A 55,534-nucleotide genomic window follows, 5' to 3' on the forward strand; every position below is an offset into this window, starting at 1 on the left:
AACGATGCATCGCCGATGGTAGTGTGGGGCTTCCCCATGTGAGAGTAGGTCATCGTCAAGATTCATTTCGCAAAACCCCTATCTGCGCGAGCAGGTAGGGGTTTTGTCTTTCTGGCTTTACCTAATGTTCGAGCATACGCTCAACTAAGTGCCAGCTCCGCCAGGTGCGCGATCGCCTCTTCGCTCTTGAGCACGAGTACATCGCCTTCGAGCGAATCGAGTACCACCTCTGCCGTGTTGCCGATCAAGGCGCCGGAAATTCCTGTACGTGCAACAGTACCGACAATGGTCACCACGGCATCGCACTGCTTCTCGACGTAGGGGATCAGCACGTCGGCTGGCCCTTCAGCGACATGCAGGCGTTCTTCGCTGATATCGAATTCAGCCTGGAAGGTGCTGCAAGCTTCCCTGTAGCGCTTCTCGATGGTTTCACTGAGCTGGTACACCGGATCCGACGCCGAAAGCATGGGGGAGGGATGCGCGCTGATGACATGCAGTTGGCCCTTGGCTAGGCTGGCTATCGCATACCCATGGTCGATGATGCTGGCATGCAGACGGCGGTGAGCTTCATCCTGGTTGCCCACATCCACGGCGGCGAGAATCACGCCACCGGTCCACGGCCGTTCACTCTTGACCATGAGTACGGCACATGGGCACTGGCGCAGCAACTTCCAGTCATTAGGGGTGAGTAGCGCCTTGCGCAATGGGTTGTCCGGGCGGTGTTCCTTGATCACCAATTCGCATCCCTCGGCCTGCTGCACAGCGATGATCGACTCATGCAGGCTGTCCTTCCATGTTTGCTCATGCGAGACGTTGTCGTAGCCATCATCGTACAGTTGGCTGCTGAGCAGGCTCAGCAGTGCGCTGTGGTTTTGCTTCTTGTCGCACATCAGCAAGTGCAGGCGCGCACCGGTCACCCCAGCGATCAGTTTAGCTCGGGTCAAGGCCCGACTGTGGGCGTGTTCGGGGTCGAGGACGACCAGGAGGCTGCGGATGGCTTGCATGGGCGTGAACTCCCTTATCGATGGCGACCAATGCCTGACTATAGTCGGCGCCCCGTGTCTCGCCGTTTGACGTGCATCAAGCATAGCCACTGGTGCTGGCCGACACCGCCGGTATAATCGCGGGTTTTGTCGATGCCCTGCGATTGTGAGTGCCATGTCCCTGATTCCCGAAATCGAAGCCTTCCTCGGCTGCCGCACCCCGGATGCCTGGATCGAAGCGGCGCTCGCCGACCAGGAAACCCTGTTGATCGATCACAAGAACTGCGAGTTCAAGGCCGCCAGCACCGCCCTTAGCTTGATCGCCAAGTACAACACCCACGTTGAACTGATCAACATGATGTCGCGTCTGGCACGGGAGGAATTGGTGCACCATGAGCAAGTGATGCGCCTGATGAAGCGACGTGGCGTGCCGCTTCGGCCGGTGTCAGCCGGGCGTTATGCCTCTGGGCTTCGCCGCCAGGTACGCGCCCACGAACCGGCGAAGCTGGTGGACACCCTCGTGGTGGGGGCATTTATCGAGGCGCGCAGCTGCGAGCGTTTTGCAGCCCTGGTACCGCATCTGGACGAGGAGCTTGGCAAGTTTTACCACGGCCTGCTCAAGAGCGAGGCGCGCCACTACCAGGGCTATCTGAAGCTGGCTCACCAGTATGGCGACGCCGACGACATCGCCCGTGTGGTGGAGCAGGTACGCGAAGCTGAAGTGCAACTGATTACTTCGCCGGACCAGGAGATGCGCTTTCACAGCGGCATCCCCATGGCGGCGGCTGCCTGATCAGCGCTTACTGACGCCGGCCCAGCAACAGCCCGATCACCAGCCCGAAACCGGCAGAAATGGCCACGGTCTGCCAAGGATGACCGCCTATGTAATCCTGGGTCGCGTCCACCACAGGCTGGGCCTTTTGCCCAAGCCGGCTGGTGGCCTGGCGTGCCTGGCGCAACTTCTGGCCCAGCTGCGCACGCAGGCCTTCGGCTTCTTCGCCCACCAGCGACGCACTGTCGCTGAGCAGTTTTTCGGACTCTTCGATCAAGGCTTGAAGCTCGCTGAACACCTGGTCCTTGATCTGGTCATTGTCGACTTGCGTGGCAGTTTTCCTGGCCATGTACACATCCTCGTGAAAGGTAGGGGGTGAACTGTGGATGCCGCCGCGTCTGGAAAGTTGCAGTGGCGTACCGACGCACGGGCGTCCCGGTGTAAGATAGCGAGCATTTCCCAGTGGCAGGTATTACCCATGAGTTTCAATCTGGCCAACATGAGCTTCGAGGAACGGGCACAGATCGAGGCAGAGAAGGCCCGTTTGTTCGAGTACTGGCAGAACAACCTCGGCAAGGCAAAGGGCGAGGCCGCTCGGTTGATTGCCGAGAAGCCGCGGCGCAAAGGCAAGTGGGCAGAGTGGGTGCGGGCCGAGCTTGACGCCATGTCGCCAGCGGACTTCACCTACCTGGTGCGCAGTGAAGTGAACAAGATGATGGCCGCCGCGAACAACGCTCGCTGACGCACGTTCACCACCGCCCGCTGGCGGCATCTGTCAGGTCGATCCTGCCCTCGTCGATGAAGCGCACGGTGCCCAGCGGGCCGCCAGCGAGCTTGCCGCGCAGCACGTAGGGCAGCCCTTGCAACGACTCCACACGGCTCATTCCATAGGCCTGGCGTAGAAAGGCGAAGGCGGTGATGCTCACCGGCACCACCAGCACGGCCTCGTCATAGCGGCCTATCTGGCCGCGCTGGTTGCTCACCCCGGCCGCCAGCGGTTGGTCGTTTACCTCAAGGTTCAACGCAACCCCGTTGAAATCCACGGGTGTTTCGTTCGGGTTCTGCACCCGCAACTTCACCGCCATGCGCAATTCGAGTTCTTGGCCGGGCAGCGGTTCTATACCGATCACGCTGATATTCAGCGGATCGCGGTTGGGCCACAGCGCGCATGCGTTCAGGCCGAGCGTCAGCAACAGGATCAGGCAGCAGCGGGTCAGCATCAGGGCACCGGATGGGGTCGCGGGTGAGCCAGCAGTGTGGCAAATGCACGGCGGCGTTGAAAGTCTGATGCGTTATGAAAGATACTGTTTCTCATTAACGCCCGATAACTCTTCCTAGCGGCTCTTACTTTTCGATGTTGACGTCTCCTGTTTCCGGGCTGCTGGCAAGTTTCCAGGAGCACTACGACGACCTGCTGCAGTTCCTGACCCGGCGCATGAGCGACCGGCAGCGAGCGGCTGATGTCGCCCAGGAAACCTACCTGAAACTGCTGAAGGTCGATCAACAATCGGTCGAAGTGCTGCATGCGCGCAGTTTCATTTTTCGCGTGGCCGGTAACTTGGCCATCGATGCGTTGCGCCGTGAACAGCGCCTGGCCGCCAGCCATCAGCCCAGCGACAGTAGCGTCGAGGTGGCCTGTCCAGCCCCCGCACCTGAGGCTACGCTACTGGCCCGTGAGCGCTTGCAGATACTTGACGATGCCTTGTTGCAACTCTCCAGCAACGCCCGGCAGGCGCTGTTGCTGAACCGCGTCGAGGGTCTCACCCAAGCGCAGATCGCACAACGGTTGGGCGTTTCCGAAAGCATGGTGGCAAAATACATCGGCCAGGCTTTGCGGCATTGCCGTGACTGGCTCAAGCACAACCATGACTGACGTAGCCGCCATGCCCGCACCAGAACCTCTCTGCGATCTGTCCGACGATGCCCTCGATTGGCAGGTGACGTTGCATTCGGGCAATGCCAGCGCGGCCGACCAGGCGCGCTACAGGCGCTGGTGTCAATTGAGCCCGCAGCACGCCGAGGCCGCGCGCGAAGCCGAAGCCTTGTGGCAGGACATCGGTCACACTGCAAGCGCTGCCTCGACGCCACCACCGCTAAGGCGGCGCTGGGCGCGACTGGCCGGTATCGCGGCTTCGCTGATGCTGCTGATGGCCGGCTATGGTGGCTGGCAGCAGGCGCCGTTCTGGCGGTCGGACTACCACACTGGCGTCGGCGAACGGCAGCGCATCACCCTGGCCGATGGCTCGCGTGTCACCCTCAACAGCGCCAGTGCCCTGTCGGTGGCGTTCACCGGTGCCGAGCGCAAGGTGCTGCTACGGGCAGGGGAGGCCTTGTTCGAGATGGCCGACGATCCTCGGCCATTCGTGGTCGAGGCGGGCGCTGCACCGGTCACCGCCGAGGGCGCGGTATTCAGTGTGCGTCGCGAGGCTGGCGGCAACCAGGTGGTGCTGGCCCAGGGCCGGGCCGAAGTTGACGGGCAGACGCTGCAACCGGCGCCGGATGCACGTACCCGTACGGCCTGGCAGCGCGGCAAGCTGATTTTCAATGGCAAGCCGCTCGGCCAGGTACTGGCAGAACTCGAACGTTACCAGCGCGGACGGATCGTCATCCCCGACCATCAGTTGGCAGCGCTTGAAGTCAGTGGCGTGTTCGACCTTGACGATCCCCAGGCGCTGTTGCGTACCCTCGAGCAACGTTACGACCTGAACGTCACCTATTTGCCATTCTTGGCCGTGGTCTACTGATCACGTAAAAGAAAATCTAAATTTTTTTCATTCAGCACTGCAAGTTCGTCATCGCCAGATCGTCGTAGGGGCACTGATCAGTTCACCCTCTTCGTCCACGACTGTCTGGAAGCCCATTCGTGAAGGCCACATCCACGCTGCCGTACCGTTTCAAACAGGTCCTGTTGTCCTGCACCGCCTTGGCGACACTGGCTGGCCCGCTGCTGGCCGAGGCGGCCAGTGCCCCATTGCTGGCAAGCGCCGAAGCCCGCCAGGTGCAGTTCGACCTGGCGTCCCAGCCCCTGGACCAGGCGTTGACCGCCTTCGCCGACCAGGCGGGGCTGCACCTGCTGTATACCACCGAAGACGTCGCCGGCCTGCAAAGCCCCGCGCTCAAGGGCAACTACGCCGTCGAGCAGGCCTTGCAACAGCTGCTTGCCGGTAGCGGGGTCAGTTACCGCTTCAACGACCCACGCACGGTCACCTTGCGCAAGGACGCAGCGCAGAGCGTCAACCTCAAGCCCATCGAGGTGAGCGTGGCCTCGCGCACCAGCGCCGCCATCAGTGAGATCCCTGGCACCGTCTGGGTGGTCGACCAGCAGCAGTTGCGCGAGCAGATCGACAGCGGCGTCAGCCTCAAGGAGGCAATCGGCAAATTGGTGCCGGGCCTGGATCTGGCGCCTGAAGGACGCACCAACTACGGCCAGAACATGCGCGGGCGTGAAGTGTTGGTGATGATCGATGGCGTCAGTCAGAACAGCTCGCGGGGTTTGTCCCGCCAGTTCGACAGCATTGCGCCGTTCAACGTGGAGCGCATCGAAGTGTTGTCCGGTGCCAGCGCCATCTATGGCGGCGGCGCCACTGGCGGGATCATCAACATCGTGACCAAGAAGGGCGAGCCCGGCCCGCTGCGCTTTGAAACCCAGCTGGGCGCCAGCAGCGGCTTCAACAACAGCGACGACTTGTCGACCCGCATCGCCCAGTCGATCAGCGGCGGCAACGAGCGTGTGAACGCCCGCCTCGGCGTGTCGGGTGAGCAAAACGAAGCCTTCTACGACGGCGCCGGTGAGCAGATTTTCATCGACAACACCCAGACTGACCTTCAGTACAACCGCAGCATCGATGTGCTCGGCACCCTGGGATTGACCCTGAACGATGAACAGAGTCTCGATCTGCTGGCCCAGTACTATGACTCCGGCAACCACGGCAGCACGGGTATCTACTTTCCCAACCTCAACTACAACGCGCCGTCCGACCTGGAAGACGCCGAGTTGCGCGGTGGCTATTCCGCCGACCTGCAGCCGCGCACCCGACGCCTGCTGCTCAATGCCAACTATCACCACAGCGATGTGCTGGGCCAGGATTTCTACCTGCAGGCCTCCTACCGCAAGGAGAACGACAACTTCTACCCGTTCCCTTACTACAACAGCGGGACCCCGCGCGGCTCGCGAGGCGTGTATTTCGCAGCGTCCCAGCAGAACTTCGAGGTGTCCGGGCTGAAGGCGTTGTTCGCCAAGCAGTGGGACACCGTCAAGCTGACCTATGGCGTGGACCTGGACCGTGAGCGTTTCAGCGCCGACCAGACCACCTTCGATGCACTGACGTCGTCCCAGAGCGGCGGCCTGGATCTGGACAAGGCCAGCAAGGCGCCGCGCTATCCCAGCTACCGGGTCGATGGCGTGTCGCTCTACACCCAGCTGGACTGGCACCTGAGCGATAACCTGACGCTATCCGGCGGCGCCCGGCGCCAGCAGATGGATGTCGAAGTTAGCGACTTCAAGGGTGTGCCTGGCGGTAGCAACGACTATCAGGTCAACCTGTACAACCTGGGGGCGATCTACGACTTCAAAAACGGCCACCAGCTGTGGACCAACTACGGCGAAGGCTTCGAGCTGCCAGACCCGGCCAAGTATTACGGCAAGGCCGGCCTGTCGGTGGCTGACAACCCCCTGGCCGGCATCAAGAGCCGCCAGGTGGAAATGGGCTGGCGGTTCTCCGATCTGGACTGGAGCGCCCAGGCGGCGCTGTACTACATCTGGTCGGACAAGGTCATCAACGTCGACTCTACGACTCTGACCATCAATGTCGAAGACCAAAAGCGCCGCGACTTTGGCTTCGAGGGTGCGCTGACCCGCTACTTCCAGAACGGCTGGGAGGCCGGCAGCACGCTGCATCTGGTGCGTTCCGAGGAAGAAGCGGCCGACGGTGGTTGGATCAAGCGCGACGCGCGCTACGCCTCGCTGTCCAAGGCCACGGGTTTCGTCGGCTGGAAAGGCGATGGGCGCAGCGCGCGTTTGCAGGCCAACCACGCCTTTACCCTCAAGGATGATGCCCAGCATCAGATCGACGGCTACACCACCTTCGATCTGCTGGGCAGCCAGCAGACCTCGTTCGGCACCTTCAGCGCCGGGATCCAGAACCTGTTCGACAAGCAGTACAGTACCGTGTGGGGGCAGCGCGCGACGTTATTCTATTCGCCGACCTACGGCCCTGAGTACCTGTACGACTATCAGGGCCGGGGGCGCACCTACACGCTGACCTGGAACCTGGTCTACTAAGTCCCGCGCAGCGCGGGCACTGGGCCCGCGTCTGCGAAGCTCGACGACAGGTCCTGCACGAACGCGACCAGAGCCTCGCCCGGCGCTTGCCCGCGATGCCGGGCCAGGGTGAACGGCACCACGAAGTCTAGCGCCGGTGCCAGTGCCCGCAGCAGTCCCTGCGTCTCCCAGGGAGCGGCGCAGTGACAGGGCAGGTAGCTGATATGCCTTCCTGACAGGGTGAAGGTCAGCGCGCTATCGATCTGCTCGGCCACTGCGCTGCTGTGCAGGCTCTGGAACGGCTCGCCCTGTTTGAACACGCGGTAGGGATGGCGCACCTGGTCCGCTTCCAGCAGTTGCTCCTGGGTCGGCTGCGCCACGCTGAACAGCGGATGCCCCTGGCCGCAGTACAGGCGTTGTTGCTCCACGAACAGCGGCTGATAGTCGAAGGCTGCCTGGTTACCGGAGAAGTAGCTGATGGCGCAATCCAGCCGCTGCTCCAGTAGCAACCGTTCAAGCTCGGCGGGTGGGGCGCAGGTCATCTCCAGTTGCACAGACTCGTCGCGCTGGCGAAAGCGCGTGATGGCCTGGGCGATGCGCAGGGTGACCGCGCGGTCCTGGTTTTCCGCAAGACCGAGGCGCAATCGGCCCAGCAGCCGACCCGTCACGCCATTGGCCTGCTGACGGAACTGCTCGATCTGCAGTAGCAGGCTGCGGGTTGCCTGCAACAGCAACTCGCCCTTGTCGGTCAGGCGAAACCCGCCCTTGCCACGGCTGCACAGTCGATATCCCAGGCGGGTTTCAAGCTTGGCCATCTGCTGGCTGATGCTCGGCTGGCTAAGCCCTAGCACACCTTGGGCGGCACTGAAGCCACCGGCCTCGACTACAGTGACGAACAGCCGCAGCAGGTGCAGGTCGAGGTCGTGGAGTTGTCCGAGCATCACATTGCCTCTGGTGAATGTCAGCTTTGTATAGTTGCCATTTTTACAATGTAACCCGGCGGGCATGCTGGCGGCATCCACCCACATGCCGAGGTGCCCGCCATGCGTCGAACGTTGTGCCTGCTTTGTGCCCTTATCGCCCTGCCGCTGCAGGCCGAGGAAAAGGTCGTCAACCTCTACAGCTGGGCCGATTACGTCGCCCCGCAAACCCTCCAGCGTTTCGAGCAGGAAACCGGCTATAAGGTGCGCTACGACACCTTCGACACCAGCGAAGTGCTGGAAACCAAGCTGCTGACCGGTGGCAGCGGCTATGACGTGGTGGTGCCTTCGGCCACGGTGCTGGCCCGGGCGCTGAAGGCCGGTGCCTTGCAGCCGATCGATGCGCACGCGTTGCCCGGCTTTGCCAACCTTGACAAGGACCTGCTGGCCAAGCTGGCCGAAGCCGACCCTGGCAATCGCTACGCGGTGCCTTACACCTGGGGCACCCTGGGCCTTGGGATCAACGTCGAGGCGGTGCGCAAGCGCCTGGGTGACGCACCGTTGGACAGCCTCGACTTGCTGTTCAAACCCGAATACGCCAGCCGCCTGAAGGATTGCGGGATTGCCATGCCCGACTCGCCACAGGAAGTGATCGGCGTGGCGCTGCATTACCTGGGCAAGGACCCGTACAGCCAAGTCAAAGCCGACCTTGACGCTGCTCACGCCCTGCTACAGCAGTTGCAGCCTTCGATCAGCTATGTGGCTAATGGCCGGCAGATCAACGACCTGGCCAACGGCAGCGTATGCCTGGCACTGACCTACAACGGCGACGCCGCCATGGCCGCCGAGCAGGCCCGCCGCGCTGGCAAGCCGTTCGAGCTGATCTACCGCATCCCCCGTGAAGGCACCCTGGTGTGGCAGGACAACCTGGTGATCCCCAAGGATGCCCCGCATCCGGAGGCCGCCAAGGCGTTCATCGCCTTCATGTTGCGCCCAGATTCGGTGGCGGCGCTCACCAATACGCTGTTCTTCGCCAACGCCAACCAGGCTGCTACGCCGCTGGTGGACGAGGCGGTGCGCAACGACCCGGACATCTACCCGCCGGCCCAGGTGCGCGAACGGCTGTTCGCCGACCGCAGCATGGACCTGGCTGACCTGCGCCAGCGCAACCGCCTGTGGACCGCTTTCCGTACACGACAATAACGACGACAGGAGACGCACCGTGGAACTCGCCCAGGACAACGACCAAGCCATTACCCGCGACAGCCTTTACGGCACGGCTGCCGAGAGCACCTATGCCGGGATCACCAGCTTTTCCCGGCGTCGCTACAGCCGCGATCTACGCGGGGTCGATGTGGTGGTCAGCGGGGTGCCGTTTGACACCGCTACCAGCAACCGCCCCGGCGCACGCTTCGGCCCGCGAGCCATCCGGGCTGCCTCCGTGCAGCAGGCCTGGGCCCGCCACTGGCCGTGGGCGTTCGACCCCTTCGACCACCTGGGGGTGATCGACTATGGAGATTGCGCCTTCGACAACGGCACTCCCGAGTCGGTACCGGGCAGCATCCAGGCTCACGCCGAGCGCATTCTCGACGCCGGTTGCGCGATGCTTACCCTGGGCGGCGATCACTTCATTAGCTACCCGCTGCTCAAAGCCCATGCGCGCCGGTATGGCCCGTTGGCGCTGATCCATTTCGACGCCCACAGCGACACCTGGCCGGACGAGGAGGGCAAGCGCATCGACCATGGCACGATGTTCTGGCATGCCGCACGGGAAGGGTGGGTGGACCCGGCGCATTCAGTGCAGATCGGCCTGCGTACCACCAACGATGACAGCCAGGGCTTCGCCATCCTCGACGCGCGCCAGGTGCATCGCCAGGGCTGCGAGGCGATCGTCGCGGCGATCCGTCAGCGGGTAGGCGAGCGGCCGGTGTACCTGACTTTCGATATCGACTGTCTCGATCCGGCCTACGCACCTGGCACGGGAACGCCGGTGTGCGGTGGCCTGAGTACGCTGCAGGCGCTGGAAATCCTCGGTGGCCTGCGCGGTATCAACCTAGTGGGCATGGACTTGGTGGAGGTGGCACCGGCCTATGACCATGCCGATATCACCGCGTTGGCTGGGGCGACCCTGGCGATGGAGATGCTGTGCCTGTATGCGGCGCGGCACAAGATGGACAAGGCCATCGCTACGTCCGACTGAAACATCAGGTAAGCATTCACGCTTTCGCATCGAACCCTGCGCGCCGTAGGCTATCCAACGCCCAGGCGCGCTTTTTCGTACAGGAGGTGAAGCATGAACCTTACAGTGCCAACCTTGACGCTCGGCCTGTTGTTGAGCATGTCCCTGCACGCCGCGCCCTGGGCGCCACCCCTGCTCGCCGCTAGCGACAGCAACCCCTATAACAGCCCGATCCAGCGCGCCAACCCCAACAGCCGCCAAGGCAGCGTGCCTGCTACGCCGCCAGTACGTGGCCCATCCACCCAGCCCAATCCGCGCCCGCCTACCCTGGACAACCGTGGCATCGGAAATGGTGAGAATTTACGTCGTCAGCAGCAGCGCCCTGACCTAGAACCCACCCGGCCGCCGCGTGACTCGATACGCACGCCGTGAGCCCCTTCGAAGGATTCGAGTATGACCCCACGCATCTGGTTGACCACCCTGGCCGCCGCCAGTCTGTTTCCGCTGCTGGCCCACGCCGCGAACGAGCAGCAGTTCCCCAGTGAAGAGGGTCAGTTGAGCGTCAGCACCGTCGCCGATGGTTTGAATAACCCTTGGGCGCTGGCGTTCCTGCCCGGCGGCAAGGACATGCTGGTCACCGAGCGTCCCGGCAACCTGCGCATCGTCAACGTCGAGGGTCGGGTCGGCCCGCCCGTATCGGGGGTGCCGAAGGTCTGGGCCGAGGGGCAGGGCGGCCTGCTCGATGTGGTGCTCTCGCCCGAGTTCGCCAAGGACCGTACGGTATACCTGTCGTTCGCCGAGGTGGGCAGCGATGGCAAGGCCGGGACCGCAGTCGGGCGTGGCCAGTTGTCCCAGGACAACGCGCGGCTGGAAAACTTCACGGTGATCTTCCGCCAGCAGCCCAAGCTGTCCGAGGGTAATCACTTCGGCTCGCGCCTGGTGTTCGACCGGGATGGCTACCTGTTCATCGCCCTGGGCGAGAACAACCAGCGTCCCACTGCGCAGGACCTGGACAAGTTGCAAGGCAAGATCGTGCGTATTCTGCCCGATGGCGAGGTGCCGAAGGACAACCCCTTCGTCGGGCGCGACAACGTGCGCCCGGAGATCTGGTCGTTCGGCCACCGCAACCAGCAGGGCGCGGCCCTCAACCCCTGGACCGGCAAGCTGTGGACCCACGAGCACGGCCCACGCGGCGGTGACGAGATCAATATCCCCGAGCCCGGCAAGAACTACGGCTGGCCGATCGCGACCCATGGCATCAACTACTCGCTGCTGCCGATCCCCGAAGCCAAAGGCAAGCATGTCGATGGCATGGTCGATCCGCATCATGTATGGGAGAAGTCGCCGGGCATCAGCGGCATGTCGTTCTACGACAGCCCAACGTTCAAGGCCTGGGACCACAACCTGTTCATCGGTGCGTTGGCCACCCAGCAATTGATCCGCTTGCAACTCGATGGCGACAAGGTGGTGCATGAGGAGCGTCTGCTTGGCGACTTGAACGCGCGGATCCGCGATGTACGGGTGGGGCCCGATGGGTATCTGTATGTGCTGACCGATGCCAAGGATGGCGCGCTGCTCAAGGTGGGGCTCAAGCAGGGCTGATCACGCCGGGTCCAGTCGGGGCGAAACTGGCGTACCATGCGCCCCATGACACCTTATGCGCTCTACCAACACGCCCTCGATGAACGGGGTTTCATCGCCGATCCCGCCCAGGCGGTCGCCATTGAAGCGCTGCAGGGATGTTTCGATGCCCTGCAACGTGGTGACCGTTCCCAGGGGATCTACCTCTGGGGCCCGGTGGGGCGCGGCAAGACTTGGCTGATGGACCTGTTCCACCGTTGTTTGTCGGTCCCCGCCCGACGCCAGCACTTTCATCACTTCATGGCCTGGGTTCACCAACGCCTGTTCCAGCTCGGCGGCACCGCCGACCCACTCAAGGCCCTGGCCCGGGAGCTGGCGGGTGAGATCCGGGTGCTGTGCTTCGATGAGTTGTTCGTCAGCGATATCGGCGATGCGATCATTCTTGGCCGTTTGTTCCAGGTGCTGTTCGATCACGGCGTGGTGATCGTCGCCACGTCCAACCAGACGCCCGACCAGCTGTATCGCGATGGATTCAACCGCGAGCGCTTTCTGCCGGCGATTGCGGCCATCCAACGGCACATGGCGCTGTACGCGGTAGCCGGCGAACAGGACCACCGTTTGCATCCGGGCGTCCGGCAGCAGCGTTACTGGGTGGTACAGCCCGAAGCATTGGCCACGGCATTCGCGCAATTGAGCCCGCACGATTGCGGTAGTACAGCACCCTTGCAGGTCGGCGCACGCCAGATTCAGGTAGTACGGCATAGTCCCAAGGCGCTGTGGTGCGGTTTTGCCGACCTGTGCGAGCAACCCCTGGCCGCGATGGACTTCATGGCCCTGTGCGACCGTTTTCCGGCGATTCTGGTGGGGGGCATTCCGCTGCTCGGTGGCGTGCCGCAGGCCGGGCGCATCGCCCGTGGCACGGAAGATGGTGCGGCACGAGTGCTGGCGGGGGACCGTGAGCTGCCAAGCCTGGCCCCCCGCGATGACAGCGTGCGCCGCTTCATCGCCTTGGTCGATGAATGCTACGACCGTCGGGTGGCGCTGTACCTGGAGGCCGAGGTCCCCCTGGAAGCGCTCTACACTCAAGGGTATCTGGCGTTCCCGTATCAACGAACCCTGAGCCGGTTGCGGGAGATGCAGTTGCAACGTTTCGCCTGAAGCAGGAGCCGACCATGGAGCCGCTTTCACATTATCTGCTGACCCAGGCCTGCAATAACGCGTGGGCCAATCACCGCCTGTACAAGGCTTGCCTGCAACTGACCCAGGACGAGTTCGTCGCCCCCCGTTGCAGCTTCTTCCCTTCGATCAAAGCCACCCTCAATCACCTGTTGACGGTCGATTGGTTCTACCTCGATGCGTTGGAGTGCGAGCAGCGCGGCGCCATGCCTGATCTGGATGGTGAACGCTTCTTCCAGCCCGAGCAGCCTTTCGCCACCTGCACCGATCTGCAGGCCCAACAGGCGCAGGCCGATCAGCGGCTGATCGCCTACTGTCGGCAACTGCGCGATGACCAGTTGAGGCGCTATGTGAGTATCGTACGGCCGGACCGTATGCAGCGTGAACAACGCCTGCGCTTGCTCGCGCACCTGTTCGAGCATCAGATCCATCATCGCGGACAGGTACATGCGATGCTCAGCGACACTACGGTGCGCCCGCCGCAGTTGGATGAGTTCTTCTGTGAAGAGGAGGCCGGGTTGCGCGCGGACGATTTCGCCGAGCTGGGGTGGAGCGAGGCGTCGGTGTGGCAGTAGCCTGTCTGCTAATGCCTGGCCTGTAGGCGCAGCGCCGGGCCGCGCCTGGTTTCTACAGGATGCGGGTCGGCTTCCCGAAGTTCGCTTAGCGGCCCAACCAGCCGACCAATGCCTGGTGGAATTGTGCAGGCGCTTCGATTTGCGGGGCATGCCCCAATCCTTCGAATGTCACCAGCTCGCCCTGCGGGATCATCTTCGCCACTTGCGGCCCCAACACCTTGTACTTGCCAAGCGTGGCCTTGACCTCGGGCGCTGCGATGTCGCTGCCGATCGCGGTACTGTCCTGATCGCCCACCAGTAGCAGGGTCGGCATGCTCAGGTGCTTGAATTCGTGGACCACCGGCTGGGTGAAGATCATGTCGTAGATCAGCGCCGAGTTCCATGCCACGGCTTCGTGCCCAGGGCCTTTGTTCAGCCCCACCAGCATCTGCACCCAGCGCTCGTACTCAGGCTTCCAGCGCCCGGCATAGTAGGTGTTGCGCTCGTAGTTGCGTACGCCCTCGGCATTGAGCTTGAGTTCGCGCGCATACCACTGATCCACCGTGCGGTAGGGCACACCGAGGGCTTTCCAGTCTTCCAGGCCGATGGGATTGACCAGCGCCAGGCGCTCGACCTGCTGCGGATACATCAGGGCGTAGCGGGTGGCGAGCATGCCGCCGGTGGAGTGGCCGAGCACGCTGGTCTTGTTCACGCCAAGCTTGGCCAGTAGCGCGTGGGTGTTATCGGCCAGTTGCTGGAAGCTGTACTGGTAGTGCGCGGGCTTGCTGGAGGTGCAGAAGCCGATCTGGTCGACTGCGATCACCCGGTAGCCGGCCTGGCTCAAGGCATCGATGGTGGTTTCCCAGGTGGCGGCGCAGAAGTTCTTGCCGTGCATCAGCACCACGCTGCGACCATTGGCCTTGCCTTGGGCAGGCACATCCATGTAGCCCATCTGCAAAGCTTGGCCCTGGGACTGGAAGTCGAAGTGCTGGAGTGGATGCGGGTAGGCAAAGCCCTCGAGCTGCTTGCCATAGGTGGGCGATTCGGCGGCGACGGCAGTGCCTGCGCTGAGGCAGGCGAGGGCCAGGGCGGTGGCGCGCAGCATAGGGGCACTCCGAGTAGGGCCATGTAGGAAAGGGCGACTTTAGCAGTCAGTGGACCGCACGAATCTTGAAAGGTGTTACCCGGTGTGAAACCAGCCCAGAGTCATCATGACCACCACCAGGTAGCGTCCGCCCTTGGCCAGGGTCACCAGTAGCAGGAAGCGCCAGAACGGCTCGCGCAGGATCCCGGCAATCAAGGTCAGTGGATCGCCGATCACCGGCATCCAGCTCAGCAGCAGCGACCATGGGCCCCAGCGCTGGTAGCGCTGCTGGGCACGCTCCAGTTGGCTGGCGCCGAACGGGAACCAGCGTTTGTCGCGCAGGTGCTCGATGGCCCGGCCCAGCAGCCAGTTGACCACCGAGCCGAGCACGTTGCCGAGCGTGGCCACCAGCAGCAGGCAGAGCCAGGCATGCGGTTCGCGCAGCAGCAGGCCGACCAGCACCGCTTCCGATTGCAGTGGCAACAGGGTGGCGGCGCCGAAGGCGCTGAGAAACAGCGCCCACAGGCTGAGCATCAGTATTCAGCGACCACGCTGTCCTGACCGTCCAGGGTCACACCGATGACCTGGTAGGCATCCTTGTGGTCACCCATTTCCATGCCCGGCGAACCCATCGGCATGCCGGGTACGGCCAGCCCCTTGAGGTCGTCACGCTTGGCCAGCAGGCGGACCTGTTGCGCCGGGACATGGCCTTCGACGAACTTGCCGCCGATCACGCCGGTGTGGCACGACGCCAGGCGCGGTTCGACGCCCAGGCGCTGTTTCACGGCGCTCATGTTCGGCTCGACATGGTCGTTGACCGTGAAGCCGTTGTCGCTCAGGTGCTTGATCCACGCCTTGCAGCAACCGCAGTTAGGGTCGCGGTAGACGTCGATGGTCTCGCCAGCCTGGGCAAGTCCGGTGACGGCCAGCAGGGCCAAGGGAAGCAGGTGTTGGCGCAGCATAGGGGGTTTCCGGGTAGTCGCGACGAACCGGCAGGATAGCGCAAGGGGCCTGCCGGCAGCGATTACAAATCTGTCAGGTCGCCGCCTCGTCGCGGTCCAAGTCGCGCATCAACAGGCCAAATTCCAGTGGCACCTGCTCGGGGATTGGCAAGTACACCGTATGCCCATCGCCCGGCGCGACCTCGATTGGCTGTTGCTGACGGTCGCACAGGCGTTGCAGGTCGAAGTGGTAGTTGCCGCGTGGGGTCATCAGTTCCAGATGATCGCCTACGGCGAAGCGATTTTTCACCGTGACTTCGGCCAGACCGTCCACGCGCGCGCCGGTCAGCTCGCCGACGAACTGTTGGCGCTCGGACAGCGAGTTGCCGCGCTGGTAGTTCTGGTACTCGTCATGTACATGACGACGCAGAAAGCCTTCTGTGTAGCCGCGTTGCGCGAGGGATTCCAAATTATCCATCAGCCCACGGTCGAACGGCTTGCCGGCTGCCGCGTCATCGATAGCCTTGCGGTAGGACTGCACCGCACGGGCGCAGTAGAAGTGCGATTTGGTGCGGCCTTCGATCTTCAGCGAGTGCACGCCCATGCGGCTCAAGCGCTCGACGTGCTGGATGGCGCGCAGGTCCTTGGCGTTCATGATGTAGGTGCCATGCTCGTCCTCGAAGGCTGGCATCTCTTCCCCCGGGCGGTTGCTCTCCTGGAGCAGGAACACCTGGTCGGTGGGGGCGCCCAGGCCCAGGGTCGGTTCGACCTCGCGCACGATGTCACCGGTGATCGCCTCGCTGGCCGCGATGGCGTCGTATTTCCAGCGGCAGGCGTTGGTGCAACTGCCTTGGTTGGCATCGCGCTTGTTGAGGTAGCCCGACAGCAGACAACGCCCCGAGTACGCCATGCAAAGCGCTCCATGGACGAACACCTCCAACTCCATGTCTGGGACTTGCAGGCGAATCTGCTCGATTTCTTCGAGCGACAGCTCCCGGGACAGGATCACCCGGGTCAGCCCCAGGCCCTGCCAGAATTGCACACTGGCCCAGTTCACCGTGTTGGCCTGCACCGAGAGGTGCACCGGCATGTCTGGGAAGTGCTGGCGCACCAGCATGATCAACCCGGGGTCGGACATGATCAGCGCATCCGGGCCCATCTCGATCACCGGCGCCAGGTCCTTGAGGAAGGTCTTGAGCTTGGCATTGTGCGGGGCGATGTTGACCACCACGTAGAAGCGCTTGCCCAGGGCATGGGCCTCCTGGATACCTTGGGCGAGGGTGGCGTGATCGAAGTCGTTGTTGCGCACTCGCAGGCTATAGCGTGGCTGGCCGGCGTAGACGGCATCGGCGCCATAGGCGAAGGCGTAGCGCAGGGTCTTGAGCGAGCCTGCGGGAGCGAGCAGTTCGGGGGCGGGGGAGGTCATGCTGTGCACCGGGGCAAAGGGCGCGGATGCTAAAGCCATCGGGGCATCGCGGTATTGACCTGGGTCAACGGCACTTTTGCGCTCGCCCTGCGCACTAAGCTTTTGAGCCCTAGAGGAATGCCCATGAACGACACTGCGTTACAGAACAAAGCCCTGACCGTGCTGCTGGCACTGGTGACCATCGCGTTCATCTGGATTTTGCTGCCGTATTACGGCGCGATTTTCTGGGCGGTGATCCTCGCCATCCTGTTCGCCCCGTTGCAGCGCCGGTTGGTGCTGCGCTTCGAGCGTCGACGCAACCTGGCGACCGCCGCGACCCTGACCACTTGCCTGCTGATCGCGATCCTGCCGGTGATCGTCATCAGCGCCTTGTTGGTCCAGGAAGGCGCGGCGCTTTACCAGCGCATCGAAAGCGGTCAGCTGGATATTGCCGGTTACGTCGAGCGTGGCAAAGACATGCTCCCGGCCTTTGCCCGGCATGGGCTGGACAGCATGGGCATGGGCAACCTCGACAGCCTGCGCGACAAGATCACCCATTGGGCCACCCAGGGCAGCCAGTTCCTCGCCGGGCAGGCGTTCAGCTTCGGCCAGGGCACCTTCGACTTCATGGTGAGCTTCGGCATCATGCTGTACCTGTTGTACTTCTTCCTGCGCGAAGGTGCGGAGCTGGCGCGTCGTGTGCGTCAGGCGGTGCCGCTGCCTGAGCAGCAGAAGCGTCGGTTGCAGTTGAAGTTCAAGCGTGTGGTACGGGCCACGGTCAAGGGCAACCTGTTGGTGGCGATCACCCAAGGTGCGCTCGGTGGGTTGATCTTCTGGGTCTTGGGTATCCCCAGTGCGCTGGTGTGGGCGGTGCTGATGGCGTTTCTGTCGCTGTTGCCAGCGGTGGGCGCGGGGATCGTCTGGGCGCCGGTGGCCGTGTACTTCCTGCTGATCGGCGCGATCTGGCAAGGCATCGTGCTGACAGCGTTCGGGGTGCTGGTGATCGGCCTGGTGGACAATGTGTTGCGACCGATCCTGGTGGGCAAGGACACGCGCATGCCCGACTACCTGATCTTGTTGTCCACCCTGGGTGGGCTGGCGGTGTTCGGGCTCAACGGTTTCGTGATCGGGCCTTTGATCGCGGCGCTGTTCATGTCCAGTTGGGGCATCTTCGTGGCGAACAAGCGACAGGTGCAGTTGCCGTCCTGAGCGGCATACATAGCGAGGGGGCAAGCCTGGCCATGCAGTAGGCTTGCCCCGCGATCTGGTCGTTAGCGGAAACTGTAGGAAATACCTGCGTACACGCCAAACCCTTCGCCGGGCACTGAACGGGCGACATCCAGCCCGCGGTCGTCGTATCCCGGCGTCACGATGGCGGCATAACGCTTGTTGGTCAGGTTGCGCATGTCCAGCCAGGTCTGCCAGTCCTGCTTGGGCGAATCCCAACCCAGGCGTGCGCCGAGCAAGGCATAGGCATCGGCATGGTAGCTGTTGGCGTAGTCCACCTGCACCTTGGAGGCCATCTGCGTGTTGACCCCGGCGTAGAACCCGCTTGGCCAGTCGTAGCGCAGCTCGGCCTGGTAGTAGTGCATGGGGATGCCGGGTAGGCGGTTGTCGCCGAGCTGGTCGTCGTTGCGGTAATGGAAGTCGCTGAAGGTGTAGGCCTGGCGCAGGCTCACCTTACCTGTGCCCGGTTGCTCCCAAAGGACGCTGTCCAGGCTGGCTTCAACGCCTTGATGCACGGTGGGGCTGGCGTTGGATTCTTTGGCAGGTTGTCCGGCCACGATCTCCACCGCCAATAGTTCATGCCGCACCTGAGCGTAGTACCAGGCCAGATCCCAATGTCCGATCACCGAGTCGCCACGTGTACCGAGCTCCAGGGTGGTGGCGGTCTGGTTGCGCAGCTCTATGGGTTGGTAGGGCACTGCCGATCCCCAGATCAGCGCCCATGGGTGCGGCGGCTCGACCGAACGGCTGAGGTTGCCGTATATCTGCAGGTCCGCACGCAGGTCGTAACGCAGTCCGATACGCGGGGCAAAGTCCCAGTCGTGCTGGCTGACTTTGCCGCCGCTGGCCGGGTAAGTGAGTTCACTGTAAGTGACCGCGCTCTCGCGTCGGGTGTAGATCGCCGCAAGGCCGGTGGTCAGCCACAGGTCGGGGATCAGTTCCAGGTCGTTGCCCGCATGCAGCACCGTGTCCGAGCCTTGGTAGGTGAAGTCGCGGGAGCGCTCACCGACCACATCGTTGACGCGCGCGAACTGCGAGGCGCCGCTATTGGGCAGGTGTTTGGTGGTGCGCCAGCCGATGGTGGTCTTGCTCTCGTGGCCGAACAGGCTGTCGCGACGGATGTAGTTCAGCGTGCCGCTGACATCGGTGTAGGCCACCTTCAGGCGCATCGCACCTTCGCGCAGGTCCATCGGAAAGTCGTGGTAGACCAGCCCGGCTTCCAGGCGCGCGTCGTCGGCGAGGAAGAAGGTGGTCTTGTTACCCACCCAGGTACTGCCCGGCTGCGGACGGCTGTCGTTGCGCGACAGGTAGCCGGGGTTGGCGGCGCGCGGATCGTGCTTGATCTGCTGTTTGGTCAGGCGCCCGGCCAGGTCATTCTCGGTCTCTCGGTAACGCAGGTAGAAGCGCGTCTGCAAGTTGGTGTTGAAGCGGTAGCCGACGTTGGCGGCAATGCCTTTGGCGCTGCCGCTGCTGTGCGCCTGGTAGCCATCGTATTGCGAGTCGGTCAGGGCCACGTAGTAGTCGAGGTTGCCCAGTACCTGGCCAGAGCTGATGTGGCGGCGCTGGTAGCCGCGGCTGCCGACTTCGTAGCGCAGTTGCAGCGGTGCCGCATCGTAGCCGGTATGGGTGACGTAGTTGAGCGCGCCGCCCAGCGCGAGAGCGCCTTGGTCGAAGCCGTTGGCCCCGCGCAGCACTTCGGCACGGCTCAGCCACAGCGGCTCGAATAGCTCGTAGGGCGTACCGCCTGGGCCTGTCAGCGGCAGCCCGTCGAACATCGTGTAGACGCCCGAGCCGTGGGCGCCAGGGGCACGGTTTATCCCGGAACCGCGGATCGACAGCTTGATGCCGTCATTGCCCGCCGATTGGGCGAAGACGCCAGGCTGGTAGGCGAGCACGTCCTGGTTGGTGGCCACCCGACCCTGGCCGACCTTGTGCATGTCCACCAGGTTGCTGGCGCCGGGGATCTCACGCAGGCGCTGAGCGGCAGCGGCCTGTTCGTCCAGCTCTTCGTCGTTGATCAACACCTCGCCAAGCTCGACGGCGGATGCGGCCAGGGCAGGCTCAACGGTGCTGAACGCAACCAGCAGGCCAAGGCAGGACGAGAGGGGCAAAACACGACGCATTGTACGGCTCCAGGCGAAAGGCGAATGGGCAACGGCGTTGAGACGAGCGAAATGTCGCGTGAAGCACGAAGAATCTTGGGAAATGTCGTGCAGCTTTCGGCAGACGGTTTTGTAAGAAGGTTCTTTACAAACCGTGCGAGTAGAGCCAGGCAGCGAGCGCCTCGTAAGGTGATCGCCCTCGGCAGTGATGCCGCTCTCAATCGCTCTTGGAGTGCAAAGATGACTGACAACGCCTGCAACGCCCTGCAGCCACTACCGGATGCAGCCCCGATCCACCTGACCCCGCGCGAGCGGCAGGTGTTGTTGTGGTGTGCTTATGGCAAAAGCTCGTGGGAGATCGGCCAGATCCTTGAATGCAAGGAATCGACGGTCAACTTCCATGTCTCGAACCTGCTGCGCAAGTTCGACGTCTCCACCCGTGTGGCCGCCGTGATCAAGGCCATCCGCTACGGCATCCTGAGTGAGCAGTAAGGAGGCATCATGAGTATCCAGGCTTTTGCCGACAGCCATGATCCCTTCTGGCCCAGGGTGGATCTGGCCGGGCTGCATGCGCACTTGGTCCTGCATTGCAACGTCAGTGAAATCGCGCTGGACATTGCTGCACGGTGCGCCGTGATCGACGCGGCCCGCGAGTTCTCCGTCTGGCGTGCGGCGCTCAAGGCACGTGGCTATAACCGGCTAGAAGACGTGAGCGGGCACGCGGCTGGCCGCGCGTTACGGGTCTGCTACGTAAGGTTCGTCGAGGCTGCCATTGTGCGCAGTGCCTGCGGTATGGCGAGCAGAGGATTGGGATATGCCTGAGCACGTCTTCTTGGATGACCTGTCTGCTGCCACCGCGAATCTGCTGGGTGCCGATGGCTACGTGCTGTTCGCGGCGTTGCTGGGGGCCTTGTTGGTCAGCGCGGCACGTGATCGGCTGATCACCGACAAGTCCCGGCGCCTGACACTGGCCAAGAAACTCTTGCTGGTCTTCATCACCGTCGGCGTGGGCCACCTGTTCGAGCCGCTGGTACTGTCAGTTGCCCCGATACTATCCAGGGGCATGGCAGCCTTCGTGGCGTCGGTGGTGGTCATTCCGATCAGCCTGAAGATCATGGTCGGACTCGATTCGCTGGACCCCCGCGAGTTGATCCAGCGTTGGCGCCGCAAAGGCTAAGGCGTGCCAGCTGTCGCCAGATCCCCGGTGAGCCTCGCCAGTTGCCACTGCAAATGCTGAATGCGTTGTTTGTCGCGAATGAACAGGGCAACGGCTCGACGGTCATCCGCAGGCAATACCCGTAGTTGCTCGAGGATCTCCTGCTCCCAGTGCCCGTCGTTGTCTGGCGCGGTATTGGCGGCGGTGTGGCCGAGCAACAGCCAGTCCAGCGAACAACCCTGCTGCTGGGCCAAGGCTACGCAAAACGCATAGGGAATGCTTTCACGCACCTTCCAGCTGCTGAGCGTCTGCGGGCTGATCGACAATGCCCGTGAAAGCTCCGCATCGCTCTGGGTGCCGGTCATCAGCTTCAGGCGAGCCAATACCGCTGGCAGTGAGTGTGTACTCATAACAAATATCCATGACTGGTTTAACGATAATTCATGGGCTTAAACTACTCGTTACGAATACAGCCCCGCGTTTCAAGGAGCATTCCTGCAATGAGAAATACCAAACTGAAGAATATACCCAGTTGTGCAGTTATAACTGACACACCAAAGCGATTTTTCCCACAGACAGGCTGCCTTGGCATGGCTGGTAGGTACATGCCGTGAGTACCTACAAGCTCGTTTGCCCTCACTGCCAGAGCAGGATGCGCATACGCACCAGTGAAGGGCGGCATATTTTTCTGCGAATTGCCTACTTGCAATGCACGACGGAGGCCTGTGGCTGGTCCGTGCGCGCTGAGTTCGAGATGACCCACGAACTGTCCCCCAGCGGGATGCCCAACCCCGAAGTCTACCTGCCGTCAGCCAACGGAGAACTGCGCAAAGCCGCAATGACCGGGGTAGGACAGGGTGGCGCTGGCGAGTGAACCGCCCAGGGCGCAGATAAAAAAACACCCCGCATGAGCGGGGTGTTTTTTGACGCGTAGGGCGGATCAGCCGATCAGTTGCAGGCCGGCTTGCTGCACCATCTCCAGCAGCGGCTGCGGGTATACGCCCAGCACGAAGGCGAGGATGGCGATGGCCAGCAGCATGACGCCGCCGGTACGCTGTTCCCACTTCAGCGGGGCGTCGTGGCGACGCAGGTTCGGCTCGACCAGGTAGAGGGTGACCATGACGCGCAGGTAGTAGTACACGCCAATGGCGCTACCCAGCACCAGTGCGCCTACCAGCCACCACAGGTGCGACTCGACGCCGGTGGCGATGATGTAGAACTTGCCGATGAAGCCTGCGGTCAGCGGGATACCGGCAAGCGACAGCATCATCACGGTCAGTACCGCCGTCAGGTACGGACGGCGCCAGAACAGGCCGCGGTACTCGTACAAGGCATCGGCGTCTCGGCCACCGTACGGCGAGGACATCAGGGTGATCACGCCGAAGGCGCCGAGGCTGGTGATCACGTAGGTGACCAGATACACGCCCATGGCTTCCAGGGCCAGGCCCTTGCTTGCGACCAGGGCGATGACCAGGTAGCCGAAGTGGGCGATGGACGAATAACCCAGCAGACGCTTGAGGTTGCTTTGGGTCAGGGCCAGCAGGTTGCCGACGATGATCGATGCCACCGCGATGACCGACAGCACGGTGCTCAGCACGCCGCTGCTGGCAGCAGGGGAGAGCATGAACAGACGGACCACGACGGCGAACACGGCGACCTTGCTGGCAGTGGCCAGGAACGCCGCGACGGGGGCCGGAGCACCTTCGTAAACGTCCGGGGTCCACAGGTGGAACGGCACCAGCGACAGCTTGAAGGCCAGGCCGACCAGCATCATGCCCAGGCCCAGCTGCGCCAGCAGGCTTGGCATGCTGGTGGCAGCCAGGACCTTGCCCAATTGGTCGAAGGTCAGGGCACCGGCGTCGGCGTACAGCAGCGCCATGCCGAACAGCAGGAAAGCGGAACCGGCGGCCGACAGGACCATGTACTTGATGCCGGCTTCCAGCGAACGCTTGTTGAAGAACGCGTATGCCACCAGGCCGTAGACCGGCACTGAGAGCAGCTCCAGGCCGATGAACAGACCCGCCAGGTGGTTGGCGCTGACCAGCACCAGGCCACCGAGAGCCGACATCAGCAGCAGCAGGTAGAGTTCTTCACGGTTGCCTGGGAAGCCCTTGGAGCCTTCGCCGAGGTAGGCGTGGGCTAGCGTCACGCAGGCCAGCGTGGCAATCAGGATGATCGCCATGTACAGGCAGGCGAACTTGTCGATGGTCACCAGCGAGGTGACCGCCAGCGGCGCGACTTTCAGTGCCGGCAGGATCGACAGCAAGGCCAGGTTCAGGCCCACGGTGGACAGCAGGAAGGTCTGCGAGTGGTTGCGCTTCCAGGCGATCGCCAGCATCACCACCACCGTGGTGATGGTGGTGATCAGCATCGGCGCCAATGCGATGAAGTGTTGAGTGGTGAATTCCATAGCGCTCTTACCGGGCCGAAGCGAGTTGAGTGAAAGCGGAACCGAGCCACTGCTGCACACCGCTCATGGTGGCGGCAGAGGTGTCGAGGAACGGCTGCGGGTACACGCCCAGCAAGATCAGCAACACCGCCAGGCCCAGCACCATGATCAGCTCGCGGCCGTCCATGCCGGCCAGTACGGTATCGGCCTTGGCCGGGCCGAAGTAGGCGCGGTGGATCATGATCAGCGAGTAGACCGAGCCGAACACAAGGCCGGTGGTCGCGATTACGGTGATCCAAGGGACGTGCACGAAGCTGCCGATCAGGATCAGGAACTCGCCGACGAAGTTGCCGGTGCCCGGCAGGCCCAGGGAGGCTGCGGCGAAGAACAGGCTGATGGCCGGAAGGTAGGCGATGCGGTGCCACAGGCCGCCCATCTCGCGCATGTCACGGGTGTGCAGGCGCTCGTAGAGCTGGCCGGAGAGGATGAACAGCGCCGCGGCCGACAGGCCGTGGGCCAGCATCTGGATCACCGCACCCTGCAGCGCTTGCTGGCTGCCGGAGTAGATACCGATCAGCACGAAGCCCATGTGCGAGACGCTGGAGAAAGCGATCAGGCGCTTGATGTCGGTCTGCGCGAAGGCCAGGAAGGCGCCGTAGAAGATACCGATCAGGCCCAGGGTCATGGCGATGGGCGCGAACTCTGCCGAGGCGTTCGGGAACAGCGGCAGGGCGAAGCGCAGCAGGCCGTAGGCCGCGGTCTTCAGCAGGATGCCCGCCAGGTCCACGGAGCCTGCGGTCGGTGCCTGGGCGTGGGCGTCAGGCAGCCAGGAGTGGAACGGCACAACCGGCAGCTTCACTGCGAAGGCGATGAAGAAGCCCAGCATCAACACGTACTCGATACCGGCAGGCAGTTCAGCCTTGAGCAGGTCGCTGTAGTTGAAGGTGAGCACGCCGGTGGCGTTGTAGTTCACCAGCACCAGGCCCAGGATCGCCACCAGCATGATCAGGCCGCTGGCCTGGGTGAAGATGAAGAACTTGGTCGCCGCGTAGATCCGGGTCTTCTTGCCGTCCGCCGAGCTATGGCCCCAGAGCGCGATGAGGAAGTACATCGGCACCAGCATCATTTCCCAGAAGAAGAAGAACAGGAACAGGTCCAGCGCCAGGAACACACCGACCACGCCGCCCAGGATCCACATCAGGTTGAGGTGGAAGAAGCCGACGTGGCGCTGGATCTCTTTCCAGGAGCACAGCACCGACAGCACGCCGAGCAGGCCAGTCAGCAGGATCATCAGCAGCGACAGGCCGTCGAGGGCCAGGTGGATGCTGATGCCGAAGCGCTGGATCCACTGGACCTTGTATTCCACGGCCCAGGCAGGTTCGGCGCCCGGTGCTGGGGCGAGGGTGTAGTCGCCAGTGCCCCACAGCCACAGGCCGATTCCGAGCAGCAGGGACATGGTCAGCAGCGCGATCCAGCGCGGCAGGGTGGCGCCGAAGCGCTCACCCAGCCAGCACAGGAAGCCGCCGATGAAGGGGATCAGGATCAGCCAAGGCAAAATCATGACGGGTTGGTTTCCTTTGGCAAAGTCGCAAGATTCAGGGTCATACCGCAGCCACCAGTACTGCGCCGAGTACCAGCACGGCACCGACGGCGATGGAGGCGGTGTACCAACGCAGCTGGCCAGTCTCGGTCTTGCTCATGGCAACGTGACCGCCACGCGCCATGCGCGGGATGAGGCCGATGCCGCGGTCAACCGGGTCCTTGCGCAGGACGTGGCTGATCAGCAGGTACGGTTTGACGAAGAGCTTGTCGTAGATCCAGTCGAAGCCCCAGGCGGCGAACCACCAGGCCGACAGGACGCGGCCCAGGCCGCTGTTGGCGATGCTGCTGACGAAGCTGCGCTTGCCCAGGAACAGCAGGGCCGACAGCAGGATACCGGCGACGGCGATGGCGCCCGAGGCGATTTCCAGCGAGTGCTTGGCTTCGCCACCGGCGTGACCGGCGCTTTCTGGCAGCACACCGGCCAGTGGCGGATGGATCCAGGCGCCGATGAACGTCGACAGCACGATCAGCACGCCCAGCGGCAGCCAGTGGCTGATGCCGTGGCCGGCGTGGGCTTCGGTCTTGGCTTCACCGTGGAAGGCGATGAAGATCAGGCGGAAGGTGTACAGCGAGGTCATGAACGCGCCCACCAGGCCTGCGTACAGCAGGCCGGTGTTGCCGCTGGCGAAGGCTTCCCAGAGGATCTCGTCCTTGGAGTAGAAGCCCACGGTCAGGATCGGCAGGGCGGCAAGCGCTGCACCACCGACCACGAAGCTGGCGTAGGCCAGTGGCAGCTTCTTCCACAGACCGCCCATCTTGAAGATGTTCTGCTCGTGGTGGCAGGCAACGATCACCGCACCGGAGGCAAGGAACAGCAGGGCCTTGAAGAAAGCGTGGGTCATCAGGTGGAAGATCGCCGCGTCCCACGCGCCAACGCCCAATGCGAGGAACATGTAGCCGATCTGGCTCATGGTCGAGTAGGCGAGGATACGCTTGATGTCGGTCTGCACCAGCGCGGCGAAGCCAGCCAAGACCAGGGTGACACCGCCCACTACACCAACCAGGTGCAGGATGTCCGGTGCCAGCAGGAACAGGCCGTTGGTACGCGCGATCAGGTAGACGCCGGCGGTCACCATGGTGGCGGCGTGGATCAGGGCCGAGACTGGCGTCGGGCCGGCCATCGCGTCGGCCAGCCAGGTCTGCAGCGGCAGCTGGGCCGATTTACCGACCGCGCCACCGAGCAGCATCAGGGTCGCCAGGACCATCCAGGTGTCGCCCGCCTGGAACTTCTGCGGGGCCAGTACCAGCAGCTCTTGAACGTTCAGCGTACCCAGCTGGGCGAACAGGATGAACAGGCCGATGGCCATGAACACGTCGCCGATGCGGGTGACGATGAACGCCTTGAGCGCCGCGTTACCGTTGTTGCGGTTGCTGTAGTAGAAGCCGATCAGCAGGTACGAGCACAGGCCCACGCCTTCCCAACCGAAGTAGATGAACAGCAGGTTATCGCCCAGGATCAGGAACAGCATGCTGGCGATGAACAGGTTGGTGTACGAGAAGAACCGCGAGTAGCCGGTCTCGCCACGCATGTACCAGGAGGCGAACAGGTGGATCAGGAAACCGACGCCGGTGACTACGCCGAGCATGGTGACCGACAGGCCATCCAGGTACAGGGTGAAGTTCGGCGCGAAGCCATCCACCGACATCCACTGCCACAGCAGTTGGCTGTACGCGCCGCCTTCAGGCGGGGCGACGTTGAACTGCCAGATGACGTAGGCGGCGGTGGCGGCCGAGAGGCCCACCGAACCGACGCCGATCAGCGCGGACAGGTTCTCCGAGAACCGCCCGCGCGAGAACGACAGCAGCAGGAAGCCGATCAGGGGGAAGACGAAAGTCAGAAAGAGTAGGTTCATCCGCGCATCTCACTGGCAGCATCGATGTCGAGAGTGTGGAAGCGGCGATACAGCTGCAGCAGGATCGCCAAGCCAATGCTGGCCTCGGCGGCTGCCAGGCTGATCACCAGAATGAACATCACCTGGCCGTCGGGCTGGACCCAACGCGCACCGGCGACGATGAACGCCAGGGCAGCGGCGTTCATCATGACTTCCAGGCTCATGAGCACGAAGAGGATGTTGCGGCGGACCATCAGGCCAACCAGACCTAAGCAGAACAGGATACCGGCGACCGCCAGACCATGCTCGAGAGGGATAGCACCCATGATTTACTCCTTCGCCTCGTTGCGGCCCAGGTGGAAGGCGGTGACGGCTGCGGCGAGCAGCAGCATCGAGGCCAGTTCGACCACCAGCAGGTAAGGACCGAACAGGCTGATGCCCACGGCCTTGGCGTCCACGGTGGTGCCGCTGATGGCCGCCCCGGTGGGGTTGGCGAACAGCACGTAGAGCAGCTCAAGCAGCAGCAGGGCGGCAAGGATCACAGGCCCCGCCCAGATTCCCGGCTTGAGCCAGCCGCGTTCCTGGGCGACCGAGGCCGGCCCGAGGTTGAGCATCATCACCACGAAGACGAACAGCACCATGATGGCGCCGGCGTAGGCGATCACTTCCAGGGCGCCAGCGAACGGCGCACCGAGGGAGAAGAAGATCATCGCTACGGAGATCAGCGAAATGATCAGGTAGAGCAGGGCGTGCACGGGGTTGGTGCCGGTCACCACGCGAAGCGTGGAGACAACGGCTATCCCGGATGCGAAGTAGAAAGCGAATTCCATCTTTCTGTCCTTATGGGAGCAAGCTCTTCACGTTGATCGGCTCGGCTTCGTTCTGCGCAGCGCCTTTCGGCTTGCCAGCGATGGCCATACCCGCAACACGGTAGAAGTTGTAGTCAGGGTTCTTGCCGGGGCCGGAGATCAGCAGATCTTCTTTCTCGTACACCAGGTCCTGACGCTTGAACTCGGCCATTTCGAAATCCGGGGTCAGCTGGATCGCGGTGGTCGGGCACGCCTCTTCGCACAGGCCGCAGAAAATGCAGCGCGAGAAGTTGATGCGGAAGAACTCAGGGTACCAACGACCGTCCTCGGTCTCGGCCTTCTGCAGCGAGATGCAGCCTACCGGACAGGCCACCGCGCAGAGGTTGCACGCCACGCAGCGTTCTTCGCCGTCGGGGTCGCGGGTGAGGACGATGCGGCCGCGGTAGCGCGGCGGCAGGTAAACCGGTTCTTCGGGGTATTGCAGGGTGTCGCGCTTGCGGAACCCGTGGGAGAACACCATGGCCAGGCTGCGCAGCTGAGTGCCGGTGCCCTTAACGATGTCGCCGATATATTTGAACATGGGTCAAATCCTCACTGGGCCGCGACGGCTGGCGTGTTGTAGAGCACGATCGCAGCGGTCACCAGCAAATTGATCAGGGTCAGCGGCAGGCAGAACTTCCAGCTGAAGTCCATCACCTGGTCATAGCGTGGGCGCGGGATCGAGGCGCGCAGCAGGATGAACAGCATGATGAAGAACGCAGTCTTCAGGGCGAACCACAGGAACGGCACCTGCGGCAGGATGCCGAACGGGCCGTGCCAGCCACCGAAGAACAGGGTTACCAGCAGCGCCGAGATCAGGATGATGCCGATGTACTCACCGACGAAGAACATGCCCCATTTCATGCCGGCATATTCGATGTGGTAGCCGTCGGCCAGTTCCTGTTCCGCTTCCGGCTGGTCGAACGGGTGACGGTGGGTCACGGCGACGCCAGCGATGAAGAAGGTGCAGAAGCCGAAGAACTGCGGAATGATGAACCACAGGTTGTTGGCCTGGTATTCAACGATGTCGCGCATGTTGAACGAGCCTACCTGCACCACCACACCCATCAGCGCCAGGCCCAGGAACACTTCGTACGATACGGTCTGTGCCGAGGCTCGCAGGCTGCCCAGCAGGGCGTACTTGTTGTTCGACGACCAGCCGGCGAAGAGCACGGCGTAGACCGACAGACCAGCCATGGCGAAGAAGAACAGCAGGCCGATGTTCAGGTCGGCGACGCCCCACAGCGGGGTGATCGGAATCACCACGAAGGCGATCAGCAGTGCACTCATGGCCACGACGGGCGCCAGGGTGAAGATCATGCGATCGACGAAGGGTGGGTTCCAGTCTTCCTTGAAGAACATCTTCAGCATGTCGGCGGCAATCTGGAACATGCCGAACGGGCCGACACGGTTCGGACCATAGCGGTCCTGCCACCAGCCCAGCAGGCGGCGCTCGACGAAACTGAGCAGCGCGCCGCAGACCACCACCGCCAGCAGGACCACGATGGCCCGCACGACGGTGAGAATCACATCGATCACTTCGGGGGTGAACCAGCTCATTGTGCTGCCTCCTGCAGGCCTTCGACGGGTGCACCGAAGATGGCGGGCGGAATGCCGGCCAGGCCTTTGGGCAGCGCAACCAGGCCAGCGCCCAGTTCTTCATGGATACGCAGCGGCAGGCGCAGCGAAACGCCGCCGACGCTCAGGCTCAGCAGCGCGCCGTCGTTGACGCCCAGGCGCTCGGCCTCGGACTTGGCCAGGCCCACGTAGGCAGCCGGGATACGCGATTGCACCGGGGCGGCGCGCGAGGAGTTCTCTTCACTGCCGAACAGGTGGAAGAACGGCACGGCAGTCCAGGTCCCGCGGGCCGGGTTGAACGCGCCCGGAATGGTATTGAACCAGTTCAGGCGATCACCTTGCGATTCGATCAGGCGCACGCCCGGGTCGCCTGCACGCAGGTGACCACCGACCTCGTCCTGGAACTTGTTCCAGGCTTGCGGGGAGTTCCAGCCCGGCGACCAGGCGAACGGCACTTGCTGGCGCGGTTCGGCCGAGCCCGAGTAGCCTTCCATCGAGAAGGCGAACGCGGTGTCCTTGTCCTGCGGGGTACGCGGCTCGTGGACGCTGATGTTGGCGCGCATGGCGGTACGCCCGGAGTAGCGCAGCGGCTCGCGGGCCAGCTTCATGCCCTTGATGCGGAACGCGGCGCTTGGCGCTGCGTTGACGATACCCGCCAGTTGCGGGGCAGCTTCGGCGCAGGCGCTGGTGACGTGGTCGAGTTGGGTCCAGTCCACCGGCTTGTTGAGCAGGGTCGCACGCAGGGCGTGCATCCAGCGCCAGCCTTCGTGAATCTGGATGCTGCTGTCCAGGTATTGCGGGTCGAACACCTGGAAGAAGCGCTGGGCGCGGCCTTCCTGGCTGACCAGGGTGCCGTCGCCTTCGGCGAACGAGGCCGCTGGCAGTACCAGGTGGGCGCGGTCCACCGTCGCCGTCTTGGTGTGGTCAGCGACGATCACTACCTTGGCCGCCGCCAGGGCTGCATCGACCTTGGCGGCCGGTACACGGGTGTACAGGTCGTTTTCCAGCACCACGATGGCATCGGCCTTGCCGCTGATGACCGCGTCCAGCGCGGCGTCAACGGACTCGCCGCCCATCATCGCCATGCCAAGGCTGTTGGCCTCGGGCACGACCAAGCTCAGCGAACCGTTCTTCTCGCGCAGCTTCAGAGCCTTGGCGATGTTGGCGGCGGCTTCGATCAGCGCAGGCTCTGCCAGCGACGTACCGGCGACCACCAGCGGGCGGTTGGCGGCGACCAGGGCATCGGCGATGCGCTGGGCCAGTGCCTTGGCGTCGGCGTCCAGGCCTTCGACGGCAGGCGCGCTCGGGTCGATGGCGTGGGCCACGGCGAAGCCAATGCGGGCCAGGTCGGCCGGGGCGGCGTGCACGCACTCCTCGGCGACGTCGTCCAGCTTGGTTTCAGCCAGCGAGGCGATGAACAGCGGGTACAACGCGTGCTGGCCGATGTTCTTCACCGCAGCATCCAGCCACGGCTGCACGCGCATGGCGTCGGCCATGGCCTCGGCCTTGCCCTTGGTCGCCTGGCGCACGGCCAGGGCTACTCGGGCGGCGGTTTGCGTGAGGTCTTCACCGAGCACGAACACGGCATCGTGGTCTTCGATGTCACGCAGCGTCGGGACCGGTAGCGGGCTGTTGTTCAGCACGTCCAGTACCAGGCGTACGCGGGCCAGTTCACTGGCTTCGATACCCGAGTAGAAGTACTCGGCGCCGACCAGCTCGCGCAGGCCGTAGTTGCTCTCGAGGCTGGCGCGTGGCGAGCCGATGCCGACGATGGTGCGGCCACGCAGCAGGTCGGCGGCCTTGTCCAGGGCGGCGTCCAGGCTCAGTTTGGTGCCGTCGGCGAGGAACGGCTGGCGTGGACGGTCCTTGCGGTTGACGTAGCCATAGCCGAAGCGGCCACGGTCGCACAGGAAGTACTGGTTGACCGAGCCGTTGAAGCGGTTCTCGATACGGCGCAGTTCACCGTAGCGCTCACCGGGGCTGATGTTGCAGCCGCTGGAGCAGCCATGGCAGATGCTCGGGGCAAACTGCATGTCCCACTTGCGGTTGTAGCGCTCGGAGTGGGTCTTGTCGGTGAACACACCGGTCGGGCAGACCTCGGTGAGGTTGCCGGAGAACTCGCTTTCCAGAACGCCGTCTTCGACGCGACCGAAGTACACGTTGTCATGCGCGCCATACACACCCAGGTCGGTGCCGCCAGCGTAGTCCTTGTAGTAGCGCACGCAGCGGTAGCAGGCGATGCAGCGGTTCATCTCATGGGCGATGAACGGGCCGAGGTCCTGGTTCTGGTGGGTACGCTTGGTGAAACGGTAGCGGCGCTCGTTGTGGCCCGTCATTACCGTCATGTCCTGCAGATGGCAGTGACCGCCTTCCTCGCACACGGGGCAGTCGTGCGGGTGGTTGGTCATCAGCCACTCGACGACGCTGGCGCGAAACGCCTTGGACTCTTCATCGTCGATGGAGATCCAGGTGCCGTCGGAGGCAGGGGTCATGCAGGACATGACGATACGACCACGGGTGTCGTTCTCGTCGGTGTACTGCTTGACCGCACATTGCCGGCAGGCGCCGACGCTACCGAGCGCCGGGTGCCAGCAGAAATAGGGGATGTCGAGGCCGAGCGACAGACAGGCCTGTAACAGGTTGTCTGCACCGTTGACTTCGAGCGCTTTGCCGTCTACGTGGATAGTGGCCATGGTTCAAAGTTCTTCGTTGGCCCGCGTGAGCAGGCGTGGCTAATGGAAATCGGTGGGCTTGCGACACGCCGCGATCACTCGGGCCTGTCGGCAAGCTGGCAAGTGGCACGGACCACCTGCCTCATCATCTTGTTATGCGCCGACCACGATCGGTTTGGCGAGGTTCGTACGCAGGGCGTCACCCGCGGCGGCTGGCGCGACCCCGGCCTCGAACTCCGAGCGGAAGTACTTGATGGCACTGCCCAACGGCTCGACGGCACCCGGTGCGTGAGCACAGAAGGTGCGGCCTGGGCCGAGGAAGTTGACCAGACCCAGCAGGGTCTCGATGTCTTCGGCGCGGCCTTGGCCTTTTTCCAGCGCGCGCAGCATCTTCACGCTCCACGGCAGGCCGTCACGGCAGGGGGTGCACCAGCCGCAGGATTCGCGGGCGAAGAACTCTTCCATGTTGCGCAGCAGCGAGACCATGTTGATGCTGTCGTCCACCGCCATCGCCAGGCCCGTACCCATCCGGGTGCCGACCTTGGCGATGCCACCGGCGTACATCTGTGCATCGAGGTGTTCGGGCAGCAGGAAGCCGGTACCCGCGCCGCCTGGCTGCCAGCACTTGAGCTTGAAGCCGTCGCGCATGCCACCGGCATAATCTTCGAATAGTTCGCGGGCGGTGACGCCGAACGGCAGCTCCCACAGACCTGGGTTCTTCACCTTGCCGGAGAAGCCCATCAGCTTGGTGCCGTGGTCTTCACTGCCTTCGCGGGCCAGCGACTTGTACCAGTCGTTGCCGTTGGCGACGATCGCCGGCACGTTGCACAGGGTCTCGACGTTGTTCACGCAGGTCGGTTTGCCCCACACGCCGACGGCGGCAGGGAAGGGCGGCTTGGAGCGTGGGTTGGCGCGACGGCCTTCGAGCGAGTTGATCAGCGCGGTTTCTTCACCGCAGATGTAGCGCCCGGCGCCGGTGTGCACGAACAGCTCGAAATCGAAACCGCTGCCCAGGATGTTTTTGCCCAAGAGGCCGGCAGCCTTGGCTTCATCGATGGCGCGATTGAGGTTCTTCGCCGCAGTGGTGTATTCGCCACGCAGGAAGATGTAGCCGCGATAGGCCTTCAGCGCACGGGCGCTGATCAGCATGCCTTCGACCAGCAGATGGGGCTGTTGCTCCATCAGCATACGGTCTTTCCAGGTGTTGGGCTCCATTTCGTCCGCGTTGCACAGCAGGTAGCGGATATTCATGGATTCGTCTTTGGGCATCAGGCCCCACTTCACGCCAGTGGGGAAGCCTGCACCGCCGCGACCCTTGAGGCCGGAGTCCTTGACACTCTGCACGATGTCGTCGGCGGACATCTCGGCCAGCGCCTTGCGCGCCGCGGCGTAGCCGTTCTTGGATTCGTACTCGGCCAGCCAGACTGGCTCGCCGTCGTCACGCAGGCGCCAGGTCAGCGGGTGGGTTTCGGCACTACGCGCGATGCGGTTGGCCGGGCCGAAGGAAGTGATGGTCATACGTAACCCTCCAGCAGCTTGGCGACGCCGGCAGGTTGCACGTCGCCAAAGGTGTCGTCGTCGATCATCAGCGCCGGGGCCTTGTCGCAGTTGCCCAGGCAGCACACTGGCAGCAGGGTGAAGCGTCCGTCGGCGGTGGTCTGACCCAGGCCGATGCCCAGCTCGCTCTGGATCTGACTGACCACCGACTCGTGGCCGCCGATGTAGCAGACCATGCTGTCGCATACGCGGATGATGTGGCGGCCGACCGGCTGGCGGAAGATCTGGCTGTAGAAAGTGGCCACACCCTCGACGTCGCTGGCAGGGATGCCGAGTACCTCGCCGATGGCGTAGATGGCGCCGTCCGGCACCCAACCGCGCTCTTTCTGCACGATCTTCAAGGCTTCGATGGACGCCGCGCGCGGGTCCTCGTAGTGGTGCATCTCGTGCTCGATGGCCGAGCGCTCGGTTTCGCTGAGGGTGAAACGGTCGGTTTGGATAAGCGTGCTGTTCATGCTTAGCGGTCCACGTCAGCCATAACGAAGTCGATACTGCCCAGGTACGCGATCAGGTCCGCGACCATGCTGCCTTTGATCACCGAAGGGATCTGCTGCAGGTGCGGGTAGCTGGGCGTACGGATCCGGGTGCGGTAGCTCATGGTGCCGCCGTCGCTCGTCAGGTAGTAACTGTTGATGCCCTTGGTCGCCTCGATCATCTGGAACGACTCGTTGGCCGGCATGACCGGGCCCCACGAGACTTGCAGGAAGTGAGTGATCAGGGTTTCGATGTGCTGCAGGGTGCGCTCTTTCGGCGGCGGCGTGGTCAGCGGGTGATCCGCCTTGTACGGGCCTTCCGGCATGTTGCGCAGGCACTGGTCGATGATGCGGATACTCTGGCGCATCTCTTCGACACGGACCATGCAGCGATCATAGGCATCGCCATTGTGGGCCAGCGGTACTTCGAACTCGAAGTTCTCGTAGCCGGAGTAAGGGCGCGCCTTGCGCAGGTCGAAGTCGCAGCCGGTGGCACGCAGGCCTGCACCGGTGGTACCCCAGGCCAGGGCTTCCTTGGTGTTGTAGGCGGCAACGCCGATGGTACGGCCTTTGAGGATGCTGTTCTGCAGGGCGGCCTTTTCGTACTCGTCCAGGCGCTTGGGCAGCCATTCGACGAAGTCCTTGACCAGCTTGTCCCAGCCGCGCGGCAGGTCGTGGGCTACACCACCGATGCGGTACCAGGCCGGGTGCAGGCGGAAACCGGTGATCGCCTCGATAACGGTGTAGGCGCGCTGGCGGTCGGTGAAGGTAAAGAACACCGGGGTCATCGCGCCGACGTCCTGGATATAGGTACCCAGGAACAGCAGGTGGCTGGTGATTCGGAAGAACTCGGCCAGCATCACGCGGATGGTGTCGACCTTCTGTGGCACCTTGATACCGGCGAGCTTCTCGACCGCCAGTACGTAAGGCAGGTTGTTCATCACCCCACCGAGGTAGTCGATACGGTCGGTGTAGGGAATGAAGCTGTGCCAGGACTGACGCTCGGCCATCTTCTCGGCGCCACGGTGGTGGTAGCCAATGTCCGGGACGCAGTCGACGATCTCTTCACCGTCCAGTTGCAGCACGATGCGGAACGCACCGTGGGCGGAGGGGTGGTTGGGGCCGAGGTTGAGGAACATGTAGTCCTCGTTGGCGCCCTGACGTTTCATGCCCCAGGCTTCGGGGTTGAAGCGCGCCGATTCCTCTTCGAGCTGCTGCTTGGCCAGCGTGAGGCTGTAAGGGTCGAACTCGGTGGCGCGGGCTGGGTAGTCCTTGCGCAGAGGGTGACCTTCCCAGGTCGGCGGCATCATGATGCGGCTTAGGTGCGGGTGGCCGGCGAAATCGATGCCGAACATGTCCCAGACTTCGCGTTCGTACCAGTTGGCGTTGGGCCAGATGCCGGTCACGCTCGGCAGATTCAGGTCGCCCTCGCTGAGCGAGACCTTGATCATCACGTCGCTGTTACGCTCGATCGACAGCAGGTGGTAGAACACGCTGAAGTCGGCAGCGGGCAGGCCGCGGCGTTGGGTACGCAGGCGCTCGTCGACGCCATGCAGGTCGTACAGCATGCTGTACGGTTTGGCGACACCACGCAGGAAGCTCAGCACTTCCTTGAGTTGGGCACGTTTGACCCACAGAACCGGCATGCCGGTGCGGGTTTCCTGGGCGACGAATGCGTCGGCGCCAAAACGGTTGTGCAGTTCGACGACCACATCCTGGTCGTCAGCCTTGTAGGGCGGAATGAAAATAGCGTTGTCCGCTGTCATGGTCTCGGTCGCTTTGGGTCAGCGTTAAGAATGAAGCCAGGCCGCCGGCTCCTGGGGGAGCGGGCGGCAGGTCGCTGGATCAGACTTCGTCGGGGCTGCGCAGGTTGGTTACCGCAATGCGCTGTTCGCGACGCAGGTCTTTCTGGGCTGGCATTTCGGCACGGTAGATGCCTTGATCACCAACCACCCAGGAAAGCGGGCGTCGTTCTTGGCCGATCGACTCCTGCAGCAGCATCAAGCCTTGCAGGAACGCTTCGGGGCGCGGCGGGCAGCCAGGCACGTAAACGTCCACGGGGAGGAACTTGTCGACCCCCTGAACGACCGAGTAAATGTCGTACATGCCGCCGGAGTTGGCGCACGAACCCATGGAGATGACCCATTTGGGTTCGAGCATCTGCTCGTACAGGCGCTGAATGATCGGTGCCATTTTGACGAAGCAGGTCCCGGCGATGACCATGAAGTCGGCCTGGCGCGGCGAGGCCCGGATGACTTCGGCGCCGAAGCGGGCGATGTCGTGGGGCGCCGTGAAGGCCGTGGTCATTTCCACGTAGCAGCAGGACAGGCCGAAGTTGTACGGCCAGAGGGAGTTCTTGCGACCCCAGTTGACCGCGCCACGCAGCACATCTTCGAGTTTCCCCATGTAGATGTTCTTGTGGACCTGGTCCTCTAGCAGTTGATCGGTGACGGTTTTCCGTTCACCGACCGGGTACTGCTCGTTGGGCGCATCCGGATCGATTCTGGTGAGATTGTATTGCATGCCAAAGCCTCATTGTTTCAGCTTCGCTTGCCGCTTGCGGCGACCTTCGGGAGCCCAATCGAGCGCCCCGACGCGCCAAAGGTAGACAAGACCTGCCAACAGAATTGCTATGAAAACGAGAGCTTCGACGAATCCGGTCCAGCCGCTTTCGCGGACGGACACAGACCATGCATACAAGAATAGGGCTTCGATATCGAAGATCACGAACAGCATCGCGACCAGATAGAATTTGGCGGACAGGCGCAGGCGCGCGCTGCCGACGGGCAGCATGCCGGATTCGAAGGGTTCGTTCTTGGCGCGACCCCATGCCTTGCTACCGAGCAGGCTGGACAGGCCGAGCATGAAGGCACACAGGCCGACGACACCCAGGAGGAAGATGGCAAAGCCCCAATTGTGGGCGATGAGACCTACCGAATCGGACATGCTTGAAATCCTTATACAGAGACCCAGCTCTGCAGTCTGAAATAAGTAGAGCGGCGACGCGGTGTCGCAGATGCAGTGACCAAATGTCGCAGCTGAATCAATCTCGCTGATTTTATGGGTAAAGCCACTACAAGTAAAATTTCCGTTGCAAATTTATTCGTAGTTTTAAGAACAAAAACCGTTCGTAACTGGCTGAAACCCTTGATTTTAGGGCATTGCGCGCGCTTTTGTTAATTATGTTTCTTATCCACTGTAACGACAGTCTATTTGTGTAATGATAATTAATATCATTTAACGCTAACCTGCTTGTTTTGCCTTTTCGCCGCAGTTGCGAAGTTCATGTGGCGCACTGCCCACTTGCGTAGGCGAAAAACGCTCGTTCTAGCAGCTTCGAGGTGTACGTGCACCGCGCTGAGTCAACACTTTGCCGATTTTGTGCAGGTTCGAAGGTCGCGATCGGTCGCTGGTCGAGCCGATGCCTGGTGGGCAGTGAGCGTTGCGTCGGTCGAGAGCGGTCGAGGGCGATCATGCTGGAGTGGCCTGGACGAGGCATGGGCAATCCTTGCTGGCTGGGCTGCCACAAGGATAGACCTGAAATGAAATGTTGCCTGCGCTGTGCTCCTCGTGGAAGGCGCGTCAAGGCAATGCGGGGGGGGGCTACCGCTGACGCATAAAAAGGCCCGGAGCGCCTACACGCCCCGGGCCTTTTCTGAGCCGTCCGCAATCAGTGGAATTGCTCTTCCTCGGTCGAGCCCGTCAGTGCGGTCACCGACGAAGCGCCACCCTGGATCACGGTGGTCATGTCGTCGAAGTAGCCGGTGCCGACTTCCTGCTGGTGCGCGACGAAGGTGTAGCCTTTGCTGGCGTCGGCAAACTCCTGCTCTTGCAGCTTGACGTAGGCGGTCATGTCGTTGCGGGCGTAGTCGTGCGCCAGGTTGAACATGCCATGCCACATGTTGTGGATACCGGCCAGGGTGATGAACTGGTGCTTGTAGCCCATGGCCGACAGCTCGCGCTGGAACTTAGCGATGGTGGCGTCGTCCAGGTTCTTCTTCCAGTTGAACGATGGCGAGCAGTTGTACGACAGGATCTGGTCCGGGTACTCCTTCTTGATCGCCTCAGCAAAGCGGCGCGCCTCGTCCAGGTCTGGCTTGGCGGTTTCGCACCAGATCAGGTCGGCATACGGCGCGTAGGCAAGGCCACGTGCAATGGCCTGGTCAAGGCCGGCGCGGACTTTGTAGAAGCCTTCGCGGGTGCGCTCGCCGATCACGAACGGTTGATCGTAAGGGTCGCAGTCGCTGGTCAGCAGGTCGGCGGCGTTGGCGTCGGTGCGCGCCAGGATGATGGTTGGCACACCGGCGACGTCAGCGGCCAGGCGGGCTGCGACGAGTTTCTGCACGGCTTCCTGGGTCGGTACCAGGACCTTGCCGCCCATGTGGCCACATTTTTTCACCGACGCCAGCTGGTCTTCGAAATGCACGCCTGCGGCGCCCGCTTCGATCATGTTCTTCATCAGTTCGTAGGCGTTCAGCACGCCGCCGAAACCGGCTTCTGCATCGGCCACGATCGGTGCGAAGTAGTCGATGTAGCCATCGTCGCCAGGGTTCTTGCCGGCTTTCCACTGGATCTGGTCGGCGCGGCGGAAGGCGTTGTTGATGCGCTTGACCACGGTCGGCACGGAGTCGACCGGGTACAGCGACTGGTCGGGGTACATGGACTCGGCCGAGTTGTTGTCGGCGGCCACTTGCCAGCCGGACAGGTAGATGGCCTGGATGCCGGCTTTGACCTGCTGCACGGCTTGGCCGCCGGTCAGGGCGCCCATGCAGTTGACGAAATCTTTCTCTGGGCGGAAGGACGGGTGGGCGCCCTGGGTGACCAGCTTCCACAGTTTTTCTGCGCCTTGGCGAGCGAAGGTGTGCTCGGGCTGCAGCGAGCCACGCAGGCGAACGACATCGGCGGCGGTGTAGGTACGGGTCACGCCTTTCCAGCGCGGGTTTTCGGCCCAGTCTTTCTCGAGGGCTGCAATTTGCTGTTCGCGTGTCAGTGCCATGGAAATAAACCTCGTCGCATCGATCTTGAGAATAATTGTGCTGATGCTCGGATACGCAGCTCAGAGGGCCTGACGGCTGGCTGGAGATAGCGGCGGCTAACGCGGAAGGCTCGAAGGGGAAGGGGCAGTCAGGGCGCGGCGAGGCATGGCAGTTCGGCTCGTGGATGCCTTGCTGCTGCGACGCGATGACCTGTGCTGCGGTGATGCGCTTCCGTCCCTCGGGACAACTTCTTCGTTGCAGTCGCAATCGCGTCGGACCGCCTTGTGGGCCGTATGGACACGAAGCGCCTCCGCGGGTGTTGGGAGGGCGCTCCGAAGACCCTTGCCAGGGCCTCTGATTAGCGGGAGCGAGGCCACTATGCCTTTGCAAAAAAGGCCCTGTCAAATGTTTTGTAGTGACTTTTTGTGCTTACTACATCTTTGGTCTAATACGACTCACTGGTCAGTTTAAAGGCCTTTGGTCGAGGCCTTGATTTGTCTGGTTTCAGTCGAGAAGGTCGACTTTGACACGCAATGTCATGTTTTCACCCCGTTGTGTGCTGTAACTCAGGCTTGACGCGCTACGTTCGGCTTGGCTCTGTTGATTGAAGCCGGCCAGTGTGATCCACTCGCCGAGGCGGCCGGTGATGGTCGTGTCGGTGCTTTGCACGTTCACTACATCCTGACGTTGCTGGCTCATTCGATCATGATTGGTGCTTATTTGCAGCCGAACCGTATCACCGCTCAGGCGCGGCGTTACGTAGAAGCCTTGGGTGACGTTACGGTATTCGGTGTTGCTCTGAAGGCGCCCGTAAGCATCGGTTGAGGTGCTGGTGATGGGAATACTCTGCCCTACCTGGATCAACGCCGGCTGCCCTTCGCTGGCCTGCACTTGTTGCAGGCCTCCTTCGCGGTTGGAGGTGCCGTAGTGGATCACTCGTGCGTTACCGCGGTTGTCCTGGAAGTTGCTGTCGTTGTTATCGACGCTGATCAGTAGCCGTTTGGGGGCCGTGTCGAGCTGCTGCAACAGGGCGCGCAGATCGTCGATGCGCGGTTGCGCAGCGTTGACGATCAGCTTGTTCTCGAAGGCGCTGACGCTGCCGTCCTGGCCGATGAACGATTGGGCGGTGGGTAGCAGTTCGCTGCTGGCACGGTGTTGCAGGGGGATGACCTCGGTGGCGGCCTGGGCGGTCAGGCTGGCGGCCAGCAGCAGCGAGGTGAGGAGGGGGCGTAGCGGCATGTCCATGATCTCCGCGAGTGGAATACGCATGATGGCAAATTTACGAGCATCTTGCCGGGTAGGGATAACAGCGTGATGGCTGCTGTCAGACAAATTCCGTAACATCGCGCCCTCGATTTCAGCCACACCTGCGAAGACTGCCCGGTTCCTGTGGGAGCGGGCCTGTCTGTGCAACCGGTATAGGACCTTCATGAAACCCGCTCGTTTACGCGCCGATCTACTCGCCGGCCTGACCACCTCTTTTGCCTTGGTGCCCGAGTGCATCGCGTTCGCCCTGGTGGCGCATCTCAATCCGCTGATGGGCCTGTATGGCGCCTTCATCATCTGCACCCTGACCGCACTGTTCGGTGGCCGGCCAGGCATGATCTCCGGCGCCGCCGGCTCGATGGCCGTGGTGATCGTCGCTCTGGTGGTGCAGCACGGGGCGCAGTACCTGCTGGCCACGGTTTTGCTGGGCGGGGTGGTGATGATTCTGTTTGGCGTGCTGCGCCTGGGCAAGCTGGTGCGGTTAGTGCCGTACCCCGTGATGCTCGGCTTCGTCAACGGCTTGGCGATCGTCATCGCCTTGGCGCAGTTGGAGCATTTCAAGACAGGCGAGCACTGGCTCAGTGGTACGCCGCTGTACCTGATGATCGGGTTAGTGGCGCTGACCATGCTGGTGGTCTATGGCCTGCCGAAACTGACCCGCGCCGTGCCCCCGGCCCTGGTGGCGATCCTCGGTGTCGGTCTGTTGGTGTACCTGCTGGGCCTGCCGACTCGCACCCTGGGTGATATGGCGCATATCGCCGGTGGCTTGCCTGGCCTGGCGTTGCCCGAGGTGCCTTGGAGCCTCGAAACCCTGAAGATCATCGCCCCCTATGCGCTGCTGATGGCCATGGTTGGTTTGCTGGAAACCCTGCTGACCCTCAACCTCACCGACGAGATCACCGAAAGTCGCGGATTCCCGGATCGTGAGTGCGTGGCGTTGGGGGCGGCCAACATGGTGTCGGGATTGTGCGGTGGCATGGGCGGCTGCGCGATGATCGGACAGACCGTGATCAACCTCAGTTCGAATGGCCGTGGCCGGCTGTCTGGGGTGGTGGCGGGGGTGATGATCCTGCTGTTCGTGCTGTTCCTCTCACCGTTGATCGAACGCATTCCGTTGGCGGCGTTGGTCGGGGTGATGTTCGTGGTCGCCCAGCAGACCTTCGCCTGGGCTTCGTTAAGGGTGTTGAACAAGGTGCCAGTCAGCGATGTGCTGGCGATCATCGCGGTGACCGTGGTCACAGTGTTCACCGACTTGGCTACGGCGGTGCTGTTTGGCATCGTCATCGCTGCGGTCAACTTCGCCTGGCAGCACGCCCGCGAGCTGTATGCCGATGCTCATCTCGATGCCGAGGGCAGCAAGCATTACCAGGTGCATGGCACGTTGTTCTTCGCCTCGACCACGCCGTTTCTCAATCAATTCGACCCGGCACGCGACCCGGACAAAGTGACGCTGGATTGCCAGCACCTGAGCTTTGTCGATTATTCGGCGGTTGCGGCGCTCAAGACCCTGCGCGAGCGCTATGCCAGGGCCGGCAAGCACCTACGCGTGGTGCACCTGTCGGAGCGCTGCAAGAAGCTGTTGAAGCGCGCTGGCGAGCAGCACTGAAGAGGTGTGCTGCCAGTGCTGGCCCTTTCGCGGGTAAACCCGCTCCCACAGCGATCGCATAACCCGTGGGAGCTTTAGCCGCGAAAGGGCCGGTACAGTAGAAAGGCTATTCCCCGCGATTCTTCTTCACAATGCCATCGGCAATACTTGCCGGTGCCTCGGCGTACCGGGTGAACTCCATCGAGAAGCTGGCTCGGCCTTGGGTCATCGAACGCATCGAGGTGGCGTAGCCGAACATTTCACCCAGCGGCACCTCGGCGCGGATTACCTTGCCGGCCGGGGTCTCGTCGCCATCCTGGATCATGCCGCGGCGTCGACTCAGGTCGCCGAGGATATCGCCCTGATACTCCTCCGGGGTGACTACCTCGACCTTCATCACCGGCTCCAGCAGCACCGCGCCGCCTTTTTGCGAGAGTTGCTTGGTGGCCATGGAGGCGGCGATCTTGTAGGCCATTTCGTTGGAGTCGACGTCGTGGTATGAGCCGTCGTACACCGCAGCTTTCAGGTTGATCAGCGGATAGCCGGCCAGCACGCCGTTCTTCATCTGCTCCTCGATGCCTTTCTGGATCGCCGGGATGTACTCGCGCGGCACTACGCCGCCGACGATCTCGTTGACGAACTCCAGGCCCTCCTTGCCGTCGTCGCCCGGTGCGAAGCGGATCCAGCAGTGGCCGTACTGGCCGCGCCCACCGGACTGGCGCACGAAACGCCCTTCGATTTCGCAGGTATTGCGGATCTTCTCGCGGTAGGCCACCTGTGGCTTGCCGATATTGGCCTCGACGTTGAACTCGCGGCGCATGCGGTCGACGATGATGTCCAGGTGCAGCTCGCCCATGCCGGAGATGATGGTCTGGCCGGTTTCCTCGTCGGTGCGCACGCGAAACGACGGGTCTTCCTGGGCCAGCTTGCCCAGGGCAATGCCCATCTTTTCCTGGTCGGCCTTTGTCTTGGGCTCGACTGCCACCGAGATCACCGGGTCGGGGAAGTCCATGCGTTCGAGGATGATCGGCTTATCGATGTCGCACAGGGTATCGCCGGTGGTGACGTCCTTCATGCCAATCAGCGCGGCGATGTCGCCGGCACATACGTCCTTGATCTCGGCGCGCTGGTTGGCGTGCATCTGCACCATACGGCCGATGCGCTCTTTCTTGCCCTTGACCGAGTTGAGCACGGCATTGCCCGAGCTGAGCACGCCGGAATACACCCGGGCGAAGGTGAGGGTGCCGACGAACGGGTCGGTGGCGATCTTGAAGGCCAGCGCCGAGAACGGCTCGTGGTCGTCGGCGTGGCGCTCCAGGTGCTTGTCTTCGTGGTCTGGGTCGGTGCCCTTGATCGCTGGGATTTCCGAGGGCGCGGGCAGGTAGTCGATCACTGCGTCGAGCATCAGCGGTACGCCTTTGTTCTTGAACGACGAGCCGAGGATGGTGGGCACGATCTCGTTGGCGATGGTGCGTTGGCGCAGGGCTGCCTTGATTTCTTCGACGGTCAGCTCTTCGCCGTCGAGAAACTTCAGGGTGAGTTCGTCGTTGGCCTCGGCAGCGGCTTCGATCATGTGGGCGCGCCACTCGTCGGCCAGGGCCTGCAACTCGGCAGGGATGTCCTCTTCGCGGTAACTGGTGCCTTGGTCTGCGTCGTTCCAATAAATGGCCTTCATCTTGACCAGGTCGATCTGGCCGATGAAGTGTTCCTCGCTGCCGATGGCCAGTTGGATAGGTACCGGGTGGTGGCCCAGGCGCTGGTCGATCTGCTTGACCACACGCAGGAAATCCGCGCCCTGGCGGTCCATCTTGTTGATGTAGGCCAGGCGTGGCACGTGGTACTTGTTGGCCTGGCGCCACACCGTTTCGGATTGCGGCTCGACCCCATCGGCGCCACTGAACACCACTACCGCGCCGTCGAGCACGCGTAGCGAACGCTCCACCTCGATGGTGAAGTCGACGTGGCCTGGGGTGTCGATGATGTTGAAGCGGTACTTGTGGGCGAATTGCTTGGTCGAACCTTGCCAGAACGCTGTGGTGGCCGCCGAGGTGATGGTGATGCCGCGCTCTTGCTCCTGGGCCATCCAGTCCATGGTCGCCGCGCCGTCATGCACTTCGCCCATCTTGTGGTTGACCCCGGTGTAGAACAGGATCCGCTCGGTGGTGGTGGTCTTGCCGGCATCTACGTGGGCGACGATGCCGATATTGCGGTACAGCTCGATGGGGGTGGTGCGGGCCATGGCGAGTCACCTGCAGGTGAAGGTTCTCCCAAGGTAGCAGAGCGGGAGAAACCTGCCGTGGTGCTGCGTCGTACAGCGTGCCGTCAGTCGGCCAGGACCTGCAATTGCCACTGGCCGTCGGTCTCGTGGGCCAGGCCGCTGGCGGGCAGCAGGGCCAGCAGGCGCTCGTGCAGACTTGCGTCGGTAAAGGCCTTGAGGGTGGTCATGTCCAGGCTGCCGACGGTGATCAGCTCGTGCTTGGTGTACGACAGCCAGGCTTTCTTCAGCACCAGCAGTACGTCGCTCCCGGCGCTGTTGGCGAAGCGGCGGTTGAGGGTGCGGCCTTCGAGTTCGAAGGTGTGGCGATAGCTGTAGGTGCTTTCGTCGCCGGCGTTCTCGACACAGCGATGGCAGCGGCACGGGCCTTCGCCGAAGGCGTTGCGCAGATAGCTGTTGAAGTCCACGACAGGCTTGAGGGTCAGGCGTTTGTCGACCTCGAACAGGTCGGCGATCAGGGGTTGTTCGGCGCTCACTCGTTGTCCTCGCGTGGTGGGGCGTGCATCGGCGGGCACCCTAACAGATCGAGGCGGTGGAGGCCATGCTGGTCTGGCCGCGCGGCGCCTTCGAAGCCTTTGCCGGAGTGCGCCTGCTTCGCGAGCAGGACACTAGAGACAACGACCACGCTCTGCCGTACCCTAGCGGCAATTTTCGCCCCCATGCCTTGAGGTAAACCCGCTTGAGTAACAAGTACCCCTACATCGCCACCGTGACCGTCAGCTGCGAAGATCGTGGGGGTGACACCGAGGCCTCGGAAAACCCGAACATGCGTGTTGGCCTGGAGGCGGTGACCGAAACCCTGAAAAAGGTGCATTTCGTGGGCACCCTCGCAGCGCCCGAGAAGTCGGCCACGCACATCTGCGTCACCCTGGACAATGGCTTGACCTACTACGGCCCGATCGTCAACGGTCATGCCGAACTCGAAGGCGGCTGGATCGCCTTCGAATGCGACATGCTCACCCCGGCAGAGCTGGGGCTGTAAGCCCCTCAGTCCAGTTCCGCCAGGCAGCGCTCGAGGATATCCAGGCCTTCCTCTAGCACCTCGGCCTCGATGGTCAGCGGGGCCAGCAGGCGAATGATGTGCCGCGCCTTGCCGCTGGGCATCAGCAGCAAGCCGCGGGTCCGCGCGGCCTCTAGCACTTTGGCCAGTTGCGCCGGTGCCGGGCTGCCGTCTGGATTGACCAGCTCGATGCCGCGCATCGCGCCGGTGCCGGTCAGGCGTCCCAGGTACTTGCAGGCCCCCGAGACTTTCCAGCGTGCATGGCGTGCGACTATCGCCTGTTCCTGGCGCTCGCCCCAGGTGGCGAGGTGGGTGTCGGTCATCTGTGCAAGGCTGGCCAGTGCCGCCGCACAGGCGATCGGGTTGCCCGAATAGGTGCCGCCCAGGCCACCTTTGGGCAGGGCCGCCAGCAGCTCTCGGCGGCCCATCAGCGCACCCAGCGGCATGCCCCCGGCGATGCTCTTGGCCAACAACAGCAAGTCCGGCTCGATGCCCAGGCGCGGGAAGCCGAAGCGTTGGCCGGTACGGCCGAAACCTGACTGGATTTCGTCGATGATGATCAGGATCCCGTGCAGGTCGCAAAAGCGCCGCAGCGCCTGGGCGAACGCAGGGTCCATGGCCAGGAAGCCGCCTTCGCCCTGCACCGGCTCGAAGATGAACGCTGCCACGTCCTCTACCGCCAGTTCGACGCTGAACAGCCGGTCCATGGCCTTCAGAGCCTGTTCGCAGGTAACGCCGGTGTCAGGGCTGGGGAAGGGCAAGTGGTACACCGGGCCTGGCAATTCACCGACGCGCTGCTTGTAAGGCGCGACCTTGCCATTGAGGTTTAGGGTGGCCAGGGTACGACCGTGGAAACCGCCGTCAAAGGCGATGATGGCGCGTTTGCCGGTGGCGCCACGTGCGACCTTCAGTGCATTTTCTGCCGCTTCCGCACCGCTGTTGGTCAGCATGCCCGCCAGCGGGTAGTTGACTGGCACGAACGCGGCCAGTCGCTCCATCAGTGCCAGGTACGGGCCATGTGGTGCGGCGTTGAAGGCATAGTGGGTCAGGCGGCCGGCCTGTTGCTGGATCGCCTCGACCACGGCGGGGTTGCAGTGGCCCAGATTGAGCACACCGATACCGCCGACGAAGTCGATGTAGCGTTTGCCATCGGTGTCCCATACTTCGGCATTGCGGCCGTGGGAAAGTGTAATCGGGTGAACGATGGCAATGGATTGGCTGATACTTTCCTGATTCATCTACACGCGGCCTGTTGTTCGAATATGGCTCATATCCAAGCGTGCAGTGGGTATGTTCCGCAAACGAATTATTGGATTACGATCATTCCCAGGATTCGTGATGTAAGGGCGCAGGCAAGCCCTGCTCGTACTGACGCCGCTCAATCTTCCTCAGCCACCCGTTCGCTGATCCAGCGTACGAAGGCCCTGACCTTGGGGACTTCGGCGGCATGTTCGGCATAGGCCATGAAGTGCCGGCCATTGCTCGGCACCGGATGGTCCCAGGCCACCACTAGCTTGCCCTCGCTCAGCTCTTCGGCCACCAGGTAGCGCGGGATCAGGGCGATGCCGCAACCGGCGATGGCAGCGCGGATACACAGGTAGAACGTGTCGAAGCGTGGCCCGTGGTAGCTGTTCTGGCTATGCAGCCCCAGCCCCAGGAACCACTCGTGCCAGGCCTCCGGGCGCGAGGCGCACTGCAGTAGGCGGTGCTCGCCGAGCATCTGCGCGCTGCGCAAGGGCCGATTGGCCAGCAGTTCAGGGGCGCACACTGGGACGACTTCCTCGCTGAACAGCTCGATGCAGGTGGCCCCAGGCCAGGTGCCCTGGCCGAAGAAGAACGCGATGTCGGCTTTGGCCTGCACCAGGTCGAACGGCTCCAGTTCGTTACGGATATCCAGGTGGATGCGCGGATGACGCTCGCCAAAGCCTTTTAGCTTGGGCACCAGCCAGCGCGCGCCGAAGGTCGGCTGGGTGGCGATACGCAGCACTTCGGTCTCGTCGCCGTAGCTGAGGATGTAACGGCTGGAAATGTCGATCTGGGTGAGGATCTTGTTCACTTCGGTGAGGTACAGCGCGCCGGCCGGCGTCAGGTGCAAACGCCTGCGAATGCGCTGGAACAGCGGGTGGGCGAGCATGTCTTCGAGCTGCGCCACCTGTTTGCTCACCGCGCTCTGGGTCAGGTGCAGCTCTTGCGCTGCACGGGTGAAGCTCAGGTGGCGGGCGGCAGCTTCAAAGCATTGCAGGGCGGTGGTCGAGGGCATCAGGCGTTTGGACATGGTGGCGGTGAACCCTGCAAAAAAAGGAACGAGTTCATTCTTTATTGGAATGATGTGTGTCGAAAAGGTCGTTTTGTCGACCCGGCCTCATAGATTAATACTGACCTGCGTCAACGATTTCAACCGGGCATGCGAAGAGGAGGGCAACCGCGCAACCGGGTATTACAAGAACAACAAAGAGCGACTCTGACTGACAACATTCTGCTTCAACTTTTTCAGCCGTTGCTGCAAACGGCCGACCCATTAGAGGGTTCCCCATGGCATCGCCACACAACAAGAAACAGCGTTCCCTGCAACACGGGCTGACCTCCCGCCAGGTCTCGATGATTTCCATCGCCGGCATCATCGGAGCAGGGTTGTTCATCGGCTCTTCCAACGCCATCGCCACCGCCGGCCCGGCGATTCTGATTTCCTACGCCATGACCGGCCTGCTGGTGCTGCTGGTGATGCGCATGCTCGGCGAAATGGCCATCGCCAACCCCAACAGCGGCTCGTTCTCCACCTACGCCAGCGAGGCCATCGGCCCCTGGGCGGGCTTTACCATCGGTTGGCTGTACTGGTGGTTCTGGGTGTTGATCATCCCGGTCGAGGCCATCGCTGGCGCCGACATCCTGCATGCTTACTTCCCTGCTGTACCTTCATGGCTGTTCGCCTTCCTGATCATGGTCGTGCTGTCGGGCACCAACCTGGTGAGCGTGAAGAACTTCGGTGCTTTCGAGTATTGGTTCGCGCTGGTGAAGGTGGTCGCGATCATCGCTTTCATCGTGGTTTGCAGCCTGGCGGTGTTCGGCTTCTGGCCGTTGGCCGAGGTGTCCGGTGTGAGCCGGTTGTGGGAGAGCGGTGGGTTCATGCCTAACGGTTTCGGCACGGTGCTGGGCGGCGTGTTGATCACCATCTTCTCGTTCTTCGGTGCCGAGATCGTCACCATCGCCGCTGATGAAACTGCCAACCCCAAGGAGAAGATCCGCCGAGCCACCAACTTGGTGGTGTACCGCATCGCGATCTTCTACTTGGCGTCGATCTTCCTGGTTGTCTCGCTGGTCGCTTGGAATGACCCGCAACTGAAGGCTGTGGGTTCGTTCCAGCGAGTGCTGGAGGTGCTCAACGTGCCGGGCGCCAAGTTGCTGGTGGACATCGTGGTGCTGGTGGCCGTGACCAGCTGCATGAACTCCGGGCTCTATACGGCCTCGCGGATGCTCTATTCGCTGGGCGCACGTGGCCAGGCACTGAGCATGACCAAGCGTATCTCCGGTGCCGGCGTGCCGACCGTGGCGGTGATCCTCTCCACTTTCGCAGGTTTTGCCGGTTGCCTGGTCAACTACGTTCTACCTGGCAAGGTATTCGGCTTCCTGCTCTCGACTACGGGCGCCATCGCCCTGCTGGTCTACCTGGTGATCGCCGTGTCGCAGTTGCGCATGCGGGCGCGTGCCGAGCGTGAAGGGCGTACGCCGGAACTCAAGATGTGGCTGTTCCCATGGCTGACCTGGCTGGTGATTGGCACCATCGTCATGGTCCTGGGCTACATGTTGTTCAGCGATGCCTATCGCTACGAGACGCTGATGACTGCGGGGGTGACCCTGTTCATCCTGCTGGTAGCATTGACCCGGCGTGGCAAGGTGCCGGTCGTGCAAGCGGCCTGAGCCCCAGGCCCAAGACCCAAAGCCCATGACTTGCTCATGGGCTTTTTGCGTGCAGGCAGTGCAGCCTTGCAGGCATCGGACGGGGCTGGCATTGTCGGGGCACACCCCCGGATGCCCGACAGGACGTTGCCATGCCTTACCAGATCCGCCCGGCCCGCTTCGATGACTGCGCAGCCCTCAGCCAGGTCGGTGAGGCCACTTTTGCCATGGCCAGCCCACCTGACAGCGCGGCGGCGGCGCAGCATCACTACATTGTTCATCACTTGCAGCCCGAGCATTTCCAGGCGCACCTGCGGCATCCGCACAAGCGCTTGCTTGTGCTCGAACAGGGCGGCCAGGTGCTTGGCTACAGCATGCTCGACCTGGCCCCTGGTGTGCTGGGGGTCGCCGCCGCCGACCGTTTGGTTGAGGTCTCGCGTTGCTACGTGTTGCCCTGCGCCCATGGGCAGGGTGCGGCGCAGCAGTTGCTGGAGGCGACCTTGGCCCAGGCCCACGGGCCGGTGCGACTGACCGTCAATGAAGCGAACGCCCGCGCCATTCGCTTTTACCAGCGCAACGGCTTTGCCAAGGTCGGCGAGGCGGTCTTTACCTGCGGTGACGAACGGCACCGCGACTGGGTGATGGTGCGTAGCTCGCTTGCTCCTGATCCCGCAACCCTTTCCACTGCCAAGGCATGCACATGACTGATCTGTCTGCTTTCCCGATTACCGGCAAATGGCCGGCGCAGCACCCAGAGCGCCTGCAACTGTATTCGTTGCCGACCCCCAACGGAGTCAAGGTGTCGATCATGCTCGAAGAGATCGGCCTGCCGTACGAGGCGCACAAGGTCAGCTTCGACAGCAATGACCAGCTCAGCCCCGAATTCATCTCGCTGAGTATCAACAACAAGATCCCGGCGATTCTCGACCCGGCCGGACCGGGCGGTCAGCCGTTGCCCTTGTTCGAATCGGGCGCGATCCTGCAGTACTTGGCGGAAAAGACCGGCCAATTGCTCAGCAGCGACCCGGCCCAGCGCTACCAGACCTTGCAGTGGCTGATGTTCCAGATGGGCGGCATCGGGCCGATGTTCGGCCAGGTCGGGTTCTTCCACTTCTTCGCCGGCAAGGCCTACGAGGACAAACGCCCGCGTGATCGCTACGTCAACGAGTCCAAGCGCTTGCTGGGCGTGTTGGAGCGCCACCTGAAGGGCCGGCAATGGATGGTCGATGACTACAGCATCGCCGATATCGCCATCTTCCCCTGGGTGCGCAACCTTGTGGAGCGCTATGACGCTGGGGATCTGGTGGGTTTCGATGAGTTCGTCGAAGTGCAGCGGGTATTGGCGAACTTCCTGGCCCGTCCGGCGGTGCAGCGGGGTTTGCAGATCCCCGCTTGAACAGGCCACTAGTGCCGGTCAGAAAACCTGGTTGAGCAGCCAGTACAGGCACCCCGCCAGCAGCATCGCCGCAGGCAACGTCAGCACCCAGGCCATCAGCAGATTGATCAGGGTGCGGCGTTGCAGCCCCGAGCCATTGGCGACCATGGCCCCGGCCACTCCCGAACTGAGCACGTGGGTGGTCGATACCGGCAGCCCGAACATGTCCGCCGCACCAATCGTGCACATCGCCACCACCTCTGCCGAGGCGCCTTGGGCATAGCTCAGGTGGGTCTTGCCTATCTTCTCACCGACGGTCACCACGATGCGTTTCCAACCGACCATGGTGCCCAGGCCCAAGGCAATGGCCACCGCTACCTTGACCCACAGCGGAATGTAGCGGGTGGCATCGTCGAGCTGGCGTTTGAACAGTTGCACATGGCGGGCGGTATCGGCGTCGAAGCTTGCCAACTGGTGCTTGTCGAGCAGGCGGATTACTTCGCTGGTCAGGTACATGTCGTTGCGCACGTTGGCCATGGCTTCGGCCGGCACGCGCTTGAGCGAGCCATAGCCCTTGACCTCCTCGCCGACCATGCCGGTCAGCGCCGCCAGTGCCGGTATCAACGCCGGGCTGGCCTTGGGTTCGCTGATGAAGTCGGTCAGGGTCTGGCGTGGGTCGGCCGGCGCAGGTTGCGGCGCGCTGCGCACCAGGGCCTGGCGGGTGAATTCGGCGACTGCCGAGAATTGCAGCGCCTGCTCGTTGGGCATGGTCTTGTTCAGGGCATAGGCCATCGGCAGGGTGCCGACCAGGATCAGCATGATCAGGCCCATGCCTTTTTGTCCGTCGTTGGAACCGTGGGCGAACGACACGCCGGTACAGGTCAGGATGAGCAGGCCGCGAATCCACCACGGCGGCGGAGTCTGGCCTTCGGGCGCCCGGTACAGCTCGCGGCGCTTTACCAGTGCGCGCAGCGCCAGCAACAGCAGGGCCGCGCAAACGAAACCGATCAGCGGCGAGAACAGCAGGGCGTAGCCGACCTTGCTGGCCTGGCCCCAGTCGACCCCGCTGGTGCCGTCGCGCCCATGCATCAGCGCGTTGGCCACGCCCACGCCAATAATCGAGCCGATCAAGGTGTGCGAGGACGACGCCGGCAGACCCAGCCACCAGGTCCCCAGGTTCCAGATGATCGCCGCCAGCAGCAGCGAGAAGATCATGGCGAAGCCTGCACTGGAGCCGGCCTGCAGGATCAGCTCCACTGGCAGCAAGGCAATGATGCCGAAGGCCACCGCGCCACTGGAGAGCAGCACGCCAAGAAAGTTGCACAGCCCCGACCACACCACCGCCACCGAGGCCGGCAGCGAATGGGTGTAGATCACCGTGGCCACCGCGTTGGCAGTGTCGTGGAAGCCGTTGACGAACTCGAAGCCCAAGGCGATCAGCAGTGCCAGGCCCAGTAGTAGAAACGGCGTTACCGTGGTGACCAGGGTGCCGCTGGCGCTGACGTCTTGTTGCAGGCTGTAGAAGGTGTAGGTCAGGCCGGCCAGCAGCAGGCTGAAGAACAGAACAAGGGTGGCGCGGCTGGGGCGTTGTGACAGCTGTGGGAGAGCGTCGAATGGGGTCAGGCTATCCGGGCTGACCATCGAGGGGGTTGTCATGCGGGCTCCGAAGGCGTCGACGCGATGGGGGAGGTTTCCCATCCTAGAAACAATTCGTTTCCACGGCGTGACCTCGGTCAAAGGACTTCTAGTCTAGAAGGCAGTGAATGATCGCCACGATACCTGTCGGTGTGCCATGCCCCTTGAACTTATCCCTGCCAGCGATGATGACCTGCGCTTCGCCCGCGACCTTACGCGGCGCGCGATGTTGCCCTACTACCATGCGTTCGATTTGCTGTGGATCGAGGAGGCGTTCGACGAGGCCTGGCGCTGGCGTGAGCAGTGGCTGGTGGCCGAGGATGGCGTCAAGCTGGGCTTTTGCAGCCTGAGCCAAGACCGCCAGGCACTGTTCATTCGCGAGTTGCACCTGCTGCCGGAGCACCGCGGGCGGGGTGTCGGCGGCTGGGTGCTCGAGACGCTCGCCGCTTGGGCAGTCCAGCGCCGCTTGCCGGGCGTGCGTTTGATGGTGTTTCGCACCAACCCCGCGCGGCAGTTGTACCTGCGACATGGTTTTGTCGCACAGGGCGAGGATGAGTGTTTCGTAAGGATGCAGCGCAATGTCCTTTGATCGGCGCCGGCAGCATGGCGCAATGACAGCTTGCAAGGATTGGATCCAATTGGCATAGTGCAGACGACTGATCAGTCATTCACTCGGGTGCTGGATGCACCCGGGATTCATCCAAGCAGAGGAGGCGAGTAGATGAGCGGATTTGGTCCACGTTTGCGGGAAGAGCGTGAGCGCCTTGGCTTGACCCAGCGCGTGTTCGGCGACATCGGTGGTGTCGAGCCCAATGCCCAAGGCAAGTACGAAAGTGGCGAACGTACGCCGCGTATGGATTACCTGGCGGCTGTCGCGGCCCGCGGTGTCGATGCCTTGTACGTGCTGACCGGTTTTCACACGCCCGCGCCACTGGACAGCCTGAGCGCCGAAGAGGATCACCTGCTCGGTGCATTCCGCCGGTTGCCGGATGCCGATCAGGCTGCCGTCTGGCACTTGCTCAGCCGCCTGGCCGGCGAGGCGGATGCCGATCAACCCCCGCGTATTCGGCGCTTCGAGCGTGCGGCGGCATTTCAGTGAGGTCTACCCCCGTCGGATTTCGCCGGCTGGTCTATGAGGGCCGGTGCTTGAGCGGCGGAATTAACCGCGCTGGCCACTAGGTTGCCGGTGAAATTTTTTGTTAAGGTGGCGGGATCCAATCGCCCCCACTGACGAGGTGTCTGCTTGATAAGGGTCCTGGTGGTCGACGATCACGATCTGGTGCGTACAGGCATCACGCGCATGCTGGCCGACATTGATGGCCTGCAGGTAGTGGGGGAGGCGGACTCGGGCGAGTCGGCCCTCAAGCTTGCCCGCGAGCTGAAGCCAGATGTGGTCTTGATGGACGTGAAGATGCCAGGGATTGGTGGTCTGGAAGCAACCCGCAAATTGTTGCGCAGCCACCCGGATATCAAGGTGGTGGCAGTGACAGTGTGCGAGGAAGATCCGTTCCCCACGCGCTTGCTGCAAGCCGGTGCTGCCGGTTACCTGACCAAGGGCGCAGGGCTTGACGAGATGGTCCAGGCCATCCGTCTGGCCTTCGCCGGGCAACGTTACATCAGCCCGCAGATCGCCCAGCAGTTGGCGCTCAAGCCGTTCCAGCCGCAGGGCTCGCCATTCGATGCCTTGTCGGAACGGGAAATCCAGATCGCGCTGATGATCGTCGGCTGTCAGAAAGTGCAGATCATCTCTGACAAGTTGTGTCTGTCGCCCAAGACCGTCAATACTTACCGTTATCGGATTTTCGAAAAACTCTCGGTCACCAGCGACGTCGAACTGACCTTGCTGGCTGTCCGCCACGGTATGGTCGACGCAAGTCTTTAAGCAAAACCCCATGTCACACACTTTCGATGCCAGCGCGTTCCTGGCCACCTGCAGCGGCCGCCCGGGCGTGTACCGGATGTTCGATGCCGACGCTCGCCTGCTTTACGTGGGCAAGGCCAAGAACCTCAAAAAGCGCCTGGCCAGCTACTTTCGCAAGACTGGCCTTGCGCCCAAGACCGCTGCGCTGGTGGGGCGCATTGCCCAGGTCGAAACCACGATCACCGCCAACGAGACCGAAGCGCTACTGCTTGAGCAGACGCTGATCAAGGAGTGGCGTCCGCCCTACAACATCCTGCTGCGTGACGATAAGTCCTACCCGTACGTGTTTCTTTCTGACGGAGACTACCCACGCCTTGGCATCCATCGTGGCCCCAAGAAGGCCAAGGGTCGTTACTTTGGCCCTTACCCGAGTGCGGGCGCCATTCGCGAAAGCTTGAGCCTGCTGCAAAAAGCCTTTTCGGTACGCCAGTGCGAGGACAGCTACTACGCCAACCGCACCCGCCCGTGCCTGCAATACCAGATCAAGCGCTGCAAGGCGCCGTGCGTGGGCTTGGTGGAGTCCGGCGAGTATGCCGAGGATGTGCGCCATTCGGTGATGTTCCTCGAAGGCCGTAGCCAGCAGCTGGGCAACGAACTCAACGCTGAGATGGAAACAGCTGCCATGGCCTTGAATTTCGAGAAGGCCGCGGAGCTGCGTGATCAGGTCGCCCTGCTGCGTCGGGTGCAGGACCAGCAGTACATGGAAGGCGGCTCGGGCGATGTCGATGTGGTGGCAGCGTTCGTCAACCCCGGTGGCGCCTGTGTGCACCTGATCAGCGTACGCGGCGGTCGGGTGCTGGGGAGCAAGAACTTCTTTCCGCAGGTGGGTATCGAGGAAGAGGTGGCCGAGGTTATGGCGGCATTCCTGTCCCAGTATTACCTCGGCAATGGCGAGCGCGAGCTGCCGGGCGAACTGATCGTCAACGTGGTACATGAAGACTTCGAGGCCATCATCGAGGCGGTGCACGCCCTGCGCGGCTGCGAACTTGCCATCAGCCACAGGGTACGCGGCACCCGTGCGCGCTGGCAGCAACTGGCCGTGACCAACGCCGAGCAGGCGCTCAACGCGCGCCTTGCCAACCGCCAGCACATGGCCGCGCGTTTCGAGGCCCTGGCCCAGGTACTGGAGCTGGATGAAGTACCCCAGCGCCTGGAGTGCTACGACATCAGCCACTCAAGCGGCGAGGCCACCGTGGCCTCCTGCGTGGTGTTCGGTCCGGAAGGGCCGCTCAAGTCCGACTACCGGCGCTTCAACATCGAAGGTGTTACCGCTGGCGACGACTACGCTGCCATGCACCAGGCCTTGCAGCGCCGTT

At 62.8% G+C, this 55,534-nt stretch carries 54 protein-coding genes and 1 pseudogene (1 of these 55 cut by a window edge); 25 read left to right on the forward strand and 30 right to left on the reverse strand.

Features of this window, described 5'->3' with window-relative positions; all coding sequences use genetic code 11:
- Positions 1-140: 140 nt before the first annotated feature.
- Positions 141-1,004, reverse strand: a complete 864-nt coding sequence (locus ACNFIC_RS00005; RefSeq protein ID WP_416779170.1) for a universal stress protein — start codon at positions 1,002-1,004, stop codon at positions 141-143.
- A gap of 154 nt (positions 1,005-1,158) precedes the next feature.
- Between ACNFIC_RS00005 and ACNFIC_RS00010 the strand changes: the two genes are divergently transcribed.
- Positions 1,159-1,776 carry a tRNA-(ms[2]io[6]A)-hydroxylase gene (locus tag ACNFIC_RS00010; protein ID WP_138221591.1) on the forward strand — a complete coding sequence of 206 codons (618 nt, stop codon included), beginning with the start codon at positions 1,159-1,161 and terminating at the stop codon, positions 1,774-1,776.
- Between the two features lie 7 nt (positions 1,777-1,783).
- Here ACNFIC_RS00010 and ACNFIC_RS00015 read toward each other — a convergent pair whose 3' ends face one another.
- Positions 1,784-2,104, reverse strand: a complete 321-nt coding sequence (locus ACNFIC_RS00015; protein WP_138221590.1) for a DUF883 family protein — start codon at positions 2,102-2,104, stop codon at positions 1,784-1,786.
- A 129-nt stretch (positions 2,105-2,233) separates the two neighbouring features.
- Between ACNFIC_RS00015 and ACNFIC_RS00020 the strand changes: the two genes are divergently transcribed.
- Complete coding sequence (locus ACNFIC_RS00020; protein ID WP_138221589.1) at positions 2,234-2,497, forward strand: hypothetical protein; 264 nt, start codon at positions 2,234-2,236, stop codon at positions 2,495-2,497.
- A 7-nt stretch (positions 2,498-2,504) separates the two neighbouring features.
- On the opposite strand, the gene ACNFIC_RS00025 is transcribed toward ACNFIC_RS00020, so the two are convergent.
- Entirely contained in the window at positions 2,505-2,975 is a 471-nt protein-coding gene (locus ACNFIC_RS00025) for an LEA type 2 family protein (RefSeq protein WP_138221588.1), read from the reverse strand.
- Positions 2,976-3,109: 134 nt separating this feature from the next.
- Here ACNFIC_RS00025 and ACNFIC_RS00030 point away from each other — a divergent pair.
- From ACNFIC_RS00030 to ACNFIC_RS00040, 3 genes and pseudogenes are all read left to right on the forward strand, one after another.
- Positions 3,110-3,616 (forward strand): annotated as a pseudogene (locus tag ACNFIC_RS00030) (RNA polymerase sigma factor); the annotation flags it as partial.
- A 4-nt stretch (positions 3,617-3,620) separates the two neighbouring features.
- A complete protein-coding gene (locus tag ACNFIC_RS00035; RefSeq protein ID WP_416779173.1) occupies positions 3,621-4,499 on the forward strand; it encodes a FecR family protein in 879 nt (292 codons plus the stop codon).
- A 161-nt stretch (positions 4,500-4,660) separates the two neighbouring features.
- Positions 4,661-7,036 (forward strand): TonB-dependent receptor, encoded by a 2,376-nt coding sequence (locus tag ACNFIC_RS00040; RefSeq protein WP_416780018.1) that lies wholly within the window; start codon positions 4,661-4,663, stop codon positions 7,034-7,036.
- On the opposite strand, the gene ACNFIC_RS00045 is transcribed toward ACNFIC_RS00040, so the two are convergent.
- Complete coding sequence (locus tag ACNFIC_RS00045; RefSeq protein ID WP_416779175.1) at positions 7,033-7,956, reverse strand: LysR family transcriptional regulator; 924 nt, start codon at positions 7,954-7,956, stop codon at positions 7,033-7,035. The genes ACNFIC_RS00040 and ACNFIC_RS00045 overlap by 4 nt on opposite strands.
- Positions 7,957-8,058: 102 nt before the next feature.
- Here ACNFIC_RS00045 and ACNFIC_RS00050 point away from each other — a divergent pair, with 102 nt between their 5' ends.
- From ACNFIC_RS00050 to ACNFIC_RS00075, 6 genes are all read left to right on the forward strand, one after another.
- Entirely contained in the window at positions 8,059-9,138 is a 1,080-nt protein-coding gene (locus tag ACNFIC_RS00050; RefSeq protein WP_138221584.1) for a polyamine ABC transporter substrate-binding protein, read from the forward strand.
- 19 nt (positions 9,139-9,157) lie between these two features.
- Entirely contained in the window at positions 9,158-10,135 is a 978-nt protein-coding gene (speB, locus tag ACNFIC_RS00055; RefSeq protein WP_416779177.1) for an agmatinase, read from the forward strand.
- A 93-nt stretch (positions 10,136-10,228) separates the two neighbouring features.
- Positions 10,229-10,546 carry a hypothetical protein gene (locus ACNFIC_RS00060; RefSeq protein WP_138221582.1) on the forward strand — a complete coding sequence of 106 codons (318 nt, stop codon included), beginning with the start codon at positions 10,229-10,231 and terminating at the stop codon, positions 10,544-10,546.
- Between the two features lie 21 nt (positions 10,547-10,567).
- Positions 10,568-11,716: a PQQ-dependent sugar dehydrogenase gene (locus ACNFIC_RS00065; RefSeq protein ID WP_416779179.1), complete on the forward strand. Its 1,149-nt coding sequence runs from the start codon at positions 10,568-10,570 to the stop codon at positions 11,714-11,716.
- Positions 11,717-11,761: 45 nt separating this feature from the next.
- The gene (zapE, locus tag ACNFIC_RS00070) at positions 11,762-12,853 is read left to right on the forward strand and encodes a cell division protein ZapE (protein WP_416780020.1); all 1,092 of its coding nucleotides are present in this window, start codon (positions 11,762-11,764) and stop codon (positions 12,851-12,853) included.
- Between the two features lie 14 nt (positions 12,854-12,867).
- The gene (locus ACNFIC_RS00075) at positions 12,868-13,446 is read left to right on the forward strand and encodes a DinB family protein (RefSeq protein ID WP_138221580.1); all 579 of its coding nucleotides are present in this window, start codon (positions 12,868-12,870) and stop codon (positions 13,444-13,446) included.
- Between the two features lie 85 nt (positions 13,447-13,531).
- On the opposite strand, the gene ACNFIC_RS00080 is transcribed toward ACNFIC_RS00075, so the two are convergent.
- The 4 genes from ACNFIC_RS00080 to yegQ all read right to left on the reverse strand — a co-directional run bounded on the left by ACNFIC_RS00080 (position 13,532) and on the right by yegQ (position 16,876).
- Positions 13,532-14,530, reverse strand: a complete 999-nt coding sequence (locus tag ACNFIC_RS00080; RefSeq protein ID WP_138221579.1) for an alpha/beta fold hydrolase — start codon at positions 14,528-14,530, stop codon at positions 13,532-13,534.
- A 75-nt stretch (positions 14,531-14,605) separates the two neighbouring features.
- Complete coding sequence (locus ACNFIC_RS00085) at positions 14,606-15,043, reverse strand: YqaA family protein (protein ID WP_416779181.1); 438 nt, start codon at positions 15,041-15,043, stop codon at positions 14,606-14,608.
- Complete coding sequence (locus ACNFIC_RS00090; RefSeq protein ID WP_138221577.1) at positions 15,043-15,471, reverse strand: DUF411 domain-containing protein; 429 nt, start codon at positions 15,469-15,471, stop codon at positions 15,043-15,045. Before ACNFIC_RS00090 ends, ACNFIC_RS00085 begins: the two co-directional genes overlap by 1 nt.
- Positions 15,472-15,544: 73 nt before the next feature.
- Positions 15,545-16,876 (reverse strand): tRNA 5-hydroxyuridine modification protein YegQ, encoded by a 1,332-nt coding sequence (gene yegQ / locus ACNFIC_RS00095; protein ID WP_138221576.1) that lies wholly within the window; start codon positions 16,874-16,876, stop codon positions 15,545-15,547.
- A gap of 123 nt (positions 16,877-16,999) precedes the next feature.
- On the opposite strand from yegQ, the gene ACNFIC_RS00100 reads away from it, so the two are divergent.
- A complete protein-coding gene (locus ACNFIC_RS00100; RefSeq protein ID WP_416779182.1) occupies positions 17,000-18,064 on the forward strand; it encodes an AI-2E family transporter in 1,065 nt (354 codons plus the stop codon).
- Positions 18,065-18,126: 62 nt separating this feature from the next.
- On the opposite strand, the gene ACNFIC_RS00105 is transcribed toward ACNFIC_RS00100, so the two are convergent.
- A complete protein-coding gene (locus tag ACNFIC_RS00105) occupies positions 18,127-20,205 on the reverse strand; it encodes a TonB-dependent receptor family protein (protein ID WP_416779183.1) in 2,079 nt (692 codons plus the stop codon).
- A 219-nt stretch (positions 20,206-20,424) separates the two neighbouring features.
- Here ACNFIC_RS00105 and ACNFIC_RS00110 point away from each other — a divergent pair, with 219 nt between their 5' ends.
- From ACNFIC_RS00110 to ACNFIC_RS00120, 3 genes are read left to right on the forward strand one after another with little or no spacing between them, the layout of a single operon-like run.
- A complete protein-coding gene (locus ACNFIC_RS00110; RefSeq protein WP_416779184.1) occupies positions 20,425-20,676 on the forward strand; it encodes a response regulator transcription factor in 252 nt (83 codons plus the stop codon).
- 9 nt (positions 20,677-20,685) lie between these two features.
- Entirely contained in the window at positions 20,686-21,006 is a 321-nt protein-coding gene (locus ACNFIC_RS00115) for a head completion/stabilization protein (RefSeq protein WP_416779186.1), read from the forward strand.
- Positions 20,999-21,361: a hypothetical protein gene (locus ACNFIC_RS00120; RefSeq protein ID WP_138221571.1), complete on the forward strand. Its 363-nt coding sequence runs from the start codon at positions 20,999-21,001 to the stop codon at positions 21,359-21,361. Before ACNFIC_RS00115 ends, ACNFIC_RS00120 begins: the two co-directional genes overlap by 8 nt.
- On the opposite strand, the gene ACNFIC_RS00125 is transcribed toward ACNFIC_RS00120, so the two are convergent.
- Positions 21,358-21,750, reverse strand: a complete 393-nt coding sequence (locus ACNFIC_RS00125) for a helix-turn-helix domain-containing protein (RefSeq protein ID WP_138221570.1) — start codon at positions 21,748-21,750, stop codon at positions 21,358-21,360. The two genes, ACNFIC_RS00120 and ACNFIC_RS00125, sit on opposite strands and share 4 nt — an antisense overlap.
- Positions 21,751-21,950: 200 nt before the next feature.
- On the opposite strand from ACNFIC_RS00125, the gene ACNFIC_RS00130 reads away from it, so the two are divergent.
- Positions 21,951-22,214 carry an ogr/Delta-like zinc finger family protein gene (locus ACNFIC_RS00130; RefSeq protein ID WP_138221569.1) on the forward strand — a complete coding sequence of 88 codons (264 nt, stop codon included), beginning with the start codon at positions 21,951-21,953 and terminating at the stop codon, positions 22,212-22,214.
- A gap of 66 nt (positions 22,215-22,280) precedes the next feature.
- Here the strand turns inward: ACNFIC_RS00130 and nuoN are convergent, their stop codons facing one another.
- From nuoN to ACNFIC_RS00205, 15 genes are all read right to left on the reverse strand, one after another.
- Positions 22,281-23,750: an NADH-quinone oxidoreductase subunit NuoN gene (gene nuoN, locus ACNFIC_RS00135; RefSeq protein WP_138221568.1), complete on the reverse strand. Its 1,470-nt coding sequence runs from the start codon at positions 23,748-23,750 to the stop codon at positions 22,281-22,283.
- Positions 23,751-23,757: 7 nt separating this feature from the next.
- Complete coding sequence (gene nuoM, locus ACNFIC_RS00140; RefSeq protein WP_138221567.1) at positions 23,758-25,290, reverse strand: NADH-quinone oxidoreductase subunit M; 1,533 nt, start codon at positions 25,288-25,290, stop codon at positions 23,758-23,760.
- A 40-nt stretch (positions 25,291-25,330) separates the two neighbouring features.
- Positions 25,331-27,184, reverse strand: coding sequence for an NADH-quinone oxidoreductase subunit L (gene nuoL / locus ACNFIC_RS00145; RefSeq protein WP_138221566.1), 1,854 nt, complete (start codon positions 27,182-27,184; stop codon positions 25,331-25,333).
- Positions 27,181-27,489, reverse strand: coding sequence for an NADH-quinone oxidoreductase subunit NuoK (gene nuoK / locus ACNFIC_RS00150; protein ID WP_023631349.1), 309 nt, complete (start codon positions 27,487-27,489; stop codon positions 27,181-27,183). Before nuoK ends, nuoL begins: the two co-directional genes overlap by 4 nt.
- Positions 27,490-27,492: 3 nt before the next feature.
- Positions 27,493-27,993 carry an NADH-quinone oxidoreductase subunit J gene (gene nuoJ, locus ACNFIC_RS00155; protein WP_138221565.1) on the reverse strand — a complete coding sequence of 167 codons (501 nt, stop codon included), beginning with the start codon at positions 27,991-27,993 and terminating at the stop codon, positions 27,493-27,495.
- Positions 27,994-28,003: 10 nt separating this feature from the next.
- Positions 28,004-28,552 (reverse strand): NADH-quinone oxidoreductase subunit NuoI, encoded by a 549-nt coding sequence (nuoI, locus tag ACNFIC_RS00160; RefSeq protein WP_016488223.1) that lies wholly within the window; start codon positions 28,550-28,552, stop codon positions 28,004-28,006.
- Positions 28,553-28,563: 11 nt separating this feature from the next.
- Complete coding sequence (gene nuoH, locus ACNFIC_RS00165) at positions 28,564-29,571, reverse strand: NADH-quinone oxidoreductase subunit NuoH (RefSeq protein ID WP_138221564.1); 1,008 nt, start codon at positions 29,569-29,571, stop codon at positions 28,564-28,566.
- Positions 29,568-32,282: an NADH-quinone oxidoreductase subunit NuoG gene (nuoG, locus tag ACNFIC_RS00170; RefSeq protein ID WP_416779191.1), complete on the reverse strand. Its 2,715-nt coding sequence runs from the start codon at positions 32,280-32,282 to the stop codon at positions 29,568-29,570. Before nuoG ends, nuoH begins: the two co-directional genes overlap by 4 nt.
- A gap of 132 nt (positions 32,283-32,414) precedes the next feature.
- On the reverse strand, positions 32,415-33,779 hold the full coding sequence (gene nuoF, locus ACNFIC_RS00175) for an NADH-quinone oxidoreductase subunit NuoF (protein ID WP_138221562.1): 1,365 nt from the start codon (positions 33,777-33,779) through the stop codon (positions 32,415-32,417).
- Positions 33,776-34,273, reverse strand: a complete 498-nt coding sequence (nuoE, locus tag ACNFIC_RS00180; protein ID WP_416779193.1) for an NADH-quinone oxidoreductase subunit NuoE — start codon at positions 34,271-34,273, stop codon at positions 33,776-33,778. The genes nuoF and nuoE overlap by 4 nt, the downstream gene beginning before the upstream one ends.
- 2 nt (positions 34,274-34,275) lie before the next feature.
- Positions 34,276-36,057: an NADH-quinone oxidoreductase subunit C/D gene (gene nuoC / locus ACNFIC_RS00185; protein ID WP_138221561.1), complete on the reverse strand. Its 1,782-nt coding sequence runs from the start codon at positions 36,055-36,057 to the stop codon at positions 34,276-34,278.
- A 79-nt stretch (positions 36,058-36,136) separates the two neighbouring features.
- Positions 36,137-36,814, reverse strand: a complete 678-nt coding sequence (locus tag ACNFIC_RS00190) for an NADH-quinone oxidoreductase subunit B (RefSeq protein ID WP_416779195.1) — start codon at positions 36,812-36,814, stop codon at positions 36,137-36,139.
- Positions 36,815-36,823: 9 nt separating this feature from the next.
- On the reverse strand, positions 36,824-37,237 hold the full coding sequence (locus ACNFIC_RS00195) for an NADH-quinone oxidoreductase subunit A (protein ID WP_043209159.1): 414 nt from the start codon (positions 37,235-37,237) through the stop codon (positions 36,824-36,826).
- 724 nt (positions 37,238-37,961) lie between these two features.
- Positions 37,962-39,287, reverse strand: a complete 1,326-nt coding sequence (gene aceA / locus ACNFIC_RS00200) for an isocitrate lyase (RefSeq protein WP_138221560.1) — start codon at positions 39,285-39,287, stop codon at positions 37,962-37,964.
- 484 nt (positions 39,288-39,771) lie between these two features.
- Positions 39,772-40,506 carry a secretin N-terminal domain-containing protein gene (locus tag ACNFIC_RS00205; protein WP_138221559.1) on the reverse strand — a complete coding sequence of 245 codons (735 nt, stop codon included), beginning with the start codon at positions 40,504-40,506 and terminating at the stop codon, positions 39,772-39,774.
- A 190-nt stretch (positions 40,507-40,696) separates the two neighbouring features.
- On the opposite strand from ACNFIC_RS00205, the gene ACNFIC_RS00210 reads away from it, so the two are divergent.
- Positions 40,697-42,139 carry a SulP family inorganic anion transporter gene (locus ACNFIC_RS00210; protein ID WP_138221558.1) on the forward strand — a complete coding sequence of 481 codons (1,443 nt, stop codon included), beginning with the start codon at positions 40,697-40,699 and terminating at the stop codon, positions 42,137-42,139.
- A gap of 106 nt (positions 42,140-42,245) precedes the next feature.
- On the opposite strand, the gene fusA is transcribed toward ACNFIC_RS00210, so the two are convergent.
- Positions 42,246-44,357, reverse strand: a complete 2,112-nt coding sequence (gene fusA, locus ACNFIC_RS00215) for an elongation factor G (RefSeq protein ID WP_138221557.1) — start codon at positions 44,355-44,357, stop codon at positions 42,246-42,248.
- 83 nt (positions 44,358-44,440) lie between these two features.
- The gene (locus tag ACNFIC_RS00220) at positions 44,441-44,869 is read right to left on the reverse strand and encodes a hypothetical protein (RefSeq protein WP_138221556.1); all 429 of its coding nucleotides are present in this window, start codon (positions 44,867-44,869) and stop codon (positions 44,441-44,443) included.
- A 203-nt stretch (positions 44,870-45,072) separates the two neighbouring features.
- Between ACNFIC_RS00220 and ACNFIC_RS00225 the strand changes: the two genes are divergently transcribed.
- Positions 45,073-45,375, forward strand: coding sequence for a hypothetical protein (locus ACNFIC_RS00225; RefSeq protein WP_138221555.1), 303 nt, complete (start codon positions 45,073-45,075; stop codon positions 45,373-45,375).
- A 5-nt stretch (positions 45,376-45,380) separates the two neighbouring features.
- Here ACNFIC_RS00225 and ACNFIC_RS00230 read toward each other — a convergent pair whose 3' ends face one another.
- Together ACNFIC_RS00230 and gcvA are read right to left on the reverse strand one after the other, a co-directional pair.
- Positions 45,381-46,631 carry an aspartate aminotransferase family protein gene (locus ACNFIC_RS00230; RefSeq protein WP_416779199.1) on the reverse strand — a complete coding sequence of 417 codons (1,251 nt, stop codon included), beginning with the start codon at positions 46,629-46,631 and terminating at the stop codon, positions 45,381-45,383.
- Positions 46,632-46,771: 140 nt separating this feature from the next.
- Positions 46,772-47,668 (reverse strand): transcriptional regulator GcvA, encoded by an 897-nt coding sequence (gene gcvA, locus ACNFIC_RS00235; RefSeq protein ID WP_138221553.1) that lies wholly within the window; start codon positions 47,666-47,668, stop codon positions 46,772-46,774.
- A gap of 257 nt (positions 47,669-47,925) precedes the next feature.
- Between gcvA and ACNFIC_RS00240 the strand changes: the two genes are divergently transcribed.
- The 3 genes from ACNFIC_RS00240 to ACNFIC_RS00250 all read left to right on the forward strand — a co-directional run bounded on the left by ACNFIC_RS00240 (position 47,926) and on the right by ACNFIC_RS00250 (position 50,683).
- Entirely contained in the window at positions 47,926-49,308 is a 1,383-nt protein-coding gene (locus tag ACNFIC_RS00240; RefSeq protein WP_138221552.1) for an amino acid permease, read from the forward strand.
- Positions 49,309-49,439: 131 nt separating this feature from the next.
- Complete coding sequence (locus ACNFIC_RS00245; RefSeq protein WP_416779202.1) at positions 49,440-49,991, forward strand: GNAT family N-acetyltransferase; 552 nt, start codon at positions 49,440-49,442, stop codon at positions 49,989-49,991.
- Entirely contained in the window at positions 49,988-50,683 is a 696-nt protein-coding gene (locus ACNFIC_RS00250) for a glutathione S-transferase N-terminal domain-containing protein (RefSeq protein ID WP_138221550.1), read from the forward strand. The genes ACNFIC_RS00245 and ACNFIC_RS00250 overlap by 4 nt, the downstream gene beginning before the upstream one ends.
- An 18-nt stretch (positions 50,684-50,701) precedes the next feature.
- Here the strand turns inward: ACNFIC_RS00250 and ACNFIC_RS00255 are convergent, their stop codons facing one another.
- The gene (locus tag ACNFIC_RS00255) at positions 50,702-52,318 is read right to left on the reverse strand and encodes an inorganic phosphate transporter (RefSeq protein WP_416779204.1); all 1,617 of its coding nucleotides are present in this window, start codon (positions 52,316-52,318) and stop codon (positions 50,702-50,704) included.
- Positions 52,319-52,454: 136 nt separating this feature from the next.
- On the opposite strand from ACNFIC_RS00255, the gene ACNFIC_RS00260 reads away from it, so the two are divergent.
- The 4 genes from ACNFIC_RS00260 to uvrC all read left to right on the forward strand — a co-directional run.
- The gene (locus ACNFIC_RS00260; RefSeq protein ID WP_138221548.1) at positions 52,455-52,886 is read left to right on the forward strand and encodes a GNAT family N-acetyltransferase; all 432 of its coding nucleotides are present in this window, start codon (positions 52,455-52,457) and stop codon (positions 52,884-52,886) included.
- A 132-nt stretch (positions 52,887-53,018) separates the two neighbouring features.
- Complete coding sequence (locus ACNFIC_RS00265; RefSeq protein ID WP_138221547.1) at positions 53,019-53,396, forward strand: helix-turn-helix domain-containing protein; 378 nt, start codon at positions 53,019-53,021, stop codon at positions 53,394-53,396.
- 144 nt (positions 53,397-53,540) lie between these two features.
- Positions 53,541-54,179 carry a UvrY/SirA/GacA family response regulator transcription factor gene (uvrY, locus tag ACNFIC_RS00270; RefSeq protein WP_138221546.1) on the forward strand — a complete coding sequence of 213 codons (639 nt, stop codon included), beginning with the start codon at positions 53,541-53,543 and terminating at the stop codon, positions 54,177-54,179.
- A gap of 10 nt (positions 54,180-54,189) precedes the next feature.
- On the forward strand, positions 54,190-55,534 hold the 5' portion of the coding sequence (uvrC, locus tag ACNFIC_RS00275) for an excinuclease ABC subunit UvrC (RefSeq protein WP_416779206.1). It continues 479 nt past the right edge of the window; only the first 1,345 of its 1,824 coding nucleotides appear in the window; the start codon lies at positions 54,190-54,192; its stop codon lies off the right edge, out of view.

Source organism: Pseudomonas sp. NY15463 (assembly GCF_048068415.1).
In the GTDB taxonomy this organism is placed as follows: domain Bacteria; phylum Pseudomonadota; class Gammaproteobacteria; order Pseudomonadales; family Pseudomonadaceae; genus Aquipseudomonas; species Aquipseudomonas mosselii_C.

Bases quoted from the DNA above. Each gene is read 5' to 3' on its own strand.
- nuoH (WP_138221564.1), bottom strand. From the start codon at position 29,571: ATGAGCTGGTTCACCCCCGAAGTGATCGATGTGATTCTCACCGTCGTG.
- zapE (WP_416780020.1), top strand. From the start codon at position 11,762: ATGACACCTTATGCGCTCTACCAACACGCCCTCGATGAACGGGGTTTC.
- ACNFIC_RS00105 (WP_416779183.1), bottom strand. From the start codon at position 20,205: ATGCGTCGTGTTTTGCCCCTCTCGTCCTGCCTTGGCCTGCTGGTTGCG.
- nuoL (WP_138221566.1), bottom strand. From the start codon at position 27,184: ATGAACCTACTCTTTCTGACTTTCGTCTTCCCCCTGATCGGCTTCCTG.
- ACNFIC_RS00245 (WP_416779202.1), top strand. From the start codon at position 49,440: ATGCCTTACCAGATCCGCCCGGCCCGCTTCGATGACTGCGCAGCCCTC.
- ACNFIC_RS00075 (WP_138221580.1), top strand. From the start codon at position 12,868: ATGGAGCCGCTTTCACATTATCTGCTGACCCAGGCCTGCAATAACGCG.
- ACNFIC_RS00125 (WP_138221570.1), bottom strand. From the start codon at position 21,750: ATGAGTACACACTCACTGCCAGCGGTATTGGCTCGCCTGAAGCTGATG.
- ACNFIC_RS00230 (WP_416779199.1), bottom strand. From the start codon at position 46,631: ATGAATCAGGAAAGTATCAGCCAATCCATTGCCATCGTTCACCCGATT.
- nuoN (WP_138221568.1), bottom strand. From the start codon at position 23,750: ATGGAATTCACCACTCAACACTTCATCGCATTGGCGCCGATGCTGATC.
- ACNFIC_RS00025 (WP_138221588.1), bottom strand. From the start codon at position 2,975: ATGCTGACCCGCTGCTGCCTGATCCTGTTGCTGACGCTCGGCCTGAAC.
- nuoJ (WP_138221565.1), bottom strand. From the start codon at position 27,993: ATGGAATTCGCTTTCTACTTCGCATCCGGGATAGCCGTTGTCTCCACG.
- ACNFIC_RS00115 (WP_416779186.1), top strand. From the start codon at position 20,686: ATGAGTATCCAGGCTTTTGCCGACAGCCATGATCCCTTCTGGCCCAGG.
- ACNFIC_RS00065 (WP_416779179.1), top strand. From the start codon at position 10,568: ATGACCCCACGCATCTGGTTGACCACCCTGGCCGCCGCCAGTCTGTTT.
- ACNFIC_RS00120 (WP_138221571.1), top strand. From the start codon at position 20,999: ATGCCTGAGCACGTCTTCTTGGATGACCTGTCTGCTGCCACCGCGAAT.
- ACNFIC_RS00005 (WP_416779170.1), bottom strand. From the start codon at position 1,004: ATGCAAGCCATCCGCAGCCTCCTGGTCGTCCTCGACCCCGAACACGCC.
- ACNFIC_RS00080 (WP_138221579.1), bottom strand. From the start codon at position 14,530: ATGCTGCGCGCCACCGCCCTGGCCCTCGCCTGCCTCAGCGCAGGCACT.
- nuoG (WP_416779191.1), bottom strand. From the start codon at position 32,282: ATGGCCACTATCCACGTAGACGGCAAAGCGCTCGAAGTCAACGGTGCA.
- ACNFIC_RS00240 (WP_138221552.1), top strand. From the start codon at position 47,926: ATGGCATCGCCACACAACAAGAAACAGCGTTCCCTGCAACACGGGCTG.
- ACNFIC_RS00085 (WP_416779181.1), bottom strand. From the start codon at position 15,043: ATGCTCAGCCTGTGGGCGCTGTTTCTCAGCGCCTTCGGCGCCGCCACC.
- ACNFIC_RS00255 (WP_416779204.1), bottom strand. From the start codon at position 52,318: ATGACAACCCCCTCGATGGTCAGCCCGGATAGCCTGACCCCATTCGAC.
- aceA (WP_138221560.1), bottom strand. From the start codon at position 39,287: ATGGCACTGACACGCGAACAGCAAATTGCAGCCCTCGAGAAAGACTGG.
- ACNFIC_RS00205 (WP_138221559.1), bottom strand. From the start codon at position 40,506: ATGCCGCTACGCCCCCTCCTCACCTCGCTGCTGCTGGCCGCCAGCCTG.
- nuoK (WP_023631349.1), bottom strand. From the start codon at position 27,489: ATGGGTGCTATCCCTCTCGAGCATGGTCTGGCGGTCGCCGGTATCCTG.
- nuoE (WP_416779193.1), bottom strand. From the start codon at position 34,273: ATGAACAGCACGCTTATCCAAACCGACCGTTTCACCCTCAGCGAAACC.
- ACNFIC_RS00045 (WP_416779175.1), bottom strand. From the start codon at position 7,956: ATGCTCGGACAACTCCACGACCTCGACCTGCACCTGCTGCGGCTGTTC.
- ACNFIC_RS00100 (WP_416779182.1), top strand. From the start codon at position 17,000: ATGAACGACACTGCGTTACAGAACAAAGCCCTGACCGTGCTGCTGGCA.
- ACNFIC_RS00265 (WP_138221547.1), top strand. From the start codon at position 53,019: ATGAGCGGATTTGGTCCACGTTTGCGGGAAGAGCGTGAGCGCCTTGGC.
- ACNFIC_RS00090 (WP_138221577.1), bottom strand. From the start codon at position 15,471: ATGCTGCGCCAACACCTGCTTCCCTTGGCCCTGCTGGCCGTCACCGGA.
- ACNFIC_RS00110 (WP_416779184.1), top strand. From the start codon at position 20,425: ATGACTGACAACGCCTGCAACGCCCTGCAGCCACTACCGGATGCAGCC.
- ACNFIC_RS00210 (WP_138221558.1), top strand. From the start codon at position 40,697: ATGAAACCCGCTCGTTTACGCGCCGATCTACTCGCCGGCCTGACCACC.
- ACNFIC_RS00015 (WP_138221590.1), bottom strand. From the start codon at position 2,104: ATGGCCAGGAAAACTGCCACGCAAGTCGACAATGACCAGATCAAGGAC.
- nuoC (WP_138221561.1), bottom strand. From the start codon at position 36,057: ATGACAGCGGACAACGCTATTTTCATTCCGCCCTACAAGGCTGACGAC.
- ACNFIC_RS00060 (WP_138221582.1), top strand. From the start codon at position 10,229: ATGAACCTTACAGTGCCAACCTTGACGCTCGGCCTGTTGTTGAGCATG.
- ACNFIC_RS00020 (WP_138221589.1), top strand. From the start codon at position 2,234: ATGAGTTTCAATCTGGCCAACATGAGCTTCGAGGAACGGGCACAGATC.
- yegQ (WP_138221576.1), bottom strand. From the start codon at position 16,876: ATGACCTCCCCCGCCCCCGAACTGCTCGCTCCCGCAGGCTCGCTCAAG.
- ACNFIC_RS00190 (WP_416779195.1), bottom strand. From the start codon at position 36,814: ATGCAATACAATCTCACCAGAATCGATCCGGATGCGCCCAACGAGCAG.
- gcvA (WP_138221553.1), bottom strand. From the start codon at position 47,668: ATGTCCAAACGCCTGATGCCCTCGACCACCGCCCTGCAATGCTTTGAA.
- ACNFIC_RS00035 (WP_416779173.1), top strand. From the start codon at position 3,621: ATGACTGACGTAGCCGCCATGCCCGCACCAGAACCTCTCTGCGATCTG.
- nuoF (WP_138221562.1), bottom strand. From the start codon at position 33,779: ATGACCATCACTTCCTTCGGCCCGGCCAACCGCATCGCGCGTAGTGCC.
- ACNFIC_RS00250 (WP_138221550.1), top strand. From the start codon at position 49,988: ATGACTGATCTGTCTGCTTTCCCGATTACCGGCAAATGGCCGGCGCAG.
- nuoM (WP_138221567.1), bottom strand. From the start codon at position 25,290: ATGATTTTGCCTTGGCTGATCCTGATCCCCTTCATCGGCGGCTTCCTG.
- ACNFIC_RS00010 (WP_138221591.1), top strand. From the start codon at position 1,159: ATGTCCCTGATTCCCGAAATCGAAGCCTTCCTCGGCTGCCGCACCCCG.
- fusA (WP_138221557.1), bottom strand. From the start codon at position 44,357: ATGGCCCGCACCACCCCCATCGAGCTGTACCGCAATATCGGCATCGTC.
- nuoI (WP_016488223.1), bottom strand. From the start codon at position 28,552: ATGTTCAAATATATCGGCGACATCGTTAAGGGCACCGGCACTCAGCTG.
- ACNFIC_RS00050 (WP_138221584.1), top strand. From the start codon at position 8,059: ATGCGTCGAACGTTGTGCCTGCTTTGTGCCCTTATCGCCCTGCCGCTG.
- ACNFIC_RS00260 (WP_138221548.1), top strand. From the start codon at position 52,455: ATGCCCCTTGAACTTATCCCTGCCAGCGATGATGACCTGCGCTTCGCC.
- ACNFIC_RS00195 (WP_043209159.1), bottom strand. From the start codon at position 37,237: ATGTCCGATTCGGTAGGTCTCATCGCCCACAATTGGGGCTTTGCCATC.